Consider the following 45,859-nt stretch of genomic DNA (forward strand, 5'->3'; position numbering starts at 1 on the left):
GAAATACAAATCAAGGGTTTTCAAAAATATGGAGAGAACTTTTAAATATATTAACTCGATGGATTCAAATACAACTAACTCAGTATCAATATATAACAAAAATCATCGGGTAGAGTAATTTATAAGGTATCTCTTTAGCTTTTTTATTCACATAAGTGATTATTATTTTGAAGCTGTTTAAACTTTCCGTTTCTAAGGTGAAAGTATTCTAAAAGACTTAGTTTAACCCGAAAGAGAAAGTTTAAACAGCTTCTTTGTAAGTCTTGAAAGGACAATATAAAAAAACCACTTCCTTTGTTTAGGAGTCCTCATTAGCCGAAGTCTGATTTAAACACCAACAATCAAAATACAGTCCACGGTTTAGTAATTATATTAGGGCTTTCAGTCGTGAATTAGGTAGGTTAAGTAAGAAAAAGATGAAAGTAAATATAGAATAATTCAATTTTGGAAACTTTAAATTCAATAAGGATATAAATGCTTATCTTTCAAGCAAGAATCAGCATCAATAATTTAACCTACCATCACAGTATTTTTAATAAATGAGAAGTAAAAAAGATACATTTTTAAGCAATAAGGGCAAGCGTATAATCATTGTGTTATTCGCTTTTATCTTATTAAATCTCGTTTCTTACGTCATTGATCCTTATTCTTCGTACTGGAGTTATTACTTCAAACGCTCTGTACTTTCTATTTCAGAAGATTTAGCTTTATCATTTGTTTTCTGCTTATTAATCTCAGAGTCAAGTATCTTCATTAGCAACAAACTCAATGATTCGATTTCGTGGACAGAAAAACCCTTGAAACGATTAATCATTGAAACGGGGTTAAACTTGGTTATTATTTTCGCAAGCCTTGCCATATTAGACCAACTATACCGATTAATGGATGAGGCTGAAACTTGTATAGAAATCCACTCGGCTGACAAAGTAAGAGGTTTTTTTCAGTGGATTGTAGTCAGTGTAATTATTGCTTTTATGATTATTGGAATTAATACTTGTAATTACCTGATTGTCAACTGGAAAAATGCGGCCATGAAAGCTGCCGCACTTGACCAACTCGCTGTTGAAGCAGAACTACAATCTTTGAAACTTCAGATAGACCCCCATTTTGTATTCAATAACCTTAGCGTTCTTTCTGAACTGATATTGGTCAATCAACAATTGGGTTATGAATATGCCGAGAACTTTTCAAAAATATATCGCTATATGTTGGTCAATTCGAAGAAAGATATAATTCTATTAGAAGAGGAGTTGAAGTTTCTGAATTCGTATATGTTTTTGATTAAGAACCGCATAGGTGATGGTGTAACATTTGAAGTAAACATTGACAACGTCAGTAAACAGCTTTATTTGCCACCACTGACCTTACAATTATTGGTAGAAAATGCCTTGAAACACAACAAAACCAATAAGAAAAACCCCTTGAAAATTAGTATTTACAATATGGATGAACAAGCATTAATTGTTGAAAACATATTACTTCCCATCGAAAATCAGCTTGAATCATCAGGAATTGGTATTCAAAATATCATTAGAAGATATGATTTGCTTTGGCAAAAACAGCCTGAAATTATAAAGGATGAAACTACGTTTAAAGTAAAAATTCCGTTAATAAAACAATGATAGAGAAAATACTGATAGTAGAAGACGAAAAACCTAATGCGGATAGATTGGAACGGTTGATTAAAGTAATCAGACCCAAAGCTACTATCCTTGAGGTATTAGATAGTATTTCCGACAGTGTGATTTGGTTCAATAAACATGAAAAACCAGATGTGGTGATGATGGACGTAAGATTGTCGGACGGACTGAGTTTTGAAATTTTTGAACAAGTAAAGATAAACTGCCCAATCATTTTTACAACGGCTTATGACGAATATGCCGTAAAAGCATTCAAATACAATAGTATTGATTATTTGTTGAAACCCGTTGAACAAGAAGAATTACTGACATCCTTTACAAAATTGGAAGCTTTGTCTGTCGATTTTCACCAGAAATCGTTAGAAGGATTATTAGATTTTTTAAAGCCAAAAGATTTTAGAAGTAGATTTTTACTTCCTTACAAAGATGGTTATAAAACGGTTCAGGTAAGTGATATTGTCTTCTTCTATTCTAAACATAAAATCACCAGAGCCAAACTTCTTAATGGCTCAGAAGAAACCATTCCACTGACGATGGAAGAACTTGAATTGCAACTCAATCCAAAAACCTTTTTCAGAGCGAATCGTCAAATTATCATTCATATTGATGCCATTCAGCAAGTACATAATTATTTCAATGGAAAATTGAAAATTGACATTGAAAAAAACACAGAAGTAGAAGTAATCATCAGTCGGGATAAAGCTGGATTATTCAAGTCGTGGATGGATTATTAAGTCCTTATTATCCAATTCAACATTTTTTTTAAGCACTCTTTCCAAATTCTTTTCCCTTCAAAATTCGGGAAGGTAAATCTTCAATTCAGGAGTAAAAATATACGGTTCAGTGATTTTCTCCATAATTAATGAGCCAGTGAAACTTCCTTTGTAGTATAAATTAATCCTTATACTCAATGTTAAAACTCACGTCTAAAACAAGGAATACTTTTAAAGGAATGATATTTCTGCTCTGTTCTTTAATGTTTTTTTCTTGTAAAGAACAAGCTCAAGAACAGCCTGAGCAACTACCTCTAACAGTTGATTTCCTTCAAATAAGCATTGCAAATGCTGATGTTGCCAAAAAATATCCCGGAGCCATTGAAGGGTCGGTCAATGTTGATTTAAAAGCACAAGTATCAGGCTATTTAGAGAAGATATTCGTCAAGGAGGGCGATTATGTACAAAAGGGGCAAGCACTTTTCAAAATTAAAGCAGAGGTGTTCAATGAGCAGGTGAATAATAGCTCGGCAACACTCAAAGCTGCCTTGGCAGCACAGGCCAATGCCAAATTGGAAGTTGAAAAGATTCGCCCTTTGGTAGAAGGAAAAGTAGTTTCTGAAATCCAATTACAAACGGCTGAAGCCAATTACGAAGCTGCTTCAGCACAAGTAACCCAAGCAAAAGCCATGTTAAATTCTTCTAAAATCAATGCAGAATTTAGCTTAATAAAAGCTCCGATTAGCGGTTATATAGGTAGAATTCCTAACAGAATCGGCAATTTGGTAACCCCCACAGACCTTGTTCCTCTTACAACCCTTTCAGACATTAATCAGATTTTTGTTTATTTCTCGCTCACAGAAGCAGATTATATCGCTTTTATGAAAGAAAAAGGGTTACAAAAAAACATAAATACAGTTTCATTGGTGATGGCCGACGGTAGCGAATATGCACACAAAGGTAAATTAGAATTTGCTAGTGGGAATATCGACCGCACTACCGGAAGCATTGCCTTGAAAGCCATTTTCCCTAATCCTGATAAATTACTACGTTCGGGAGGTTCTGCTGGTGTGATTTTACAAAAAGCTTATCATACTGCACTATTAGTACCAATGGCAAGTGTCAAAGATATTCAAGACAAATACTTTGTTTTCTCCTTGGCTGATAGCAACAAAGTAGCCATGAAGCCTTTTGAAATAGAAGGTAAATCTGGTAGTAATTATATCGTAAAATCTGGAATTAGTGAAGGTGAGAAAATTGCCCTCACTAGTATTGATGTATTGAATGAAGGAATGACGGTTATTCCTAAAATTACAAAAAGTTCATTGGGAAAATAGGTGCATTTCAAAATTGAAAAAACATGTTAAAAAGAATAATAGATAGACCCGTTTTGGCGACGGTAATTTCTATCGTAATTGTGGTGTTAGGGATTGTCGGACTTGATAGACTTTCCGTTACACGATTTCCAGACATTTCACCTCCAACAGTCATGGTGTCGGGTTCATATCCAGGAGGTAATAGTGAAACCGTAATTCGTTCTGTTGTTACGCCACTCGAAGAGCAAATCAATGGAGTAGAAAATATGCAGTACATCAAATCTACAGCTAGTAATGATGGAACATTTTCAATTTCAATCATCTTCAAACAAGGCGTAAATGCGGACCAAGCAGCAGTAAATGTACAAAATCGTGTGCAACAAGCTACACCGATTTTGCCACAAGAAGTAATTAGGATGGGGCTCACTACTTCCAAACAACAGAATAGCATGATTATGATATTCAACTTGTTTACAGAAGATAATAAAAAATACGATGAAAAGTTTTTGCAGAATTATGCCAATATTAACCTTATTCCGCAAATCAAAAGAGTTCCGGGCGTAGGGCAAGCCATGGTTTTTGGAACAAAGGATTATTCCATGCGTATTTGGCTCAACCCTCGCCAAATGGCTAATTATAATTTAGTTCCTGCAGACATCAGTAACGCCATTGCCGAACAAAGCTTAGAAGCTGCCCCCGGAAAATTGGGTGAAGAATCTAACGCTGCTTTAGAGTATGTAATTCGTTATAAAGGGAAAAAGAATCTACCTGAAGACTATGATAATATTGTTGTTAAGAATGCTGGGAATAATATTATTCGTTTGAAAGATGTAGCACGAGTTGAATTTGGAGCAATTTCTTACAGTGGCAATAGTACTTCAAACGGAAGGAATACGGCTACTATTGCTATTTTACAAACAACAGGTTCGAACGCTAATGAAATCGAAATAGGAATAGATAAAGAAATTGAACGACTGTCCAAATCGTTTCCTCCAAGTATAAAATACTCGAAATTAATGAGTACGAAGGAAAAACTGGACGAAGCAACTAGTCAGGTAAAATCAACATTGTTTGAAGCCTTTGTTCTTGTATTCTTAGTGGTATTTCTATTTTTGCAAGATTTTCGTTCTACGATTATTCCTGCAATTGCTGTACCTGTAGCCATTATCGGAACGTTTTTCTTTTTGCTCGTACTGGGTTTTACGATTAATGTATTGACCCTTTTTGCCTTAGTTTTAGCCATTGGAATCGTGGTAGATGATGCCATTGTAGTTGTGGAAGCGGTTCATAGTAAAATGGAAGGGACTCATTTAAGTGGGAAAGAAGCGACACATTCTGCAATGGGGGAAATTACAGGTGCTGTAGTTTCTATTACGCTTGTGATGTCTGCGGTATTTATTCCGATTGGTTTTATGACGGGTTCAGCAGGAATTTTTTATAAGCAATTTGCTTATACACTGGCTATTGCCATCATTATTTCAGCTGTAAATGCCCTGACACTAACACCTGCTTTATGTGCTTTACTCTTGAAAAATACGCATAGTGAAAGTAATACTAAGGTAGGTTTTAGTAAACGCTTTTTTTCTGGTTTCAATGCAGGTTTTGATAATCTTACTAACCGCTATGTAAAGAGTATTCGTTTCTTGGCAATACACAAATGGTTGGCTGTCGGCTTTGTGGTGTCAATAATGAGTGTGGCTACTTGGGCCATTATGAGTACCCCCAAAAGCTTTGTGCCTATGGAAGATGATAGTATGTTCACATACGTACTCAGTATGCCTCCGGGTACGGCGTTGACTCCTACAACCAAAGTAGCCGATAAAATCAACAAGCTTTTGTCTGAAATAGAAGCCATTGAAGATAATACCACCATTACTGGCTTTAACCTGATGACCAACAGTACAAGCCCTGCTTATGCAGTAGGTTTTGTCAAATTTAAACCCAGAACAGAGCGAGGAAAAATCCAAGACATCGACGAATTGATGAAGGTTGTTGATGCTAAACTATCTGTCGCTAAGGAGGGAGGAATCCTCACGATGAGAATGCCTCCAGTAGATGGATATGGCGTTACGAACGGCGCTGAAATTGTATTACAAGATCGTCAAGGTCGTAGTTCTGTAGCATTGAAAGCTCAGGCTGATAAAGTAATTGCCGACTTAATGAAGGTTTCTGGCGTGCAATTAGCCTATACTATGTTCCGTGCTGATTATCCACAATTAGAGCTGGAAGTAGATGAAGACAAAGCCAAACAAATGGGGCTTAATATTAATGGTATTTTAGGTACGGTTCAAAGCTATTTCTCGGGTGACCAATCTTTAAATTTTTCAAGATTTGGGAAATTTTATCGGGTAAATATCAAAGCAGATGGTGTATTTAGAATGGACGAACAAGCTTTTGATGAAATTTTTGTTCGAAACGATAAGGGTGTAATGATTCCTGTAAAATCAATTATCTCGTTGCATAAAGTATATGGCCCTGAATCGGTAAGTCGCTATAATCTTTATAATGCATTGACAATTAATATCAATGCTATGCCCGGAATAAGTAACGGAGCTTTGATGGAACGTTTGGAAGCCGTTTTGGATAAAATGCCAACAGATTATAGCTACGAATGGACAGGCCTGAGCTTAGAAGAAAAATCGGCAGGGAATCAGACGATAGCCATTTTGGGGCTTTGTTTACTCTTCGTGTATTTACTATTATCAGCTCAGTACGAAAGTTATTTATTGCCTCTTGCGGTTTTATTATCTATTCCAACGGGGATTCTGGGAGCTTACATTGGTATTAAAAGTATTGGTTTAGACAATAACATTTATGTACAGATTGGGATTATTATGCTGATTGGTCTATTAGCCAAAAATGCTATTTTGATAGTAGAATTTGCTGTACAACGTAGGCGTGCAGGACTATCTATTCTGGATGCAGCATTAGATGCTTCCAAAGCCAGATTAAGACCAATCGTGATGACATCACTCGCATTCATTGTAGGAATGATTCCACTGATGTTTTCAAAAGGAGGCACCGCAACGGGAAATCATTCTATCAGTACTAGTGCCGCAATGGGCATGCTAAGTGGTGTGGTTTTGGGCGTAATTGTTATTCCTTTATTGTTTATGTTATTCCAATACTTACAAGAAAAAGTAGCAAGGAAAAACTAAGAATTTTAATCTTGAAATGACCTAAAATGAAATTATCAAAAATACATATATTCCTAAGCGTTATTATATCATTACTACTTTCTTCTTGCATGATTGAGAAGAAATATAGCCGTGCGAACTTAAACATTCCTGAACAGTATAGAGAAACTGTTACTGTAACAGCTGATACCATTCAATTGCCTTGGAGGACATTTTTTAAAGATACAATATTGGTAAATCTCATTGAAAAAGCACTTCAGAAAAATAATGAAATTGCTGTGGCAGTGATGAATATGCAACAGTTGGATTTGATGTACAAACAGTCAAAATTAGGGCTTTATCCATCTGTAGATTTGAACGTTGGTGCAAATAGAAATTGGCTTTCTAAAAGTTCTCTTAACGGTTCGTTGACCGAACAATTTTTGGGAACAAGTTACATGGATGACTATGCTGCCAGCTTAAGACTTTCTTGGGAAGCTGATATTTGGGGGAAAGCCAAAATACATAGAGAGGCTTCACTTGCCAACTATTTTGCACAAAAAGAAAACCTTTCAGCCTTGAAAACTAGGCTCATCGTTCAGGTTGCTCAAGCCTATTATAACTTAATAGCACTCGACGAACAATTGAAAGTAGCAAAACGTAACATTGTTTTGGGAGATAGCACTCTAGCGATGATTCGGATTCAATATAAATCTGGACAAGTGAATTCCTTGGCAGTTGAACAGACAGAGGCACAGAAAAAAACAGCAGAATTGTTAGTGCCATTAGCTTTACAAAATATTGCAATACAAGAAAATGCACTTAATATTTTGTGTGGAGAATACCCTAGCAGCATTGCAAGAGTTGGCATTATAGATAATGTCATGCCTTCTGCCATATTTCCTTTGGGCGTTCCAGCCATGCTTTTGAGTCGCCGACCTGACGTAAAATCAGCAGAATACGCCGTTGTCTCAGCCAATGCAAAAAGGAATATTGCCAATATTGCCATGTATCCAAGTATCAGTTTTACGCCATCTGTAGGGGTGAATTCTTTTAAGCTTGATACATGGTTTAATCTGCCAGGTTCTATCGTGAAAAATATTGGTGTCAATTTAACTCAGCCAATTTTTATGAAAAAATCGCTTAAAACAGCTTATGATATTGCCGTCATAGATCAAGAAAAAGCAGTAAGTGCTTTTAAACAATCGCTATTAACAGCAGTAGGTGAGGTATCTGATGCCCTTGCCAGAGCTAAGTATGCAGATGAAAGAATGGGCTTAGTTAAACAAAAAAAAGCATCACTCACAAAAGCTACGAATGATGTATTTATGCTTTATAAAAGTGGAATGGCTACTTATTTAGAAGTAATTACTACACAGAACAATTCTTTACAAAATGAATTGGAAGCCATAGAAATCAAAAAAGAAAAGTTTAATGCCATCACTGATTTATATCGAACATTGGGTGGTGGTGAAAAATAAGAAACAAGAAATTAAACAGCTTCTATCTCTTGCCCACGGTGTAGCATCATTTAGTATCACAGAATACAGTGGTTTGGAAGCGTGAACTTCACAATATTCAAAAAGGAAATTTTGATATTGTGAAGTTCAATGTAGTTAATGTGGTTGTGCGTATTGCTCAAATTCATAAAAAATTACAAATATCTGCATGCGTATCAGACGTCACGAGTATATCGTGAAATTCTTTATAATCAAATTCGCCTCCCATTTTTTTAGCTAAATTTAAAGTAAAAATTCAATCTTTGAAGACTACCAACCCTTTATTGCACGACCTTTAAAAGCTTTTTCGGCTGCTTTTTCTACTGCTTCTGACTGATAAGCTTTTACGAATTTTTTTACTTTTTCATCGTTTTTGTTGTCTTCTCTTGCTACTATCACATTGACATAAGGTGACTCTTTCTCTTCTTTCATAATGCCTAATTCATCAGGGTCTAATCCAGCTTGTGCAGCAAAATTGTTATTGATAATAGCAATCGTAACTTCTTTGTCATCCAAGACTGTGGGTAATTGCGGAGCTTCTATTTCCAGAATTTTCAATTGTTTCGGATTTTCAATAATGTCTGTCACCTTTGGCAAAAGCCCGACATTTTCTTTCAGTTTCAGCAAACCGTTTTTTTGTAAAAGCAGTAATGAACGTCCGCCATTGGTCGGGTCGTTTGGAATTACAATCGTACTACCGTTTTGCAGTTCAGAAATGTTTTTAATTTTTTTGGAATACGCCACAATTGGGTAAACAAACGTATTGCCCACAACCGCCAATTTGTAGCCACGTTGTTTGGATTGTTCTTCCAAATATGGAACGTGCTGAAAGGCATTTATGTCAATCTCACCATTGTTCAAGGCTTCGTTTGGAATAACATAATCATTGAACGCAATCAATTCTACTTCCAAATTATATTTTTCTTTGGCTTCTTTTTTGGCAGCTTCGGCAATTTCTTGTTCTAAACCCGAAGTAATACCAACTCTGATATAATTTGGGTCATTCTTTTTTGAATTTCCGCAAGAATTAAACAATAATAATCCTGCGGTAACCAAGCATAATAATCCTATTTTTCTCATTTTCTATTTGTTTTATCTGTGATTAAATCTTTTTGAAAGTTTATCGCCCGAAAACTGTATGATAAATACTAATGTTATCAATAAAACCAAAACCGTATTCATAATAAAAGCATCGTACCCGACATAACCATATTGGTAACCAATTTGTCCCAATCCGCCCGCACCAACAGCACCGCCCATGGCAGAATATCCGACTAATGTAATCAGCGTGATGCTTGCATTATTTATTAAGGAAGGCAATGCTTCAGGTAGCAATACTTTGATAACAATTTGTAAAGGACTTGCACCTAATGCTCTGGCAGTTTCTATCAATCCGTTTGGCACTTCGAGTAAACTGTTTTCTACCAATCGTGTTATGAATGGTGCCGCACCAATACTCAACGGAACCAACGCTGCATTTACGCCAATGGAGGTGCCTACCAATGCTCTTGTAAATGGTATGAGCCACACGATTAAAATGATAAAAGGAATGGAACGGAATACGTTTACCAATACCGATAATATACGGTTGTAGGAACTATTTTCAAGTAGCTGCCCTTTTTTCGTAAGAAACAAAATGACTCCCAAAGGAAGTCCGATTAAAAAACCAAAAAATCCTGATGTAAACGTCATAAAAACCGTTTCCCAAATTCCTTTTAAAAGCAATGAAATAGTTGTTTGCTCAAACATATCCTTTAATGGTGTTTTGAATGTTATTTTGATTGAAATACTGAATCACTTTTTCATTTTCATCCGAACCTCCTTGTAAGGACAAGAATAATTTTCCAAAATTGGATTTACCCAAATATTCCACTTCTGCCGAAAACAATTTGTAGGGAATTTTATAGTCGCTGTGTACAACGGATAAAAGTTGTTCAAACGAAATTTGACCATTTAATTCGATTTCCAGCAAGGGAAACAAACCTACCGATAGTTCTGGTTGTAATTGGCTGCTTAAAGATTGAGGAATCGTCGCTGTTTTAGGAATTATAAATTGCTTGATGATAGGGTTTTCTTTATTTGATACGATTTCCTCCAACGTTCCTTTTGCAATAAGTTTTCCCTTGTCTATCACGGCAACGTGATTGCAGATGGCCTTTATCACGTCCATTTCATGAGTAATCAGTAAAATGGTGATCTTCAATCTTTGATTGATGTCTTTTAATAGTTGTAAAATGGATTGCGTTGTAACGGGGTCTAATGCGCTTGTGGCTTCATCGCAAAGCAGTAAATAGGGGTCATTTGCCAAAGCTCTGGCGATGGCAACCCGCTGTTTTTGTCCACCAGAAAGGCTTTTGGGATAATCTTTTGCTTTATCTTCCAAGCCTACAACTTTTAAAAGTTGGTTTACTTTTTCTGCAATTTCCGATTTGCTGGTATTATCCAATTCTAAGGGCAATGCAACATTGTCAAAAACAGTTCTGGAAGAAAGAAGGTTAAAATGCTGGAAAATCATTCCGATTTTTTTACGTTCTCTCGCCAATTCCCTATTATTTAACGTCGTTAAATCTTTTCCATTGATGATAATTTGACCTTGGTCGGGTTTTTCTAACAAATTAACTGACCGAATCAGCGTACTTTTCCCCGCACCTGAAAAACCGATGATTCCGACGATATCACCTTGTTCTATATTTAAACTTACTTCATCAAGTGCCTTGAATGATTGTTTTTCCTGATGAAAAGTTTTGGAGATATTTTTAATTTCAATCATTAGATTTCTATTGAATTTTTAGTTTGTTGATGCTACTAACCATTTGTTTTTTAGATTACTAATTATTCTTTATTTTTTATAAATTTTAGGGTAAAAAAAGGCGTTACGATTTGCCGTAACGCCTTCCCCGATATAATAACTCAATGACATTTACTATATAGCAACTCATCATTATTGATACCTTGCTAACGTGTGTTTAATAGTATTACCATTCATTTTCTTGCAATGAAAAACTGTCATTAGTTGATTTTGAATACAAATGTAGTACTTATTTGCCATTACTATATAAAGCCCATAGATATTATTTTATTAAACATATAATTTTGATGCTTTTACAAGAGCAACGTATATAAATAAGCGTTATGAGCGAAGTCACAGACACGATTTTCAGTTTATCAGACAAGGAGATTTCTCTGATTATTGAAAACTGTCTTTATTTGTCTTTACTTCAAAACTTTTCAAACCAATTAAATTTATCATGAATTATTTTTATTTTTTCTTCTTGAAGATAATTCAGAAAAGCTTTTGCGACTGGAGAGAAATTTTTTCCTTTCATCCAAATCAAATGCCAAGTAGTAACGATGGGTAATCCGTTGACGGGTATGATTTGTAAATCTCCGTTGAGTAGCTCATTTTTTATACCAATCAATGGCATTATTGAATAACCCAAACCCGCAATCACTGCTTGCTTTACTGCTTCGTTGGAAGTCAGTTCCATCTTTTTTCTGACTGAAACTTTATTCTCTTCAACATATTTTTCCATCGTATGTCTAGTTCCAGACCCTTTTTCACGATAAATAAGAGGAAGCGTTTCAAAGATGTCTTTTTCATAGTACTTATTGTCAAAAACTACTTGTTTGTTGCCGACCAAAAATAGTTTGTTTTGCATCAAGTCCTCTTTTTCAACTTGAAGATTAACGGGCAGTACTGAAACTAAAGAAAAATCTACCTCATTGTTCTCTAAACTTTCCAATACTTTGGCTTTGTTGGTTACATCCAAAATCAATTCTATACCTTCATGTTGTTTCAAGAAATCTGCCAAGAAATACGGAATGATATATTTTCCTGTAGAAACTACTGAAAGTTTTAGCCGACCCGTGAGCTGTCCTTTGTAAGTCAATGTCTTTAAATTAATGGCATTTACTTCATCCAAAATTCGCTCGGCAGCAATAGCGATTTCTTTCCCAAAATCTGTGATAAATAGCTTTCTGCCAACTACTTCTGTTAAGGGAATATCAAATTGATCTTGAAAATTTCTGAGCTGTATAGATACCGCTGGTTGTGTTAAATGCAGCTCTTCCGAAGCCTTTGTGATACTCTGAGTTTGGGTTACTTTCAAGAATACTTGTAGCTGATGTAAGGTATAATTCATAAATATATTTAATGATTATGCTTACAAATATAAATAAAAATATAAGAATGGCTTTTTAGAATTTGCAGTGTCAAAAAATAAAAGCAACTCAACATGACACGAATCACAATAGCAAAAGGCGATGGCATAGGGTCAGAAACTATGGATGCTACTTTGGTAATTTCTTAGCAGTAGGGGTGAAGTGGCTATTGAAGTCGAGGAAATTGAAATAGGCGGAAAAGTGTATATTGAATATACTATTTAACATAAGATAAATTATAATACGAATAGCTAGGTTAATCCTTAAGATCGATTTAAATTTCAAGAGTACTATTTTGCTATAATCATGAAGAAAATAGTACTCTTGAAAAACGATATTTATTCGAACACAATCACAAAGCCATCATTTCCTTTTAAGATAATATCTAATTTTCCATCAGAAGGAATGGTTATATTGCTTTGTTCAAAAGAAGGCTCGTTTGCTATCTCGTTTTTACCTGTTTTAATTAAAGTACCTTTTTTGTTTTTGAAAAAACTTAAATCTAGACTAAGGGATTTCTCTGTATTTTCTCCATTAATACCTGCTACATACCATTTCCCAGCGGATTCTCTTGCTACAACGTACAATTTACCAGGATAGCCATCAATAAATTTAACGTTATCCCAAGTATCAGGCAAATTTCTCAAAAAGTCTTTTACATACTCAGGTACGTGTTTCATGCCTTCAGGGCGTTCGGCATAATGTTGTATTCCCGATAAGAAGACAACAGAGGTTGCTAATTCAAAAGCCGAAGTAGTTACACGTTTTATACGAGGTATTTTGTATAAATTCATGGGTGTAAAGTCCATAGGGTCGAAAGCATTACGAACCATCGCAATCATTACCGAATGTTCTGGAGCTTTATTGGCAGCTTGTTGTGAAAAAGTTATCATTTCATAGCCATCAACAGCCTCAGTAGTCATGAGATTAGGGTAAGTACGGTGTAAACCTCTGGGCAAAGTAGCTCCATGAAAGTTAACTAATAAGTGATAGGTAGCGGCATCTTCTAATATATCCTGATAATAGTTAATCATAGATTGACCGTCTCCAGCAAAAAAATCTATTTTAACACCTTTTATGCCCATTTTTTGGATTCTGCTAAATTCCTCTACTCTGCTTTGGTGAGTAAGTAATTTATCTCTTGGCGTAAATTTTACTGTATTCCAGCTACCAGCCGAATTATACCAAAGAAGTAGTCCTACATTTTTTGTTTTGCCATAGTCTGCCAATACTTTTACAGAATCATATCCAATGGTGGCGTCCCAATTAGCATCTATCAAACAATATTGCCATTTCATGTCGGCTGCAAAATCTATGTATTTTTTCTGTGCCTTATAAACGGTAGAATCGTCTTTGTCTAAAATCCAACTCCATGATGATTTACCGGGTTTGATAAAGTCAGCATCCATTTTTTTAGCAGGCAATGCCAAGTCTGTACCTAAAGTTGACTCTGAGATGGTTTTTAAACTCCCTATTGCGATGATTCGCCAAGGGGTTTTCCAAGGTAATGCAGATTCAGGGTTTAATGTTGCAGTGCCATTCGTGAATACTTCGGGACTTTGTGGAAAGTTTATTTTGTATTCGCTATCAGGCGATTTTTGTTGTAAAGCCGTACCACAGTAAGTTCTGTCTAACGCTGCTTCAGTTATCAATAACCACGTATTGTTCGTTTTGAACAAAGCTGGATATATCCATCCATTAGGTCCAGGAGATGATTTACCTGTAGGTATATCTATTTCATAATGCGCTTCGTAGGAAGGATTGGTATGTTCAAAACCTGTTTGGGCTTCTGTTTTGGGTTGTAACCAAGCTCTTGAACCTTCATTAAAATGGAAGCTAGTCGCTTCGGCAACAATCTTTTTAATATCTGTAGATTTTTCAGGAAATTCATAACGAAAAGCCACACCGTCATTTGATACCCTAAATACAATATTCATCTTTTTCCCCGATGCCGTTTTGGTTTCCCATACTTTTTCAGTGGCTATATACGTAATATGGCTTTTTTTAGCGGTACTTATTAAATAATTGTCTTTGACTACTTTAGGGGTAGACGATTTTATCAATTGTAGATTTTTTGAGAAATCTTCATCTTCACGGATTACCCCCAACTTTGAATTACCGAGTACTGTTTCTCCCTTGTATTCGATACTGTAAGATGCTTGTTTTACATCACAAGTGACTACAATGTTCTTATCAGGACTTGCCACTTGAGTACTGGCATTTTGAGCATTACTGGTTAAATAGAATAAGCTGAATGCTATTGAAAAAAATATGTTGTTTTTCATTTTAATAGATTGATGAGTAAATTATCCTTGTTATTTCGGAATGATTTACTCAATTATCAATATCCAATATTTCTTTACTGGATATTGATAATTTAAAATTTACTTAAATAATACTTGTGAAAATTGGAAAATATCATGTCGCCAAACAGGCCAAGTATGTCCACCTGCATATTCGCTGTATTTGTATTTGATACCCATTTCATCAAATTTGCCCAACATTATTTTACAATTATTGTGTGCTATATCCTCTTTACCTCCCATAGAAACCCACAATTCTTTAAGGTTAGTATTGATTGTTGTCGCATTATTCTTCATAAAATCATACTGAGGGTCTGTTAGTTTAGGATTATTTGCCCACCATCCAGAGCTGAATACGCCCAAGTACGAAAACATATTGGTATTCTTGATGCCTGCATAAAGTGTTTGTAAACCTCCCATCGAAAGACCCGCCAAAGCTCTATGTTGGGCATCGGTTTCTACTTTGAAATTACTTTCTACAAAAGGAATAGCGCCATTTTTCAATTCATTTTCAAAAGCTCGTAATTGTGTTTCACCAAAATTGGCTATGCCACCTTGCCCACCAACATTACCGTCGAGCATGGCAATTACCATTGGTTTGGCCTTTTGTTCAGCAATTAAGTTATCCAATATTAAGTCTGTACGTCCTTGTGTAGCCCAACCACGTTGGTCTTCGCCACCACCATGCAATAGGTATAAAACTGGATATTTTTCAGTTGATTTGTCATATCCTGGCGGAGTGTAAACATACATTTCACGCCATGAATTACTAGCTTTCGAGAAATACTTTTTGATACGAATATCGCCATGAGGTACGTCTTTCAAAGCATAAAAACCTCCTTCTTTATACGGAATTTCAATGCCACTTGCTTGGCGACTCATCCCGTAAAACGTTTCGCTAGCAGGGTCGACAAGGGACACGCCATCTATCACTAATGAATAATAATGAAATCCACGACTAATAGAATCGGTTGTAACATGCCAAACTCCGCTGGTATCTTTTACCATATCGTATTTTTTACCTAAATCAATTTGTACTTTTTGGGCATTTGGTGCTTTTACCTTGAAAACTACACGATTGTCGGGAAGAATCTGAGGATACTGACCATTGCGAATATTCGTGCTGGCAGGAGTACCTAAAATAGTATATTTATTAAAAGATGAAACATCAACAGGCTTGAACAAAAATTGTGTATACATATATAACCCATTTTTCCAAACTTTGAAATCGTGTACACCAGGCTCGAGGTAGTAAATATGTGGTACATCGTTTTGGTATAGATAATCGTGTGTCCGTTTGCTAAAAGAAAGCAATCCGTCGTTATCACCACACGAAATCCAAAGGAGTTTAAGTTTCTTTTTGGCCTCTTCAGGATTCGGAACTAATTCTTGTGGAACTTTGGTATTGGGTGCAGACGAAAAACCTCCAACCCATGCAAATTTGTCTAAATTTCCTAAACCAAAATTAAGTGATTGCCCACCACCCATCGAAAGTCCAGCAATCGCGCGGTTTTCACGGTCTGTTAAAGTCGGATAGCTTTTTTCAACAAAAGGAATCAAGTCGTTCAATAAATCTTTTTCAAAAGTAGCAAAAGCCTGTACTTTATCAGGAGCCATAATATTGCCAACGGCGCGGTCGTCTTTCATCGCACGGCCATTAGGCATTACCACAATCATCGGTTGTATTTTTCCTTCAGCATATAGATTATCTAAAATTACCTGAGGTTTTCCACCGTTGAGCCACTCTTTTTCATCGCCACCAATACCATGCAAAAGGTATAATACAGGATATTTTGTTTTTTTGTTAAAACCAGGCGGCGTATATACTAAGGCTTTTCGAGTAGTACCTACGGTTTTAGATTCATATTTTATGGTATCTAATTTGCCCGTAGCAATTCCCGTTCTTACTTGGTCAAAGCCTTTTGGGCCTTCTTTTTCTATTTTCTGTGCATAAACCATAAGGTTCATTAGAAAAAATATAGAAAAACTTACTATTGTTTTTTTCATATTTGTATTATTAAAAGCTTAATTATGTTGTTGTTTTAGACTAAATATGTAATTTCTACTTAGGCGAATAAATGATGCTTTTATTTAAAGAGTTGTGGTAAAGAGTTGGCTAAAAATAATTTACAATTCATCCAAGTATGTCCTCCCGATACTATGAGGGGGGCTATTTTAATTTTCTTTTCTTGAAACATCGCAATATTCTGCTTTACACTTTCATATAAAAAATCTTCAGTTCCAACGCTAATTGTAAATAATTTTAATTGCTTATTTATTTTTGTAGCATCTGGATTCCAGTCAGTAAAATTCTTTTTAAATTCCTCTGTTGCTGTATATGGTGCATAAGAACACACATAAGCGAATTTATCCGTATTAGTTAGCCCAATATTAAGGGTTTGTCCCCCTCCTACTGAAAAGCCTGCTACTGCCCGATTTTTACTATCCGTTAGTACGGAATAATTGTTCTCTATATATGGAATGATGTCATTGATAACATCTTTAGTAAAGTCTGGCATTGGTGCTGGTCTGACATTACCATACGGCATCACAATAATCATGGGTTTAGCTTTTCCCGCTGCTATGAGGTTATCGGCGATAAGGTTTGCACGCCCCACTTTTGTCCATGTTTCTTCTGTATCAGAACCACCATGTATTAAGTATAAAACTGGATATTTATTGCCAGAAAAAGCGTCATAGCCCGGAGGAGTATATACAAGCAATTGTCGAGTAATCCCTAAGGTTGAAGATTTATAATAGCAATAATTAATTTTTCCATGAGGTACATTTTGAAGGGAATGAACAAGGGGTTTATCACCTTTAATATCTACGATACTGCGCTTGAATCTTTCGTTGGCAAAGATATAAGTATTGTTAGGGTCTGCTATTTGTACACTATCTACAAAAAAACTATATGGATATATATCTGGTTTAATAGCGGGTACAGTCACACTCCAAATCCCCGAAGTATCCTTTTTAAATGCAACAGGATTGGCTAAAAACTCACCAACAAGCGTGACTTTCTGTGCGACTTTAGAAAAATACCTAAAAGTAACACTATTATCAGCATGTACATCTGGTGAACTAATTGACGGTGGTCGTTGTGCTAAAACCGTAACAGTAGAAAACAATAAGACTTGAAAGAGGTAATTTATTCGTTTCATGGTTTTGATTCGTTTGAATACTTTAGATAATTGCTTTAGAATTATGCTATACTTTTTGAGATGCTACTTTTTGTTATTTAAACAATAGTGGTAGGGTTTCATTAAGATATTTCTTCACATTCATCCAAGTATGACCGCCATCGTTGATATATTTCTTATAGTTTATATTTTTAGCAGATAAATAATCCATAAACTCTACAGCTCCCTTGTACAAAAAGTCTTCGTTACCAACACTTGTCCATAGTAATTTTAATTGCTTGTTAGTATTTGGCGCATTACTCGTTATATGCCCGAAACTTTTATCCATTTCTGCTGGCGAAAGGTATGAGCTATAGCTACAGACCCAAGCGAAGGTATTCATATTGTTAAATGCTGTTCTTAAGGTTTGTCCTCCCCCACGAGAAAACCCACCAATAGCACGACTCTCACGGTTATTTTCAATATGATAATTATGCTCGATATAAGGTAATATGTTTTTTATCAAATCATTCTCAAAGTCTTTGGCACGTTTCACCCCATCAGCATCATCACGTACAATAGGGTCAGCTGGTTTTTGACCACCCAATTGTTCAGTCAGTCTGGCAGCGATATTCCCATAAGGCATTACAATTATCATTGGTTTTACCTTACCTTCGGCTATCAAATTATCCATGATGAAGTTTACTTTTCCTACTTTAAAAAAAGTTTCTTCGGTATCTGTAGTTCCACTAATGAGGTAATACACAGGGTACTTAACCTTGTAATTTTTAGCATATCCGGGTGGAGTATAAACTACTAACGAGCCTGCTGTCCCTGAAATAGAAGGATAATAATCGTAACTGACAGTGCCATGTGGCACATCTTTGATAGCGTATATTGAAGGAGGTGTATTGAGAATTTCTACAAGACTAGCCTTAAATCGTTCGTTAGGGAAAAATGCGACATTGGCAGGATCCATCACTGTAACACCATCAACTTGGAAACTATAAGGATAAATATCTGGATTAACAGGACCAACAGTCACACTCCAAATTCCCTGAGCATCTTTAGTCATTGATAAAGGCGATTTTTCAAATTGGGCATTCAGTTTTACATCCTTTGCCAAAAGAGACTGATAACGAAACGTGACGGTTTTATCAAGGTTCACCTGTGGAGAAACCACCAAAGGCCCACGTGGCGGTTGAGCAAAAACGTTGCAATAGTTAATCATTAAGCCAATAAGAAAAAAAAGCAATATCCTATTTTTCATTGTATGGAATTTTAATTGTATTTATTCAAATATTCTAAACGATGTTCTATTTATGATAATTGAAACATCTTGGTACGCCTTACATAATAATTAATACCTTGTACTACTTTGTGAAAGATATCCCGACCCAATGTATTTTTCCTGTTTCCTTTTTATGTTTTTAACATTGCTATTTTTTTCATCCTGCTGTACAAATGAAAGTAGTTTGTTATTAATCTGAGAAACTAAGTATATCGTCAAAATCTTTAGCATATACACTAACAGGTTGTGATTCACATGCTTTTATCTTTGTATTTAACCCTAAGCATACCTACGATATACAAGTCTTAAAAAAGGCGGAAAGAAATATTCTCTTCCATAAATATTACTTATTATCTACTCAACCATCAAATTTTCATTTTTACAAAATTAGAAACTAAAAATTCGATGGTTGAAAATTATGATTTACAAGAAAAGTTTAGTAAAATGATTAATCCTATTGACATCCAGGATATGGGCTATCTGGGTAATTTGCACAAGTACCATATTTATTACGAATTAAATTTAGAAGAGTTCCATCACAGAAAGAAGTAAATCCATATGTTGGTAGATATAATCCCATTTCTCCTTCGGTATCAGAATCATAATATATGTTAGTATTCCAAGAAGTACTAAAACTTGCTACTACCGTTTGGCTTGGGGCTAAAGAGAGACTCCATCTATAGACTTTAAAACCATAATTTGAACCAAAGTCAAAATCAAGAGTTAAGGTACCAATCGGTAGACTGTATGATGATAAAATCATGTTTTTTTGTACAGCCACATAAACAGTTAAAATATTTAGTGGTGAATAATAGTTAGTATTTCGCAACTGAACAAAAGACGTTCTATTACCTTGATTACAACAAACTTGCCAGTTTACACCATAAAACCTATAATCCAGTCCATTAGCATCCGACCCCGCCCCCCCTACATGTAAACGAGAATTTTTATCATTTGGTAAAAAGTTATATTTACCTTCTCTTTTTATCTTACTGATAATATCAGAATTTTTTAAATTTGGATTATCATTATCAAGAACAATTTTATTGTCTTGGCAGCTTATCAAAGCTCCCCAAAAACCAAGAGTAATAAGTGATATCATACGATTTTTTTTCATCATTGTAATTGTTAAAGGTTTGAAGATATATTGATTCTTGTAAATCCAGTATAAAAAATTTATGCCATTGGCAGCGAATGCTTAACCTAGGAGCAGATGAAGAATTTCCCCTACCTTTGCTTTATAAAATGAGATAGCATTATATAAAGCATAAGATTTGCCAACGCAGTGACGTAGTGAGATACTACGGCGAGCAGGGGGCAATGATACTTTGTTTAAAATTAACTTATAACACCATAGAACACTTATTGCAAAAAAAACATGGATAGTTCAACTAAGAGTTGCTACAATTTAAAAGATGAGTCCGACAATAGTTTTCAAATCACTAACTATTAATAAATATAATACTAGCAACTTTTTATTTAATAAATTCAAGAATAAAAATTATTAATATCACTTTTTTCTTTAATTCAACTACCTATTATTAAAATGTTTAATACGAATAGCAATAAGCTTTTTATTACTATTCTCCATTTAGATATAAACCTCTCAAAAATCAACTTTTAGGATGAAAAAATATTTATTTAGGCTTGATAATTTGATACTTTCCGCTCAGGTGCATCAAACTAAACATATACATTAGTCCATCATAATAAGGATCAAAATATCCATCTTCATAAGGTTCTAATTTAGCATTCCAAATCGCTCGCACAAAATCTACTTTGTTTTTGTCATGATTAATAAGCGATGCCGTAGCAGCGGTAGATACCAGTCCAATCGAATGCCTTAATTTTTTTACACTACCTGCTTGCAAAATAAAATCAGGTTTTGAACCATCTAAGTTAAATTGGTCGTCATAGGTATCAATACCTTTTGAACGAAGAAAGTTTTGAAACCTTTTTGCATAATCTTCTTGCCAAGATTTATCTTTCCCAAACCAAGTATAATCCATAGTAATGTTCATAGGTACTCTCCATGAATCATAACGAAAACCAGCAGGCATCCAGCGAGTTGGATGAGGTGCTCCACTAAATTCTGTATAGTCAGAATTTAGTCCCGTTACTGGATGACAAGCTCTGTGTAAAAATACCCGAGACGTATCGGCACATTCTTTATAAAACTGTTCATGACCATCTTTAGCATATAATGCCCATACTTCATAAAATGCAGGCAGGTGATACGATGGGTCTGTCCAGTTATAATTACTACCCTCTGGTACAAAAGTGATTTGCTTATGTTCTGTATTTATCAGATTATAAATATTTCCAGTACCATCTTTTTTCCACATGGCATTCAATATTCTTCTGGCTTCATTGTAATAATGAATACCCGTATCATTTCCCCATTTATTGGCTGCAAATAGTAAACTAGTGACATAATACAATTCGCCATCAGAAGCCGAGCCTTCTGATTTTTTTTTCATGGTTTCTGGATTTATACTCCATGCAAAATACCCTTCTCGTGGACCGCTTTGGTGTTGAAGGTGTTTTTTTGACCATCTCCAAATTCTATCGAAAACATCTTTTTTATCTAGTTGAACGGCAATCATCATTCCATAAGAAAGCCCTTCGGTTCGAGCATCATGATTTTTCACATCAGATACATAAGCCATAGAATCACCTACGGCAAAATATACCCGATTGGGTCCTTCAAAAATATCATAATATGCTTTGGCAAGTTTAGCCTCTATCTCGTTTTGACTATATCCTACTTCCAAAAACAGATTACGATATTTCCCCGAAGCAATGGATGCTTGGCTATTTCCTTTTTCTGAATTGCTTTTATTTTGTCCTTTTACTATAATTGGCTTGACTAAAATTATTGAAAATATTAGTATAATTGCTACTTGTATTTTATGGACTATTGCATTATTTCTCTGGTTTTTCATTTCCATTTATTTATATGAGATACGGTTTAAATCATCGCTGATTTAAACCGTATCTCATCAAACTATGTATCTTTACAACATCGCGTTTATCTAGTTTTCGATAACCCGTTATTCCAAAATGAAGGATTACTACTTAAAATATAATCTCTTCTTTTTAATAGTTATTTAAACAATAACGGAGCTAATTCATGTAAACTTCTACGCCATGTTTGGAACTCATGACCAGTTTTATCTGACACGTAAGAAACAGCGTTGAAACTTGCCTCTTTTAATGCCTCAACCGCTTTTATTACTCCTTCAGGTCTTTCTTTACTGCCACAGCTCAAAAATATAAGTTTCACCTTCGATTTGTCTTTGATGTCAGTTGGGGCATAAGTACCCCCACTTAAAAGAGCATAATGCGAAAATACCTCTGGCTTATTCAAAGTAATGGTTTTAGTTTCCATACCACCCATACTCAACCCACCCATAGCACGGTGCGTTTGTTTAGCAATTGTTCTAAAATGAGCATCTACGTATGGAATAAGCTCGTCTACCAAAACCGTTTGGAAAGGCTCTATTTTAAACTCTCTCATTTTTCCAAACTTTACTTCGTTGGTCATACCATAAGTATTTACGATAATGAAAGGCTTAATTTTTCCTTCAGCAATGAGGTTGTCCATAATTAAATTGGCATGACCTTGGTTCATCCAAGCGGTTTCGTCTTCACCCCAGCCGTGTTGTAAGTAAAGTACAGGATATTTATCCTTCCCTTTTTCATAGCCTGGTGGTGTATATACAAATGCTCTGCGAGAGGTGTTGGTACTTGGTGAAGGAAACAATACTTGCTGTACATGACCATGAGGTACGTTTTTGAGCGCGTAAAAATCTTGGTCATGTGCAGGAATTTCTATGCCACTTTCCCAACGAACTGATCCATAGTAGTTTAAAGCACTTGGGTCATTAAATTTACCTCCATCAATCTTGATATTATAGTAGTGAAAACCTTCGTCCATTGGACCTTCTGTAGTACCCATCCAACTACCATCACTGGCTTTCTCTAATTTGGTGCCTCCTTTGCCACCCAGACCTAAACTTACACGAACACTGTCAGCAGCAGGTGCTATTATTTTGAAACGAGCATAACCTTGCGAGTTTACCATTGGGTATTCTTGTTGTGGCTGATTGAGAGAAGATGGTTTAAAGTCTTCAATAATAGCAGGTTGCTGTGCTTGGGCAAAGGATATAGTACCCGCAACAATCGTGGTAAATATCAGAGATAAAAATGTGCTTTTCATAGTTTTTAGGTTAAATTGAATTTTAATAAATCAGTTTGTTAAAATATCAAGCTCTGCATAACCCGACGCAGCGTTTTCTTGAATATTTTTCAAGGCTTTTAGTTTTATATATCGGGCTTTTACACTTGTAAATTCTTTTATTTGCCATGTAGGGTTATTTTTGATATTGGCAAATTCGCCTTCGCTTACCAGTTGCCAGTTGGAATTATCATTTGAAACATAAAATTGATATTGCGAAATTATACTGGCTTCTGCCCACCAATTTTGGTCGGGCAGGTAGCGGAAACCTACCAGATTTTCCTCTTTACCTAAGTCAATTATTAAGTCAGTTGGTACTTTGTCTTTTTGCCAAGACGTATATTCGTTACCATCTAAAACATGAAGGGCTTTTTTATCCTGTATTCCTACTATCGACCAGTGCTTACGAGCAATTTCAAATTTTTCTTCGGCTACTTCGCTTTGTAATTTATTTTGTGGGCTAAAGGCTATGGCTTTTACAGTCACTTTTCCCAAACCTGTGTCAATAGCATCAGTATATTTACTTGATTTTGAGGTTGGTATGCTACCATCAAGCGTGTAAAATAATTCTGACTCAGCATCTGTTGGAGTAATATGCACCACTCCTGCCTGATTACGGGTAATTTGTGGGGGTGTTAAAATAATCGGAGCTTGGTACACTTCGATATTACTAATGAGTGGGCAAGCCTTAGCATCGGTAATATTCAGCCTAATTTGCGTAGCCTTGACGGTGTTAAATCTCAAAATTCGTTTATAGCCAATGGTAGTTTCTTTGGCAATTTGTTGCCAAGTGTCATTTACTTTTGCTTCTAAGGTAAAGGCTTTTACTCTTTGCCCTAGCCAAATAGGCTCTTGAATCAGAAAACGATTGAATGTGGTAGGTTTTGCAAAACTCACCGTCAATGAGGCTTTTGTGACACTATCATCAGTAGCCCAGTAGCTTTCTTTGCTTTGGTCAATAGCTTTTTGTGGTGCAAACTGGCTACTTTTTCCTCGTACATTCGTAGCTTGGGTTTTTGTATTTATTAAAAGATTTTTACTGAAAGCCTCACGTCTTGCTTGGGCAAAAGCAAGCACATTTTTTTCATCTGTTTCGTGTATCAGACCATTGGGCATTATTGGGAAATTAAGCAAAAGTGTACCGTTCCTCCCTACCGAATTATAGTAGGTATCCATGAGCTGTGGTAACGTTTTTACCTTTTTATCTTCTTTGGGATGATAAAACCATTCTGGACGTATAGAGGTATTTACCTCGCCTGGCACCCAAGTATTGCCGTTTTCTACACCGTATCGTAGCATTTGTTCGGGAACATCACCAGTGGCGTTTAGCAAACTCCAATTGGTTTCGCCCACATAGCCTGCCTCCGTACCTACCCAACGTAAATCTGCACGGTCGCCACCATCATTCCAAATCACAATGTTGGGTTGTAGCTTTCTTACCAGTTTGTAGGTGTTTTGCCAGTCGTAATAAGTTTTAGCATCAATCTTTCGGGTTTCGTTTGCACCACCGTAGTAGCCAGAGCCACCATTAGCTCCATCAAACCAAACTTCAAATATTTCGCCATAATTGGTTAGTAACTCTGTGAGTTGGTTACGAAAATAGGTGATGTATTCAGGTTTACCGTAGTCAGGGTGATTTCTGTCCCAAGGGGAAAGATACACACCAAATTTTAAACCATATTCCCTACAAGCATCTGCCAATTCTTTTACCATATCGCCTTGCCCATTTCGCCATGGAGCATTTTTTACGGAATAATCGGTGTATTTCGATGGCCACAAACAAAAGCCACTATGATGTTTGGCAGTAAAAATTATGCCTTTCATACCCGCCTGCTTGCATATTCTAGCCCACTGACGGCAGTCTAATTTAGTGGGATTAAATATTTTTGGGTCTTCGTTACCTAAACCCCAAGCCATATCTGTATAAGTATTTACCGAAAAATGAATGAAACTATAATATTCCATTTGCTGCCAACGCAACTGATTTTTGGAAGGCACTGGCAAAAGTGGCTCTGGTGCTTTTGTCTGCCCCCAAACCGTAAAGCTAAAAGCCAAAAACAATAGCGTATTAATGTAATTATTTTTCATATTCTTTAAATAGTGGCTGATTATTTATTTAGCCCACTTTTTCCCCTCGAATGTACGACGCCATTTATAATATTCATCTAATACTTCCAAAGATTTTTCACTGGGAACTGTACCCATCTTGGAGCTTTGCGAAAAGTGCATTACTGCATGATTAGTTTTAGTATATTGTTGCCAAAGGGGTAAACCTGCTCCATTAGGGTCACCATATTTGGCAAAGTTAGTCCAATAGCTCACCATAGCATCCGATATATTGGCATCCGTAGCAGTGGCTAATTTGCTTTGCGGACTGGTATGCCCAAATACAAAGCCTACGTCGTGCCCGTGTGGTGTGCCTTGTCCGTATTGTGGTGAATTTTCAGGGAAATCAGGATGTTGGTCAAAATAATAATAATACACTTTCGATTTACTGGTATTAGACTGTAAGTTTGCCCAAGCCCAAGTATGCCAGCCAAAAGCGGCATCACGTGCTAAATCTCGGGCAGTTTTAGGTACAGTAGTTTCGTTTACAGGGTATGCTTTTATCAGCTCATCAGCAAACTTTCCATAGCGTTTTTGTACGCCATCAGTATAATCTTTGGGTGTTTTTGGCGGACTAAAACTCAGCCCTTCATCAGAATTATAACCTACTAAAATAGGTGTATGGTTGTATTTACCTTGCTCATAAAGTGTATATTGGTCGTTAGGAATCACATAGCCATCAATAATAGGCCAACCACCAGGCATACCAAAACCTTGCGGAAGTTTTTCAATGTCTATTTTTCTAAGCTCAGCCAACGAACTTGTCCCTGCTTTTTTCATGTACTCTAAACCACTTTGCTCGGCATCTGCCAGTAATTTTTGATTTTCTCCAGGATATGTAGTTACCCTTGCTGGGCCAAAAGAACCACCACTCTGTGAAATAGCCCCATGAAACAGTCCTTTAGCCAAGGGCGAAGCACAAAGCATGCTTACGGCTATGCCTCCTGCTGATTCTCCAAAAATGGTAACTTTAGATGGGTCGCCGCCAAAAGCTGCAATATTACTTTTCACCCATTGCAAGCCCGCTATCATGTCAAGCAAACCATAATTTCCAGACGTTTTTTGAGGGGTTTCGGCACTTAATTCTGGATGTGCTAAAAAGCCCAATTGCCCAACTCGATAAGCAATTGAAACGTATACCACACCTTTTTCTGCCAATTTTTCACCTGAATAAACTCCCTCAGCGGTAGAACCAAAGGCAAAACCACCGCCGTAAATCCATACAATTACAGGTAATTTTTCTTTAGGACTTTTAGCGGGACTCCAAACGTTTAGGTACAAACAGTCTTCACTTTTACCTGATGGTGGGTTTCCACCTTGATAGGGAGCAGGAGCAAAATTCGTGGTTGCTTTTATACCTTCCCAATTGATTGCAGGCTGTGGGGCTTTCCACCTCAACTGCCCGACTGGTGGTTGAGCAAAGGGAATACCACGAAAAACCTGTTGACCGTTTTCAAAAGTACCTTGCACGAGCCCATTTTGGGTTTTTATGGGACTCCACACTTGGGAAAAAGTAGCAAAGCTTATTAGAAACAATGCTGAAATACAGAAAATTAGATATTTTTTCATTGTATTTTTTATGTTAAAAACAGTGAATATTACAACCAACTGTTACGTTTCATCCAGTCGAAAAGTGGTTCCATCCAACCTTTGTGACGAAAAATAAATCCGTGGTCACCTTTCGGGAAAATGTGCATTTCTACCTCAACTTTGTTCTTTCGTAAATTTTCAAAGTATGAAATGCTGTTATCCACATCTACCAGTTTGTCGTCCGCAGCATGAGTCAAATAAGCTGGCGGTGTATTGGCTTTGATTTGCAGTTCGTTAGAGAAAGCTTCAATGTCAGCATCAGTAGGATTTTTGCCGATAAGATTGTCCCGTGAACCGCCATGTGTAAGACCTTCCTTCATACTGATAACAGGGTAAACCAAGATCTGAAAATCGGGTCTTAGGCTAGTGTTATTAGGATTTTCGATATACGATTTTTCGAAATGAGTAGCAGCTGTACTGGCCAAATGTCCACCTGCCGAAAAACCCATAATGCCTATTTTATTTTTATCGATACCATATTTGTCGGCATTTTCTCGGAGAAACTTTATGGCTTGCTGGGCATCCTGTAATGAGCCTACTTTTTTATCTACCATTATGTTATCACTAGGCAACCTATATTTTAGCACAAATGCTGATATTCCCTTGTCTGCTAACGCTTTGGCAGTACTTATCCCCTCGCCATTGTATACAATTACGCTATAGCCACCCCCTGCTACTATTATCACGGAAGTCCCGTTTGGTTTTTCAGGTTTTATGTATTCCAACGTAGGTACGGTTACATCTTTATACATTCCTTTGTCGCCACCAGTTTCGGTTATATTAGTGGCTTTGGCATTGGGAACAGCACCTTCGTATAAAGGGGTAATCTGTTGAGCATTAGCAATATAGTTGCCTAAAACAAGGATAATCGCAAAGAGTTTATTTTTCATTTTTATAGGAAAAAGTTTTTTAATAATATCTAATCTATTTGTTGATACCTTTTTCAGCTATACTAATTTTGTTTTGAAATTTGATTTTCAACCCTAAAAAAGTCAAAATCTGCATATCCGCCTATATTTTTAGTCGCGTAGTTAAATAAGCCAAAACGATACCCCATAAAATGCGGAATAGTATAAGGCATTTTGATAGACCTGCCAATAGGTTGCCAAACTTTCCCATCAAGACTATAAAAGAAATAACCTGTATCCGCACGATTTTTAAAATCGCATTCAGCTTTTAGAAAGATGGTATTTTGCTTTAGGGATACTTTTTGTACCTCAACTGGTTTTCCAGATGAAGCATCATACATTACGATTGATTTTTCTCCATTTTCAATTCTCACACCTACTAAACCAAAGTTTTTTTGCAGTAAACTCAATCCTGCAAAGTCTCCTTCTTTCATTTTTGAAATATCTAAAGATGTAATTCCTGAACAAACTGGTCCGATGGTTCGCTGAGTAAGCGTATTTCTAGCTAAAACAAAACTGCTATCAATTCTGCCTGTTTTTAATCGTAAATATCCTTTTCTTTCAGCAACTGACCACAAATTATTATCAGGATTATGATTCCACTGCCATACTAAAGGCAAACTTAGTTCTCCTTTTTTGCGGGTAAATTCATCGGAAGCGACAATGCCAGGGATTAAACTTCCATTGACTGGAAGGTCTAATTTTTCGGGAACTTTACCATTTTCGCCCAATACTGGCCAACCATCTTCCCATTTTACTGGTACTAAATAGGGAATCCGACCAACTCCACCAAAATCACGAAATAGGTACGAATACCATTTCCCGTCTGGGGTATCAATCAGTCCACCTTGAGCTACGCCCAAATCTTGCAATCCTACTTTACCCTCCCAAGGCCCCGTAATTTTATCAGCTCGGTGAATTACTACAGTACGCATACCGCCACGTGGCCAGCTAATATTGAATAAGTAATATTTACCATTTACTTTAAAGAGCTGAGAACCTTCTGCGGGCAAACCACCGTTGGTTCCTGATGGTGTACTGGCATTTTCGATAATTACTTGTTCCGTACTCCCTTCTTTAACGCCAGAAGCATCAGCATTGAGTTCTACTAATTTGAGCTTACCACTACCATAAATCAAATATGTACGACCATCATCATCAAAAAACAAAGTATGGTCATGATAAGAAGGTCTGAAAGAAATAGCTTTCCAAGAACCTTTTTCAATGTTTTTAGTGGTATAAATATGTGTTTTGCCTGTGGTTTGTGCAAAAGTAGTCAGATAATATATTCCATTATGCAGTCGTAAGCTACTTGCCCATGAGCCTCTGCCATAGGTACTTTTGCCATTAGTTAAATTCAGTTCGTTAACGCTGGCAAGGGTATCGTAAGCATAGCCAACCATTTCCCAATTGACCAAATCTTTTGATTTCATAATAGGCACACCCGGACTCATGTGCATGGTTGTGCTACTCATGTAGTACGTATTTCCCACTCGAATCATAGCCATATCAGGTACATCTGCAAAGATGATAGGATTTTGCGCCTGTTTTACTTGTGCAAATACTTTTTGACTAAATATTAATATAGTCAGGAATAAAAATCTTTTTATCATTTTGTTCAATACTTAAACTGTTAATGAGTACTTGTCTCTCAAGTTTTCAGAAACAACATAATCCCACGTTATTATTTATTTAAACATACTGTCATTACCTGTGTATTTCAGGTATTTAAAAGAGGCAGTATTATTGCTGTCTTCACCCGATGAGGTTGCATACATCCCATAAATACATCCAATAAAACCGCCTGCTGTTTTTGTACTCAAGTATTTTCCATCTACTTTATCTTTGATGAGAGTCCAATTCTCTTTATCAATAGCATAATAAAAACTGTACTTATCTCCTTCCGAGCTGATTCGAAGTTTTACCGCTGCTTGTTTAGGGTTAATAGGTACTTCGGCCAATAAAGTCATGGTTTTATCTTTTGTATTACTTTGAAAAAGTTGTAATACATTCTTTCCTTCTACAATTGATTTACCTAAAAAATAAAAGTGCGTTTCATTCTGAAAAATCACTAACCCTGCTTTTTCATTTTCCTTTGTTGCAGAAAATGTCAAGGCTGTTTCGGCTGTGCTGTAAAGATGTTGCTGGCGTTTTCCGATAAAAGATGGATTGGCAAAATCCATTACTGTTGCTGCTTTTAGCTTTAGTGTTAAACCTTTTTTAGGAGAAACTGCAAAAGAACTTGAATCAACTGTTCGCATGAACAAAAGTGATGGGTCTAATTTTTTGTCGAAATTGAATGTATAAGTAAAATTACCCGATTGTGGCAATGCTTCTTTTTGTTTTTCCTCCTTAAAATCAGTAGTATAGCTGTATTTTATTTCCTTGCTATCAGGATTGATAATTGGCCATTCATCTTTCCATGCTACTGGAGCAATAAATGTTTCCCGTCCTGTATTATAATAATCTCCTTCATAAGGACGAACAGCTAGAAAAATAGCATAAGTCTTGCCATCTGGTCCATCGACAAACTGCGCATGACCAGCTGAAGTAATAGGGTCTTTGCGGTTTTCAGGTAAATCTCTTTGTGTTAAAATAGGATTATTTTCATAAGGGATGTATGGTCCCCCAACAGATTTACTTCTGAGTATAACTTCTGAGTGATTGACAGAAGTACCACCTTCTGCGGCATACAAGTAATACCAACCAAAACGTTTCATAATATGTGGTCCTTCAATCCATACGGGTTTTTTGCTGATGTCTACTCCTCCGTTTACTAACTGTTGTTCTTCCCCTGTAACTTTTAGGTTTTTATAGTCAAATTCATACATACGAATAGTACGATGTCCTGAATAAAGCGGTTTGTAATTAGGTGCGTCGCTATTATAAACGATATAGGCTTTGTCTGTTTCTTCATCAAAATAAAGCGAAGGGTCTATTCCTTTTACCTCTGGCAGTTTTACGGGATTACTCCATGGCCCAGCGGGGTTGTTTGCAGTTACCACAAAATTTCCGTCGTGGTCAATATCAGTACAGGTCACGTAAAAAACGCCTTTATAGTAATTAATAGCAGGCGCAAATAGTCCACGAGTCATGCGCTCGCCCATAAAATCCATTTGCGATGGGCGGTCAATTACATTACCAATTTGTTTCCAATTTTTAAGGTCACGACTGTGCATAACTGGAATGCCAGGGAAATACGAAAAGGTAGAATTGATAAGGTAATAGTTTTTTCCTACTTGTACAATACTTGGGTCAGGGTAGAAACCCGTCATGATAGGGTTTACTAACGTTGTTTTTTGTGCGTTTGTGATATTGATTATGATCAAATATGTCAGTACTAAAACGAATATTCTTATTTTCATGATAATAAAATTTCAAAGATTTATTTTGTTGAAAAAGTATAGATTTTACCCTTTTGTGTTGGTATATCAAAAAGTACCGTTTCTTTCAATTCAAGGGGTTTAATAGTTGATTTTTCAGAAATAATCGGACTTGGAATTTCTTCTAATTGATAAAATGGATTAGGGTTTTTTCCCAAAGCTTTACTCAAAGTAGCTCCTGTGCTTGATTTTAATTGATTAGGCAATCTCAAACGAAGGTTTCCTCCTAAAGTAGATTTTATTACTACTTTAGTAAGTTTGGCATCTTTCCATTGCATTTCTACTACTTCAAATCCCCCTTTAGCACGAAGTCCTCGAATAGAACCTTCCGTCCAAACGTCGGGAAGAGCAGGCAATAAATGTAGCGCATCGTCGGCACTTTGCATGAGCATTTCAGTAATCCCAGAAGTACAGCCAAAATTACCATCAATCTGGAATGGAGGATGCGCATCAAATAAATTGTTGTAAGTACCCCCACCTTCGGCATTTACGCCCAATGGTGTAAGCTGGTTTTTAATTAATTGATAGGCATGATTTCCATCTTGCATTTTTGCCCACCAATTTACTTTCCAGCCCATGCTCCAACCTGTGGAAACATCACTACGCTGCATAAGCGTATTTTTGGCTGCTGCAAATAATTCAGGTGTTCTGTAGGCCGATATTTGATTGGATGGAAACAAACCGTACAAATGCGAAATATGACGATGGTGGTCATTAGGCTCATCTACATCATCGAGCCATTCTTGTAATTGATTATGCTTACCGATGTGCATTGGGGCTAATTTACTACGCATTTGCTTAAGGGTATCCACAAAGGCATGGTCTTTACTAAGGGCTTCGGCGGCTCTTATGGTCGTACTAAATACATCATAAACAATTTGATTATCCATCGTTGTACCCGCATCTAAAGAAGACCCCTCATGCGCTCCTGGGGCATTCTCGGGTGAGTTAGCGGGTGATACCACAAGCCAATGGTATTTAGGATGTTCTACTAAAAAATCAACGTAAAATGTAGCTGCCCCTTTTAAAATAGGATATACTGATGTTAAATATTTTTTATCTCCATTGTATAAATAATGTTCCCAAAGGTGCTGGCTTAGCCAACCCCCTCCAGCATTCCAAACGCCCCAAAATGCGCCATCTACAGCACCATTAGTGCGCCAAATATCTGTGTTATGGTGTGCCATCCATCCACGAGCACCATACATAACTTTTGCTGTTTCTTTGCCTGTCTCTGATAATTCTCTTATCAGTTTGATTAAAGGCTCGTGCAATTCAGAAAGATTGGTTTTCTCAGCAGGCCAATAATTCATCTCAGTATTGATGTTGATGGTATATTTACTGTCCCATGCTGGACGTAGTTTATTATTCCAAATACCTTGTAAGTTGGCTGGCTGTCCGCCTGGTTGTGAAGAGGAAATCAATAAATACCTTCCATATTGATAATATAGTGTAACAAAATGAGGGTCATAAGCCTTACTGAATTTTTTCAAGCGTTCATCAGTAGGCAATTTTACGGCATCTGTTGTCCCCAAATCCAGTTTTACTCTATTAAAATATTTTTGATAGGCCGCTATATGGCCATTTACAATGGCATCATAAGGTTTTGATAAAGCTCTATTCAAATATTCTGAAGCTCTTTTATTTTCGTCGGCACTTATATCATCATACTTGTTAAAATTGGTAGCAATCGAAATAAAAATCGTTGCCACATTTGCATCTTTCACCGATATAGAACTATCGGTAGTGGTCATACTTCCTCCTTCAATGTTGAATTTTGTTATTCCTTTGAGCCTAACCAAGCCTTTTACGCCTTCATGGTCGGAGGTAGTGGCTGATAAAGTAAGTTCTTTGGTTGGTGTTGTGGCTATTGATTTTTTAGTGTGTGGTGAAGAATATGTGGCTGTAAATGAAATACTATTAGCTTTGTTGGCTGTAAGCCTCAATACAATTACTCTATCAGGAAAAGAAGCTAAGGCTTCACGGGTATATGTAACATCTCCGACCGAATAAGTGGTCGTAGCAATTGCTTTCTCAATATCTAACGCTCGATGATAATTTGTATATTTTTGGTGTCCCTCAAAAGTAAGATGTAAGTTGCCAACAGGCTGAAATATCTGTCCATGCGATTTTTTAGTAATAATTGACTGATTCGTTAATTTTTCAGCTTCTTTGTATTTACCTTCAAAAATCAATTTTCTGATAGCTTGTAATGCTCCTAAAGCGTCGGGGTTATCATTGCGATTGGGACTACCACTCCAGACGGTATGCTCATTAAGCTGTATAGTTTCTTTTTCAACATTCCCATAGACCATTGCTCCTAAAAATCCATTTCCAATAGGCAGTGCATTTTCCCAAGTATTTCCCGAAGGTTGGTTATACCATAGCTTTAATTGCGATTTATTTTGTGAAAAGCAATGTGTGACTGATAAGAGTAAAAGTACTAAGTAAATTTGTTTCATAAATATTGAGCTTGTTTGAGTATTAGCTTTTATTGATTCTACACCCGTATATGTGTGTTCGGTAATGAATATACGTGTACAGACGACATCACGCTTTTTTGATGGTGTAAAGTAAGCAAATCAATAAAAAATTGAGTAGCACAAATTGGCAAATATGCCTTCAAAATGTTCAATAGGTATGAAATTTTCAAATTAATATAAATAATATTATAAAATGGGCTCTGTATAGGTAAAAATCAAATAGGTTTTTTATAAAATATACTATTGGGACAACATAAAACTATGCTCTATTATCGCTAATTATCCTTAATATTTAAAAGTATTTTAAGCGTTAATCCCTCAAATAAAAGACTGCTCCAAATAAAAATATGGAGCAGTCTAGTCATCAATTAAGTCTTAATAACCTGGATTTTGTGTAAATGCAGGACCTTCTACCGTACGATCTATTTCAGTTTGTGGAATTGGTCTCAAAACATGGAAATCTTTTATATAAGGACTAGCCTCATTATTCCAAAGTTTTATACGTTTAACCAATGTCTTGGTACGTACTAAGTCATGGAATCTCATCCATTCGCCAAATAATTCACGGCTTCTCTCATCCAAAATAAAGTCGACAGTTACATCTGCTTCTTTGATTAACATAGCATCGGCTGCTGCTGCATTTTGAGCTGCGGAATTAGTCTTACGATATGCTGCTCTTTGACGTAGTACATTTAATAGTTCGGCAGCTTTTGCTTTATTACCTGATTGAAGGTAAGCTTCTGCACCTACAAGATATACTTCTGCAAAGCGTGTAATCACAACTGGACGAGTTGAAGGGTCATTGAAATTGCTTCCTCGGCTTGGATCCATGTGTTTCTTTATTGCAGGATAAACATCTGATTTCCAAAGGCTTGGTGGAACAATAATTCCTTTAAATGGTCTTGTGCCATTGAATTGTGGAGCTCCAACAACCTCAAAGTCTGGAAGCCAAACCGCAGTATCAACACCTATTTGTGTGGTATAACCAATTCCTCTTTTGTTATTGGCAGCTGTCACAGTATTCGTAATTGATTGATTAGCAATATACACGGTATAAAATGTATTCGCGAATCTTGAATCAATATCTCTTTTTACAAAAGCTTGGTCAAGAAAATAATTCTTCCCAGCAACGTCTCCAGTAGCTTGTTTAACGCTATTAGGACGAATACGTTGATATGGGCGACCATAATATGAATCACGAACCATCAATGAAGTACCTGAATTCACCAAAACACCACTCGCATTCACAGTTGAGTTAACGCCACTATTATTAGGGTAATTCCAGTTTGTAAACCAAGGTGTAAGATTTTGTGCGGCACCACCACTAGAACCACCACCCACAGAATAATATCCAAATTTTGCATCATTTGAGTGGTCACTTACAAACATCGTTTCTTTACCATAGTCATTAGCAGGTACGAAGGCATCACCGAAATCCTGCCATAAATCCAATCCGTATGTTGCCTTATTAGCAATTATATCACTTGATATTTTGGCAGCTTCCGCAAAGTCTGTTTGCGAATTTGTCAACCATCCACGTGTAAGGTATGCTTTAGCCAAGAAGAACAGAGCAACAGGCTTAGTTGCTGCTTTCCCTAGGAATGGAGCGGTTGGCTTATCCGGTAAATCAGCAGCAGCTTCAGTTAAATCCTTAATGATTAGCTTATAAACTTCTGCTGCTGGGTCTCTTTTTGCAGCTTGAGAAGGAACTGTTATAAATTCAGTATGTAAAGGCACATCTCCCCACGTCTGAACTAAATATAAATACCAAAATGCTCTTAAAAACTTAGCTTGCGCAAGATATTGTTTTTTAGTTGCGTCTGGTAGGTCAATAGCTTGACCAAATTTCAATACACCATTTAGTGTATTAATAGATGTAAATGATGATCCCCATGCCGAACCAAAGTTAGTACCATTGAGTCCGTTGAAAGTATGAACAGGACCACCCCCGCTACTTGCACCTTGAATAAACTCATCAGTTCCTGCTTGCATTTCTGAAGAGAAACCTTCAGTACCCCATTGGTTACGAATTTCATTATACACCCCTGCAATACCTCCAAGTACTCCCGCTGGACTATTGAAATATGAAGGTACGATTTGCGATTGTGGGTGTTCTTCAAGTATTTTTTCACAACCTAAACTTAAAAATAAAGTACAGGCTAGTATGGAAATTTTTATTTTTTTCATGTCGTTATCAATCATTAAAATTTAAGATTTACGCCTAAAGTAAATTGACGTACTGGCGGATTATTTAGGTTTACACTAATTACACGGTTAAAATTACCGCCCTGAATTGTATTCCCATATCCATTTCCTTCTGGGTCAATCGCAAGTTTATCTTTTACTAATGGTGAATAAAGGATAAATGGATTTGTTGCATTCACGTATATACGAGCAGAACTAATGCCAAGTCTACTAAGTATTTTTGTAGGTACAGTATAGCCAAAATTAATACTTCTCACTTTTATAAATGAACCATCTTGGTATTGTGTTGTAGATGTAAAGTCTCTTACACCACCCCCTGCATTTGGTCTAGGGAAAGCATTTGTTGGGTTTTCTGTTGTCCAATAATCCATTACTAATTGGTTAGAACGGCCTTGGTTAAGGAATCCAAATCCAGAACCACCACCAGATGTTCCTGCCAAATAAGGAACTAATACTTTCATACCCATACGTGCGTATGTAACGATTGATAAATCAAACCCTTTAAAACTAATTCTATTGGTAAAGCCACCTTCCCATTTTGGTTGGAAGTTACCAATAACTTTGCGGTCATTAGCATCAATTTTACCATTACCATCTACGTCTTCAACCCTAATTTCTCCTGGTACTTGTACTGGCGAGGTTTGTTTTGCCAACGTACCGTTGTCTTTATCTGATTGTTGCCATATCCCGATTTTGTTGTAGTCATAGATAACTGTGAGGGGTTGTCCAACAAACCAAAAGTTTCCTTTATTATCTAATTCAGACGGAGTTGTAAGCTGAGTAATTTTTTCACGATTAAAGAAATAGGTTACGTCAGTACTCCAATTAAAGCCATTTTTATTTCTAACAATATCGAATATTAAAGAAGATTCAAACCCACTTCCTTCAGTTTTTCCTAAGTTTTTCAAGGCAGAACCTGCTCCGTTACTTTGAGGAAGGTTTACAGAAAGCAAAATGTCTTTCGTATTTTGTTTATAAACATCAAATGAACCCGTGATTCGGTTATTTAATAACCCAATTTCCAAACCAAAATCAGATTGTGATGTTGATTGCCAGCCTAAATTGCTTGCAGGTAAACTTGTTACTGTATAGGCAAGTGCTTGTCCAGCAGTTGTAGTACCAAAGTTATAATATCCAGAAGACAATGCACCTAAAGTTGCATAAGCATCTACGTTACGGTTACCAGAAATTCCCCAACCACCTCTTAGTTTTAAGTTAGAAAAGACGGGAAGGTCTTTCATAAATGGCTCATCAATAATATTCCAACTCAAACCAATGGCAGGATAGTTAAAATACTGATTCCCTGGAGATAATGTAGAAGAACCATCTCTACGGAAAGTAGCTGTAAGCGTATATTTATCATTGAACGTATAGTTCAAACGTGCCATATAAGACACTAATCCTGTTTCTCCGAAAGAGTTACCAAAACTAGTATTAGCAGTCACTGCTCCAGATGCCAAAGTAAAGTTTGCAGTTTGAATATAATCGGCTGGTACGCCTTTTACATTAAAATTGCTACCTAAATTATGGTTTTTTGTAATTTCATATAGCGCAGTTAACCCTATTTTATGTTTTTGAGCAAAAACTTTATCGTAATATAATAAGTGCTGTAAGTTCACATCCCAATACTCTGTATTTCTAATATCTGCACTTGATACACTTTGATCTGTTCCTGTGTTAACAAATGTATTCGGAGGGCTATAACCATTAAAATGTACTTGGCTAAAGTTAAGACCAGCATTGAAGCGGTACCTAAGCCCATCCATGATATTTACTTCTGCATACAAGCTATTGAAAGTTCTTAAAGAACGCTCATTTGAAAGTATATCAGCTCCACGAGAGATAAGCGTCAAGGGGCTAACAGCTTGAGCTTCGATTGTACCTTTTTTAGGGTTTAAGTTTACAGACCCATCAGTATTATAGGCAGAAACTAATGGAGAAAGACGTACCAGTTCTGTTGGAATACCACCACCCGCAGGGTCGTTCTTATGTGTCAAGGTATTAATTGTATTTAACCCAATTTTTACATGCTTCCCAATTTTTTGGTCTAATGTTGCACGTATAGTCGCACGGTCAAAGTTTTGGTTTGGCAAAATTCCCGTTTCGTTGAAATAGCCAATCCCCATCCCATATTGTGTATTTTCTACCCCACCTTGTAAACCAAGTTGATGACTAGTATTAAACCCTTGTTTGTACAATAAATCCTGCCAATCCGTTGAAACGCCAGCAGCTAAATTCGCTTTTTCCTCATCTGTTAGCGGGTAAGCCGTTGTTCCTGCACCTTGGGTATTATAAGCTGCTGATAAATCTTTGAACTTTGCATATTGTTCTCCATTCATCACATTGTACTTGCCCATCATATTCGTAATTCCATGATACCCATCATAAGTTAATACAGGCTTTCCAATTTTACCTCTTTTGGTCGTTACTAAAATAACCCCACCCGCACCACGCGAACCATAAATTGCCGTTGCAGAGGCATCTTTAAGAATTTCAATATTTGAAATATCATCTGGATTAATATCATTTAGTCCGCCATAAGGAATACCATCAACCACCACTAAAGGTCCATCAAGTCCGTCGCCATTACCAGTTGTCAGTGAGCGATTACCACGAATACGAATCGACGCTTGACTACCTGGAGTAGAACCATTACTTACGATTGATACCCCTGCTGCTCTACCCTTTAAAGAGTTTAAAAGGTTTGGTGCTGGTACTTCTTTTAGGGTTGCCTCGCTAACCGAAACAACTGAACCAGTTATGTCTCTTTTCTTTTGAGTACCATAACCTACAACGATAACTTCGCCCAACTCTCTGTTATCAGTAAGTAAGGTAACATCAATGACGGTTTTTGTACCAACGCTAATTTCTTGTTTTATATACCCAACACTTGTAATAACAATCGTAGCATTTTTAGGCAAATTATTAAAGATATACTCCCCATTGCTATTAGCAACCGTACCGATGTTTGTTCCTTTAATTAAAATTGAGGCTCCGGGTATTTCCTTCCCTGCATCTGTTGTAATACGCCCTTTCAGGGTTTGAGCACTCAGCGTAATACTTGAAATACAAAAGAAAATAATATACATCATAATAGTGTATAGTTTCTTTTTCCTTTGTAAGATTGGATAGTTGAATTGTTTCATAATGAATTAGGATATGATTGTTTTAATAAAAAATAACACTTAATTGCTGTCAATGGTAGTTTTGACGGTGTAAAGTAAAAAAAATGAAAAACAAATATTTAGCACTAATCGTTAGATATGCATTTAAAATGTTTAATTGTATAAAAAAATGTCAATTTGACACATTTATAATCATATAATATCCCTATTTCGAGGTAATATCCCGTCTAAAAAGTAAAAAATAGGGTTTAATTGCCCATTTTTAAATAGTACATGAATAAAGTATAAGTCTGAAATCCTTATCTTGGTTTATATGATACGCTCAAAATTGTTATTGAAGTGAAAGGGATTATATGTAGCAAAGTTATAAAATTAGAAGGCACCACTGACTCAGGGTGGGATACCACTCTGGGCTAGTAGTGCCTTGAAATGTCTTCAACTAATAAAGTAGCTTTATTTTCCTCTTTTTAACTTAATGTATTCAGTAGGCGAGATTTCGTATTTGATTTTAAAAGCACGCGTAAAATAGTTTGGATTTGAAAAGCCCGCTTCGTACGCAATTTGCGAAATTTTCATATCACTTTTTTCAAGCAATGGCAACGCTTTAGTCAATTTAATTGAACGGATATACTCTATTGGGGTTTCACCTGTAATCTTCAAGAGTTTACTATAAAGCGTCCCTCTACTCATATTCATTTTCTGGCTTAACTCTTCAATTGATAGCTCAGAATCATGAATGTGTTCATCAATGTATTTGTTTATTTTTAATAAAAATTTTTCGTCTTCCAAAACAACCTCTGTTTCAGATGTTTCAATATTAATTTGCTTTTTATATGTATTTTTGAAAGTACTGTTCAGTTTTAAAAGGTTGTCTATTTTAATACTAAGCACCTCGAAACTGAATGGCTTAGTCAAATAGTCATTTGCCCCTGTTTTAAGCCCTTCTAGCTGTTCTACTTCATCTGTCAAAACAGTTAAGAGTATAACGGGAATGTGCTTTGTCCTTTCATCTTTTTTTATTTTGTTAACCATTTCTATTCCATCCATATTGGGCATATTAACATCACTCACAATGATTTCTGGATGCGATGATAATGCCTTTTGCCACCCCTGTTTCCCATCTGCGGCTTCGATGATTTTATATTTTGATTTTAAGCTTTCCCTTAAGAATATACGTAGGTCGTAACTATCGTCAACAATCAAGACTACAGGTTTTTCGGTAACCTCGATTTCATCCTCACTCTTTTCTATATACGACAAGCTTTCAGATTCAATTTTTTCGTCCTCTTTATTGGTTTGGTTAATTTTTTGTTGTTCTTTAAAAAAAGGGAAATATAGCGTAAAAACACTTCCCTTATATTCTTCACTTGCTAATTTGATGGTTCCGCCATGTAACTTAACAAACTCCTGAGCAATAGATAAACCAATTCCGCTACCTTGGTTAAGAATGTGAGATGGACTACTTACTTGGAAAAACCTTTCAAAAACTTCTGCCTGCATATGATGGGGTATACCAATGCCAGAATCGCCTATGATTAGTTCGATACCATTATTTGATATAGATTTGACATGACAATACACATTACCATTTTCATTCGTAAACTTTATTGCATTTGAGAGTAAATTTATCAAAATACGCTCCATTTTATTTTTATCAAAATAAGTAGTATACTCATCAATGTTACTTGCAAATTCAAGATGAATGTTTTTTTGAGACGCAATATACTTAAATGAGTCAAAGATTTCCTTCACCAATGGAACAAGGTCTTGTAGCACTGAATTTAACTTGAGTTCATTTTCCTCAATTTTCCTAAAATCAAGTAATTGATTAACAAGATTCAAAAGTCTTTTTGAATTTCTATTGATAAGATTGAGCATTTCAATTTTATCATTGTTTTTCTCACGAAACAAAAGATTCTCGACTGGATTCAAAATTAAAGTAAGTGGAGTTTTCAATTCATGACTCAAATTGGTCAAGAATTTAATTTTAAGTTGTTCCAATTCCATCCTACGCTCCGCCTCTGTTCTCTCCTGTTCAAGTGCAAATTCATTTTTTAATTTTTGTACTCCCCTTCTCCTTATCACCCATAAAGTAAATATCAATACTGCCAAATACATTATATAAGCATAATAAGTACGCCAAAATGGTGGATGTACATTAATAAGAATGGTTTTTTCGGGAGTTTGCCAAGTTCCATCCTCACTTTTTACTTTCAACCTAAAAATATATTTCCCAGGGTCTAGGTTGGTATAAACGGCCGTCGTCACTGAGCCTACATTGTTCCATTCTTTATCAAAGCCCTCAAGCTGATAAGTATATTGGTTTTCATGCGGAGCAGTGTAATTTAAAGCGACAAAGTCTAAAGAAAAATTTTGTTTATAGCTTAAGTTGATTTCTTTGGCTAAAGTAATATCCTCTTTAAGTTCGCTATTTTCAGTAGGGTTAGCTCGTTTATTATTGATTTTTATATCGGTAATTACAACCGACGGAGTTTTAGTATTTTGAAATAATTGAATAGGGTTGAAAAAATTAAAGCCATCAAGCCCCCCAAAATACATTTCTCCTGTCTTTGATTTGATTCCAGCACCTATATTGAAGGTTGTATTTTGAATACCATTTCGATAAGTAAAATTCTTAAACCTTTTTTTACTTAAATCAAACATCGAAATTCCTTTATTAGTACTAAGCCACAACTTTCCACCGTCGTCTTCTAATATTTTATAAATAACATTATTAGAAAGTAAGTGTTCTTCTCCATATTGCTCAAATTTCCTTCTTTTTTTATCGTACAAACACAATCCTTCTCCCCACACACTCACCCATGTTCTATCGTGTTTGTCTGAGTAAATACTTAGTATTCTATGGATGGGGAAATTTTCATTCTTTTGATTAAATGCACTCAATGTCTGTTTGTCTGCATTATAAATAATAAGACCACTTCCATTTGAGCCTACCCAAATATTTCCTTCTTTATCTTCTTCTATGGCTGTAATGTAACTATTTAAGGTGTACTGTTTTTTAAGGTGTTCATCAAGTATATTCTTGAAAGGAACAAATGTACTTGACTGGGCTAAACAGACATACAAGCCTGCGCCATTTGTACCAACCCATAGGTTTCCCTTCGAATCTGCCTTTATGCAATTAATCACGATAACAGATTTATTCAATTTGTCTTTAATAGCAAACAAGGGTTTTGTTTGGTGCGTTTTTTCATTGATACTAACGATGCCATCGCTGCTAGTGCCAATAATCAAATCGTCTCCTTTTTTTTCTAAAGCCGAAATATTTTTAATCTTTCCTTGGGGAGAGTAAATAGGAACATCATGAAAAACGTTTTTTTTAGCATCAAAAATATTAAGCCCTCCCCCATCTGTACCAACATAAAGATTCCCAGAAGCACCTTCTGCAAAAGCCATTACAGAAGGTCCTTTTAATCCATATGTTTCATTGGGCAGGTGGAATCTATGCTGAAAAAAGGCTAAATTTTTATCATATTTATTTACGCCCCCGTTGACGGTAGCAAACCAACTTATACCGTCTTTCCCAATATAAATATCTTTTACCTTATAGCCAGCAAAGCTTCCAAAGGGATTATTTTTATCTGGTAAAAGGCTTTTTATCCTAAATGCTTTATGAGTTGTAATATCAAAAATAGACAAGCCGTTTTCTGTACCAATCCAAAGGTTATCATTGGAATCAAAAATAATCTTATTAATGATGTTATTGCTAATCGTTAACTCGTCAGACTCAATACTCTTAAAACGCTCAATCTTTCGTGTGGTAAGATTCATTACATTTAAACCTAAGTTAGTACCTATCCATAAGTTACCATTTCGGTCTTCCGTAATCGCTCTAACGTTATTATCAGAAAGTGAATTAGGGTTATTGTTTTGGTGAACATACTTTTTTATTACTTCCTGATTGTGATTGAGCAAATATAAACCTGATTGTGCTCCCACCCAAATTTGTTTTTTTCTATCTTCAAATATGCAATAAACCAATTCTGAAGCTACATTTTTTGTAGCTATTTTATGAGTATTAAAAGCCTTCGTTTTTAGTGTTTTAGTATTAAAATAAAAAAGTCCATTGTATGTGCCAACCCATATATTACCCAAATGATCAGAAGATAGCGTATGTATCCAGCCTGTTTTTGTAAAATCAAAATTGGTGAATTTGTCTGAACTCCTATTATATAATGCCAACGTTAGCTTAGTTCCTATCCATATATTTCTATTTTTATCTTCAGTAATACCCATTACTTCTCCTCTTCCTATACTTTCTTTTTCATTTTGTTTATGCCTATAAACGGTAAAATTTTGTCCATCAAATTTATTAAGTCCGTCTTCAGTACCAAACCACATAAAGCCTAATTTATCTTTATAAATAGCATAAACTGTATTTGAAGCAAGCCCATCTTTGCTATTAATATTGATAAAGTTATAGTTTTTTACTTGTCCAAAAGATTGTTGGAACAGCAAAAGTAAAAAAATAAAGAGGTATTTATTTGTCATGATTAATCACGTTATTCATTCAATAATAGGAATACTATCTTTCTGAAAGACAGTATTTAAAAGAAGCTATATAAAACAACAAATAATTATCAATCTTAAATATTGATTACATAAACTAAAAATGAAATGTGTAAAATAGACACAAATGTAAGAATACATATCAAAACACTCATCTTATTGTTTAAAATAATATTATAAAAATATAATTTTATATCTTTTCCAGCATATATAAATCTTATTTTTTCCTTTTTCTCAAGGAAAATGTGCGTTTAACCAAAACTTCTACAGCGTTTTTGCTAATTAAAGCACTTATAAAGATTCTGTCCAAATAGGTTGGTTTAATAAGAGTTCAGTTCGATAATGTAAGAGAAATAGTGCTTTACATATATTTCTGTAGAGTAGATATGTTTTTGCGTTAAGAAAAACCAGCGCTCTACGGAATTATAGACGGACAAAATTGTGTGAGACGTAGATGATAGAGACAGGGATTATTAGTAGTTAATGAGTATATTAAAATTCAATATGAGATTATACAAAAGAAAAATATCATTCTTAGCGAGTTACTTAAGTACTTCGCTAAGAATAAAACAAATGGAACATTAGAAAGATAGGATACTTGATTACAAAAATCAATGCTTTAACAACAACCTGAATTAGGAGTACAACAAGCGTTACTTTTTAATTCTCCCAAGTTTATTTTTTGTTTTTCAGTAGGAATGCCACAAGCATCATTTGCCAAACATGCTGTTTGTTTATTCTTTAAAATAAAATGGTTTCCATTAAATGCTAAGGCATATTTACAGATAGTTTCGGCTTGATATTCTACTTCTATTTCAGCATCCTCGATACCTAATTTTTCTTCAGAAAGCTTGATGATGTTAAGTAGTTTAGTTGGTTTCAATCTATGCTCATAATCATTTGCATCCCATAGTTGGAAATTGATTACCTTCTCATTTCTTATCGTTCCACCACAATCAATAAAATGTTTTGTAATCATGCCTATTTCTGTCACGTGAAAATGTTCTGGCACAAATGTGCCACCCTCTAATTGAAACTCCACATTATTCAATGTTGGTAAGATTTCTTTGATGTTTGATAATTTCATAAACCGTCGATTATTAAGTATAAATGTTATATTGCAATATTACGATATTAAAAATCTAAAAAAAATGCATTAACAGCATTCATTAACGTTTACATTTTGTTCAAAAAACAGAGTAAACAACTCTTGAACCTCATGCCATTTTTTTTCTTCTATACAATAGCAAACAGATTTTCCTTCAATGGTTCCCTGAATGATACCAATGTTTTTCAACTCCTTTAAATGTTGAGAAATAGTTGCCTGCGCTAATCCTAATTCATCAACTAAATCATTACAAATACAGGCTTTCTGATTGATAATATGCTGAAGTATTGCTATCCTTGCAGGATGCCCTAGCACTTTAAACAGTGATGCCAAGTTGTTTTGCTCGTCTGTAAATATCTCTGATTTAGTAAGTCCCATTGATTATATATTATTGTATCGCAATATTACGATAATAGTAATAATTCTGCAATAGTTTTATAATTTTTTTGAAAAAAATATGTAGTCTAATAACTACATGTATATTTGTAGTCAAATAACTACATAATGAATTTACGCAGAGATGTCTTTCAGGCAATTGCCGACCCGACTAGAAGAACCATATTGTTATTGGTGGCTTCTCAATCAATGACAGCAGGTGCGATAGCCTCAAATTTTGAAACTGCCAGACCGACTGTTTCAAAACACCTACAGATACTGGTCGAGTGTGAATTGCTTGAACAAGAACAAAATGGTAGAGAAATTTACTATCGCTTGAATCCAGAAAAAATAAAAGTAATCGCAGACTTTATAGAACCATTCCGCACAATGTGGGATGATAGGTTTAATAAGTTAGAAGCCCTCATGAAAGGCTATCAATCAAAGGAATAAAATAATATGGAACCCAAAACAAAAATCACTGCTGAAGAGGGCAAACAAGAGTTAATGGTTATAAGAGAATTTGTGTGCTTGCCTAAAATAGGTTGACAAAAAATCAACTTATTTATGAGCAAATCGAAATCAGATTCTAAAAAAAGTACAAATTTAAAGATTCGTCAACGACGGATTTTTAGTGAATCGTTC

At 35.7% G+C, this 45,859-nt stretch carries 28 protein-coding genes; 6 read left to right on the forward strand and 22 right to left on the reverse strand.

Going from position 1 to position 45,859, the window contains the following annotated elements; all coding sequences use genetic code 11:
- The first annotated feature begins 539 nt into the window (after nucleotides 1-539).
- The 5 genes from VB264_RS20085 to VB264_RS20105 all read left to right on the forward strand — a co-directional run bounded on the left by VB264_RS20085 (nucleotide 540) and on the right by VB264_RS20105 (nucleotide 8,266).
- A complete protein-coding gene (locus VB264_RS20085; protein ID WP_323252320.1) occupies nucleotides 540-1,622 on the forward strand; it encodes a sensor histidine kinase in 1,083 nt (360 codons plus the stop codon).
- A complete protein-coding gene (locus VB264_RS20090) occupies nucleotides 1,619-2,374 on the forward strand; it encodes a LytR/AlgR family response regulator transcription factor (protein WP_323252322.1) in 756 nt (251 codons plus the stop codon). The genes VB264_RS20085 and VB264_RS20090 overlap by 4 nt, the downstream gene beginning before the upstream one ends.
- Before the next feature lie 176 nt (nucleotides 2,375-2,550).
- Nucleotides 2,551-3,690: an efflux RND transporter periplasmic adaptor subunit gene (locus tag VB264_RS20095; RefSeq protein WP_323252324.1), complete on the forward strand. Its 1,140-nt coding sequence runs from the start codon at nucleotides 2,551-2,553 to the stop codon at nucleotides 3,688-3,690.
- A 23-nt stretch (nucleotides 3,691-3,713) separates the two neighbouring features.
- Nucleotides 3,714-6,827 (forward strand): efflux RND transporter permease subunit, encoded by a 3,114-nt coding sequence (locus VB264_RS20100; RefSeq protein WP_323252326.1) that lies wholly within the window; start codon nucleotides 3,714-3,716, stop codon nucleotides 6,825-6,827.
- A 26-nt stretch (nucleotides 6,828-6,853) separates the two neighbouring features.
- Nucleotides 6,854-8,266 carry a TolC family protein gene (locus VB264_RS20105; RefSeq protein ID WP_323252329.1) on the forward strand — a complete coding sequence of 471 codons (1,413 nt, stop codon included), beginning with the start codon at nucleotides 6,854-6,856 and terminating at the stop codon, nucleotides 8,264-8,266.
- A gap of 288 nt (nucleotides 8,267-8,554) precedes the next feature.
- Here the strand turns inward: VB264_RS20105 and metQ are convergent, their stop codons facing one another.
- From metQ to VB264_RS20215, 22 genes are all read right to left on the reverse strand, one after another.
- Nucleotides 8,555-9,364, reverse strand: coding sequence for a methionine ABC transporter substrate-binding lipoprotein MetQ (gene metQ, locus VB264_RS20110; RefSeq protein WP_323252331.1), 810 nt, complete (start codon nucleotides 9,362-9,364; stop codon nucleotides 8,555-8,557).
- 12 nt (nucleotides 9,365-9,376) lie between these two features.
- On the reverse strand, nucleotides 9,377-10,033 hold the full coding sequence (gene metI, locus VB264_RS20115; RefSeq protein WP_323252333.1) for a methionine ABC transporter permease MetI: 657 nt from the start codon (nucleotides 10,031-10,033) through the stop codon (nucleotides 9,377-9,379).
- Nucleotides 10,026-11,054 (reverse strand): methionine ABC transporter ATP-binding protein, encoded by a 1,029-nt coding sequence (locus VB264_RS20120; RefSeq protein WP_323252335.1) that lies wholly within the window; start codon nucleotides 11,052-11,054, stop codon nucleotides 10,026-10,028. The genes metI and VB264_RS20120 overlap by 8 nt, the downstream gene beginning before the upstream one ends.
- A gap of 448 nt (nucleotides 11,055-11,502) precedes the next feature.
- The gene (locus tag VB264_RS20125) at nucleotides 11,503-12,426 is read right to left on the reverse strand and encodes a LysR family transcriptional regulator (RefSeq protein ID WP_323252337.1); all 924 of its coding nucleotides are present in this window, start codon (nucleotides 12,424-12,426) and stop codon (nucleotides 11,503-11,505) included.
- A 357-nt stretch (nucleotides 12,427-12,783) separates the two neighbouring features.
- Nucleotides 12,784-14,730, reverse strand: coding sequence for a glycoside hydrolase family 97 protein (locus VB264_RS20130; RefSeq protein WP_323252339.1), 1,947 nt, complete (start codon nucleotides 14,728-14,730; stop codon nucleotides 12,784-12,786).
- Between the two features lie 99 nt (nucleotides 14,731-14,829).
- Nucleotides 14,830-16,755 carry an alpha/beta hydrolase-fold protein gene (locus VB264_RS20135; protein WP_323252341.1) on the reverse strand — a complete coding sequence of 642 codons (1,926 nt, stop codon included), beginning with the start codon at nucleotides 16,753-16,755 and terminating at the stop codon, nucleotides 14,830-14,832.
- Nucleotides 16,756-16,835: 80 nt separating this feature from the next.
- Nucleotides 16,836-17,912: an esterase gene (locus VB264_RS20140; RefSeq protein WP_323252343.1), complete on the reverse strand. Its 1,077-nt coding sequence runs from the start codon at nucleotides 17,910-17,912 to the stop codon at nucleotides 16,836-16,838.
- Nucleotides 17,913-17,985: 73 nt separating this feature from the next.
- Nucleotides 17,986-19,140, reverse strand: coding sequence for an alpha/beta hydrolase-fold protein (locus VB264_RS20145; protein ID WP_323252345.1), 1,155 nt, complete (start codon nucleotides 19,138-19,140; stop codon nucleotides 17,986-17,988).
- A 475-nt stretch (nucleotides 19,141-19,615) separates the two neighbouring features.
- The gene (locus tag VB264_RS20150) at nucleotides 19,616-20,278 is read right to left on the reverse strand and encodes a hypothetical protein (RefSeq protein ID WP_323252347.1); all 663 of its coding nucleotides are present in this window, start codon (nucleotides 20,276-20,278) and stop codon (nucleotides 19,616-19,618) included.
- A gap of 520 nt (nucleotides 20,279-20,798) precedes the next feature.
- A complete protein-coding gene (locus tag VB264_RS20155; protein WP_323252349.1) occupies nucleotides 20,799-22,106 on the reverse strand; it encodes a glycosyl hydrolase family 8 in 1,308 nt (435 codons plus the stop codon).
- 161 nt (nucleotides 22,107-22,267) lie between these two features.
- Nucleotides 22,268-23,383 carry an alpha/beta hydrolase-fold protein gene (locus VB264_RS20160; RefSeq protein ID WP_323252351.1) on the reverse strand — a complete coding sequence of 372 codons (1,116 nt, stop codon included), beginning with the start codon at nucleotides 23,381-23,383 and terminating at the stop codon, nucleotides 22,268-22,270.
- Nucleotides 23,384-23,413: 30 nt separating this feature from the next.
- Complete coding sequence (locus VB264_RS20165) at nucleotides 23,414-25,366, reverse strand: alpha-L-fucosidase (RefSeq protein ID WP_407654666.1); 1,953 nt, start codon at nucleotides 25,364-25,366, stop codon at nucleotides 23,414-23,416.
- Between the two features lie 147 nt (nucleotides 25,367-25,513).
- Entirely contained in the window at nucleotides 25,514-27,076 is a 1,563-nt protein-coding gene (locus VB264_RS20170) for a carboxylesterase/lipase family protein (RefSeq protein WP_323252355.1), read from the reverse strand.
- Nucleotides 27,077-27,105: 29 nt separating this feature from the next.
- Entirely contained in the window at nucleotides 27,106-27,987 is an 882-nt protein-coding gene (locus VB264_RS20175; protein WP_323252357.1) for an alpha/beta hydrolase, read from the reverse strand.
- Between the two features lie 62 nt (nucleotides 27,988-28,049).
- Nucleotides 28,050-29,618, reverse strand: a complete 1,569-nt coding sequence (locus tag VB264_RS20180) for a glycoside hydrolase family 43 protein (protein ID WP_323252359.1) — start codon at nucleotides 29,616-29,618, stop codon at nucleotides 28,050-28,052.
- Between the two features lie 75 nt (nucleotides 29,619-29,693).
- The gene (locus tag VB264_RS20185) at nucleotides 29,694-31,370 is read right to left on the reverse strand and encodes a glycoside hydrolase family 43 protein (RefSeq protein WP_323252361.1); all 1,677 of its coding nucleotides are present in this window, start codon (nucleotides 31,368-31,370) and stop codon (nucleotides 29,694-29,696) included.
- Between the two features lie 20 nt (nucleotides 31,371-31,390).
- Nucleotides 31,391-33,850: a glycoside hydrolase family 95 protein gene (locus VB264_RS20190; protein WP_323252363.1), complete on the reverse strand. Its 2,460-nt coding sequence runs from the start codon at nucleotides 33,848-33,850 to the stop codon at nucleotides 31,391-31,393.
- 396 nt (nucleotides 33,851-34,246) lie between these two features.
- A complete protein-coding gene (locus VB264_RS20195) occupies nucleotides 34,247-36,058 on the reverse strand; it encodes a RagB/SusD family nutrient uptake outer membrane protein (protein ID WP_323252366.1) in 1,812 nt (603 codons plus the stop codon).
- 14 nt (nucleotides 36,059-36,072) lie between these two features.
- Nucleotides 36,073-39,222: a SusC/RagA family TonB-linked outer membrane protein gene (locus VB264_RS20200; RefSeq protein ID WP_323252369.1), complete on the reverse strand. Its 3,150-nt coding sequence runs from the start codon at nucleotides 39,220-39,222 to the stop codon at nucleotides 36,073-36,075.
- A 432-nt stretch (nucleotides 39,223-39,654) separates the two neighbouring features.
- Nucleotides 39,655-43,713, reverse strand: a complete 4,059-nt coding sequence (locus tag VB264_RS20205; RefSeq protein ID WP_323252371.1) for a hybrid sensor histidine kinase/response regulator transcription factor — start codon at nucleotides 43,711-43,713, stop codon at nucleotides 39,655-39,657.
- Nucleotides 43,714-44,350: 637 nt separating this feature from the next.
- Nucleotides 44,351-44,818 (reverse strand): DUF6428 family protein, encoded by a 468-nt coding sequence (locus tag VB264_RS20210; protein ID WP_323252373.1) that lies wholly within the window; start codon nucleotides 44,816-44,818, stop codon nucleotides 44,351-44,353.
- Between the two features lie 69 nt (nucleotides 44,819-44,887).
- Complete coding sequence (locus VB264_RS20215; protein WP_323252375.1) at nucleotides 44,888-45,217, reverse strand: ArsR/SmtB family transcription factor; 330 nt, start codon at nucleotides 45,215-45,217, stop codon at nucleotides 44,888-44,890.
- 126 nt (nucleotides 45,218-45,343) lie between these two features.
- Between VB264_RS20215 and VB264_RS20220 the strand changes: the two genes are divergently transcribed.
- Nucleotides 45,344-45,667 carry an ArsR/SmtB family transcription factor gene (locus VB264_RS20220; protein ID WP_323252377.1) on the forward strand — a complete coding sequence of 108 codons (324 nt, stop codon included), beginning with the start codon at nucleotides 45,344-45,346 and terminating at the stop codon, nucleotides 45,665-45,667.
- Nucleotides 45,668-45,859: the final 192 nt, after the last annotated feature.

Source organism: Arcicella aquatica (genome assembly GCF_034928825.1).
Lineage (GTDB): Bacteria > Bacteroidota > Bacteroidia > Cytophagales > Spirosomataceae > Arcicella > Arcicella aquatica.

Coding starts and splice junctions, on each gene's coding strand:
- VB264_RS20085 (WP_323252320.1), top strand. CDS start 540: ATGAGAAGTAAAAAAGATACATTTTTAAGCAATAAGGGCAAGCGTATA.
- VB264_RS20090 (WP_323252322.1), top strand. CDS start 1,619: ATGATAGAGAAAATACTGATAGTAGAAGACGAAAAACCTAATGCGGAT.
- VB264_RS20095 (WP_323252324.1), top strand. CDS start 2,551: ATGTTAAAACTCACGTCTAAAACAAGGAATACTTTTAAAGGAATGATA.
- VB264_RS20100 (WP_323252326.1), top strand. CDS start 3,714: ATGTTAAAAAGAATAATAGATAGACCCGTTTTGGCGACGGTAATTTCT.
- VB264_RS20105 (WP_323252329.1), top strand. CDS start 6,854: ATGAAATTATCAAAAATACATATATTCCTAAGCGTTATTATATCATTA.
- metQ (WP_323252331.1), bottom strand. CDS start 9,364: ATGAGAAAAATAGGATTATTATGCTTGGTTACCGCAGGATTATTATTG.
- metI (WP_323252333.1), bottom strand. CDS start 10,033: ATGTTTGAGCAAACAACTATTTCATTGCTTTTAAAAGGAATTTGGGAA.
- VB264_RS20120 (WP_323252335.1), bottom strand. CDS start 11,054: ATGATTGAAATTAAAAATATCTCCAAAACTTTTCATCAGGAAAAACAA.
- VB264_RS20125 (WP_323252337.1), bottom strand. CDS start 12,426: ATGAATTATACCTTACATCAGCTACAAGTATTCTTGAAAGTAACCCAA.
- VB264_RS20130 (WP_323252339.1), bottom strand. CDS start 14,730: ATGAAAAACAACATATTTTTTTCAATAGCATTCAGCTTATTCTATTTA.
- VB264_RS20135 (WP_323252341.1), bottom strand. CDS start 16,755: ATGAAAAAAACAATAGTAAGTTTTTCTATATTTTTTCTAATGAACCTT.
- VB264_RS20140 (WP_323252343.1), bottom strand. CDS start 17,912: ATGAAACGAATAAATTACCTCTTTCAAGTCTTATTGTTTTCTACTGTT.
- VB264_RS20145 (WP_323252345.1), bottom strand. CDS start 19,140: ATGAAAAATAGGATATTGCTTTTTTTTCTTATTGGCTTAATGATTAAC.
- VB264_RS20150 (WP_323252347.1), bottom strand. CDS start 20,278: ATGAAAAAAAATCGTATGATATCACTTATTACTCTTGGTTTTTGGGGA.
- VB264_RS20155 (WP_323252349.1), bottom strand. CDS start 22,106: ATGAAAAACCAGAGAAATAATGCAATAGTCCATAAAATACAAGTAGCA.
- VB264_RS20160 (WP_323252351.1), bottom strand. CDS start 23,383: ATGAAAAGCACATTTTTATCTCTGATATTTACCACGATTGTTGCGGGT.
- VB264_RS20165 (WP_407654666.1), bottom strand. CDS start 25,366: ATGGAATATTATAGTTTCATTCATTTTTCGGTAAATACTTATACAGAT.
- VB264_RS20170 (WP_323252355.1), bottom strand. CDS start 27,076: ATGAAAAAATATCTAATTTTCTGTATTTCAGCATTGTTTCTAATAAGC.
- VB264_RS20175 (WP_323252357.1), bottom strand. CDS start 27,987: ATGAAAAATAAACTCTTTGCGATTATCCTTGTTTTAGGCAACTATATT.
- VB264_RS20180 (WP_323252359.1), bottom strand. CDS start 29,618: ATGATAAAAAGATTTTTATTCCTGACTATATTAATATTTAGTCAAAAA.
- VB264_RS20185 (WP_323252361.1), bottom strand. CDS start 31,370: ATGAAAATAAGAATATTCGTTTTAGTACTGACATATTTGATCATAATC.
- VB264_RS20190 (WP_323252363.1), bottom strand. CDS start 33,850: ATGAAACAAATTTACTTAGTACTTTTACTCTTATCAGTCACACATTGC.
- VB264_RS20195 (WP_323252366.1), bottom strand. CDS start 36,058: ATGAAAAAAATAAAAATTTCCATACTAGCCTGTACTTTATTTTTAAGT.
- VB264_RS20200 (WP_323252369.1), bottom strand. CDS start 39,222: ATGAAACAATTCAACTATCCAATCTTACAAAGGAAAAAGAAACTATAC.
- VB264_RS20205 (WP_323252371.1), bottom strand. CDS start 43,713: ATGACAAATAAATACCTCTTTATTTTTTTACTTTTGCTGTTCCAACAA.
- VB264_RS20210 (WP_323252373.1), bottom strand. CDS start 44,818: ATGAAATTATCAAACATCAAAGAAATCTTACCAACATTGAATAATGTG.
- VB264_RS20215 (WP_323252375.1), bottom strand. CDS start 45,217: ATGGGACTTACTAAATCAGAGATATTTACAGACGAGCAAAACAACTTG.
- VB264_RS20220 (WP_323252377.1), top strand. CDS start 45,344: ATGAATTTACGCAGAGATGTCTTTCAGGCAATTGCCGACCCGACTAGA.